The organism is Paenibacillus sp. Soil522, from assembly GCF_001428245.1.
Classification (GTDB): domain Bacteria; phylum Bacillota; class Bacilli; order Paenibacillales; family Paenibacillaceae; genus Pristimantibacillus.
This window is the reverse complement of record NZ_LMRV01000049.1, coordinates 1-56,581: the sequence shown is the minus strand read 5'-3', so window position 1 is coordinate 56,581 and position 56,581 is coordinate 1. Positions and strand designations below refer to the sequence as shown.

The following is a 56,581-nucleotide window of genomic DNA, read 5'->3' as shown; positions in this document are numbered from 1 at the left end:
TCCACCTCGCGATGGACACCCTTGCCTTAAGCTATGGCTACTACTGCCTTCACCATTCGGGACTCGAACCCTAGAGATAGCGCCCATGCTGGGCGCACGCAAAAAACCAGTCCACTTAAAGCGGACTGGTTCATTTGTATGCATAGGATTTGGTGAGCGTGCTTTGCACGCTTGATTTAAGTCAATGACCAATCATAATCTTCCTATTACAATAAAAATCAACAATGTAATATAGGGGGATATCTTATGGCTAACTCAGTAAAAGAACCGTCGTATCAAAGAAAATCTGCTCTGACTGCTGGCATATCACTTATCATCATGGCACTTGCTGCATTTTTTTCCTATGGTTTTGTCCATGAAAGCCTCGTGGTGCAAGGCGATGCGAGTGCCACATTTAACAACATCACGTCATCAAATATGCTTTTCAAAGCTGAAATCTTTGGGTGGGTCATCATCCTGATAACTGACATTGTGGTCGCCTGGGCTTTCTATATCTTCCTGGAGCCGATTAATAAAAGCCTTTCATTGCTCGGTGCATGGCTCCGTCTTACCTATGCGGCTATATTGGGAATGGCCATACTGAATTTGATATTTGTATTGCTTCTCTCGAAAGGTACGGACTATTTATCATTATTTAAAATCGATCAACTTCAAGCACTTATGATGCTGTTTTTTGATGCCTTTGAATCGATTTGGTCTATTGGTTTGATCATTTTTGGCGGGCATCTAATGATTGTGGGCTATTTGGCTTTCAAATCAGACAGCATACCCAAAGTCATTGGTCTCTTATTGTTGCTTGCTTCAATAGGCTATATTGTTATTCACCTATGTAAAACGTTTCTTCCACAATATGATGGGGTAATTTCAATACTTAACATTGTATTTACTGTGCCAATGATTGTAGGAGAATTGGGCTTTGGTATATGGCTGCTGTTAAGAGGAGGAAAAGTCTCTAAAGGTGTATGAACAGCTATCTAAAATGTATCTTTATTGATCCGTTTCTTGATTCTGCTTAATGACTCTGGGGTAATACCAAGATAACTCGCCAATTGATGTTGGGGTACACGGTCGACTAAATGAGGTCGTTTCCGTAATAATGCTTTGTAGCGCTCTTCTGGTGCAGATGCGATAAATGAAGCCAGTTCATCTTGTACCTCACCAAAATTTTGCTCGATCATCTTGCGTGTCATTGCTTCTAATTGTGAGTATTTGTTATACATGTCCTCTTCGGAGTCAAGGTCACCAACGACTAATATACAATCTTCTATACAAGTTAAAGAGTACGCGGATGACTTATCTTGTTTATGATGATTAAAATTCGAAATGGCTTGTTCTTCTGTGTAGAAATTGGATGTGACTTCTTTTCCTGTTTCATCTATAGAATACTGCCTAACACATCCCTTCAATACGAAATAACATTTAGTCGGAATATCGCCTTGTCTAAGGAGCATTGTTCCTTTTTTATATTCTTCAATAAGTATCGCTTCAGCGATGGCCTGTTGTTCTTCATCGTTAAGTGTTGTAAATCTGGTCATATACTTCAATAATATTTTTTTCATTTTGATTCCCCTTCAACTGGTTGATTAAGTCATAACCGTCTGTTTTCATTATAAACCCACATTAATTAAATCTGTTGGCAAAAAAATGTTCTTCCGTTCCAAGAAAGTCGGGACCCGCTAAAAGGAAACAAAAAAACAGCCCGCCCTCTTTGACGAGGAACGGGCTGTTTTTGCTCTATTTAGACGAAATCTATTAGGCTGTTTCTTCAATTTCCGCATGCACCGTTTTGATCTGGATCATGACCGTATTCGGATCAGTCAACACTTCAATTCCATCCTTGAAGATCAGGTCGGAAACGAGAAGCTGGGCGCCAGCAGCAAGGCCGCTTATATCTACTTCCATTGAAGACGGCAAATCTCCCGGCATGCAGCGGACATCTATTTCATACATTTCCACCTGCAGTACCCCGCCGGATTTCACACCGATAGCCTCTCCTGAAAAATGGATGGTTACTTTGCTATCCATGCTTTCCGTCATGTTCACATGGTGAAAGTCGACATGCAGTAATTTGCCCGACATGGTTTCCCTTTGGACGTTCTGAACAATGACCGGCATCACGATTTCATCGGATGTCTTGCCCTGCAGAATAGACCGCGGATTTTTTTTCAAAATGTCCAGCATTTCCTTTTCATTAACTTCTAATGACATCGTATCTTTACCAATTCCATACAATACAGCCGGGATTCGTCCCTGTTTTCTTGCTTGATTCAAGTGAGACTTCGTTTCGCCAGTGCGCTTGTTAAATTGAATAAATTTACTCATTTGTTTGTTCCCGCTCTCTTTTGACCATAAATTCTTGTCAAAAGGATTGTAACATGACCATAGAATCTAGTCAAATGAACCATTTCTCATGATTCATAATCCATAAATGGATCAGGGATTTCAATCTGATAAGCCTCGGCATCGCTAACACCAACGGAAAGCACGGCTCGGCCATTGCCTGACCGTATAAGCCCGCCGCTAAAAATAACATCCTCCAGTTCCGGCCGTTTGCCGGGGCCGCTTGGAAAATCGCTTCTTGAGGCAATGATTTTTATTGGCGTTTTCTCGCAGGTTTCGGGGTTTATCGAGAAGACCATCGAATAATAATGCTTGTTCCCTAATTCATCAAAGCAGGCGATATGCCCCAAAACGCCTACATGGCCATTCTTCAATAAATGCGCTTCGTTCGCGCCTCCCCATTCTTCGGGAACGAATTGATCTTGAAACATTTCTGCATCAAGGAAGGTTTGCTCATTGAGCTCCTCCAGCGAATCGATTATCGTAAATCCGATTTGCCCTCTTCCGCCTCTTGTTCCTTGCGGCCTTGTAAATATGCCTATCCTGCCATCCGCAAGCTCAATGAGACGGATATCCTTCATCGTTCCTGGTCCGGAGGAGAAGTGACATAACGAATCAATTTGGAACCCGCGGTAAAATTGAGTGACCCATGACACGATCTTGCCCGGATCATCTTCCGCGGTAATGACTTCAACTCCGCCAATGATTAATTCACCCTTGATGACGGTTTTGCATGGGTCCTGCAAATTATAGGTATGTGTATGTATACGGGGACTCCAAACCTGATTGTAGCATGTAAAAAAGAAGACTTGAGAGAACTCGCTGTCCCGTTCCTCAACTCTTCCTAAGATCACTTCCTCCCCGTCATACTGAAACGGGGCCGTTATATTATATACATCCCGATTTCCAACCCCGGAGAATGTCAGCTTCTCCACTTTCGTCAGGCGGGGCTGCGCATAAAAGGTATCCAGGAGCTGTTTACAGGTTTGCGCCTTTATCGTTTTCCTTCTCATTGTCGTCCTCCTGATGATCAATCAATTCATCTAACGCACAATTGCGATCTTCATCCTCTTCGATTCCAATGAGCTGCCCCGGCTGGACATTAAAATATAGACAAAGCTTTAGCAGCAAATCCCTTGGATACTGTACCATTTCATCCTTATACATACGTCGAACGGAATCAAAGTGGTAATTAACATCTTTTGCAAGCTTACGTATCGATAATTTTGGATCATGATTTTCCATAACTTCTTTTAATTTACTGCGTATGACTGACACACATACACCTCCTAGATCAATATATCTGGAAAAAGGTAGTGAGTCAATAAAATTGACAAGAAAAAATGGTCATGTTATAGTGTGGAAGAGGAAATATTTTTCAATTTTCACAAAATAAAATACCGCTTCACCTAAAGAAATAAAGATCAAAGATCGCTTTATTTCTTTTTTTTGTCCAAAAAATTAATATGGGGGCTGTTTATTTGAAAAAGACTATCAGAAACCGGAATATCGTTTTTCTAGGAACCAGCCTGCCGAGAGAATGCGGCATTGCTACATTTACGCAAGATTTATTAGATGAATTCGATCATATTCAAGGCTTTAATAAGCCTTGTATCATTGCGGTCAACAACAACGAAACTTACCTCTATCAAGAGCAAGTGATGAGGGAAATAGAACAGCACAAGCTGTCGGATTATATAGAAACGGCCGAATATCTTAACGTGTCAGACGTTAATCTTCTCGTTATCCAGCATGAATTTGGTATTTATGGCGGAGAAAGCGGAGAATTTTTGATTCCATTCGTCGAAAGGCTAAGTATTCCATATATCGTTATTTTTCATACGGTGTTAACGAATCCTTCCGCTAAGCAGCGGCACATCATGAATCGGGTTGCGGAATTAAGCGTGAAGGTCATCACGATGGCCCAGTCTACCGTAAAGGATTTGAGCTCTATTTATGGTATCGATGCCGCAAAAGTAGCTTTCATTCACCATGGGGTGCCTAATGTCAAAACCGAATCAAGATCAAAGCTTAAAGAACAATATGGCTTTGCGGACCGGAAAATTTTATCGACCTTTGGCTTCCTTAGCCCTGGCAAAGGAATTGAATACAGCATAGAGGCCATGTGCGGAGTGGTCAAACAGCATCCGGATTCTCTCTATATCATTTTCGGGAAAACGCATCCGGTAGTCAAACAAGAAACAGGCGAGGTATACAGGCAAAAGCTGATGGATCTTGTGGAAGAGTTTGATTTAAAGCATAACGTTCTCTTCGTCGACAAGCTGTTGACACAGGAGGAAGTCATTCAATCGCTTGTCATGTCAGACATTTATATGACTCCATATTTAGGCAAGGATCAGGCCGTTAGCGGCACTTTGGCATACGGAGTCGGTATTGGAAGGGTCATCGTTTCCACTCCTTACCGGTATGCTGAGGAAATGCTGGCAGAGGGCAGGGGCTTACTGGCAAACTTCCGCGATTCCGCCTCTTTGGAAGCATGTATCCTCCAATTACTGGATAACCCTGCTCTAGTAAAAGAAATGGAAAATCGCACGCTTGAACTCGGAAGAACCATGCTGTGGAACGAAGTCGCCAAAACCTATGCCGCCATCTTTCAAGAGAACATAGCGGTTTCAGAGTTAGCTAATAGGAGTGTGATTTAATGGAAGTACAAACGATACTGCAGTTTAAGTCCGATTATATGCGCAGTATAACGGATGATACAGGCATTTTTCAGCATACCAAGTTTGGTGTTCCCGACCGCTCTAAGGGCTATACGACAGATGATAACGCACGGGCATTAATCGCAGCCGTTTTATTGTACAGCAGCAAAAAAGACCCCGTTACGTTGGCCCTTATTCATACTTATATTTCCTTCATTCATCACGCACAGAATACAGCTGGAAACTTTAGAAACTTTATGGATTATAACCGTACTTTCGTTGAGGATAGCGGATCTGAAGATTGTCAAGGACGCACGGTATGGGCGCTTGGATTCGCGCTCGCCCACTCCTCCTCCCTGCCGGATAATTTACTGAATACCTGCCGTTATTTAATTAATCAGGCATTGCCGCTTATCGGTACGCTCAGTTCTCCCCGTGCTGGGGCTTATGCCATAATCGGCCTAAGTTACCTGATAGAAACCCCAAAAGCTTTAACTTACTCCTTTCCATATCCCCACACGCCAAGCACCACGGAAGAGAAGGCATTCCTGCCCAGAGCATTCATCATCGATCTCATCGATAATATGTCGTTCAGACTGCACAATCAGTATATCCGTAATAAGGGGAACGGTTGGAATTGGTTTGAAGACAGCCTTACCTACGGAAACTCGATGCTTCCATGGGCACTCTTAAAAGCATGCCGTATTTCAGGTAACGCTAATTTGAAGGAAGCGGCCAAGGAAAGCTTGGATTTTCTGGCATCTAAAACCTTCTCCATAGAAGGATATTATAAGCCGATTGGCAGCCATGGCTGGCTGCTGCGGGACGGAACGGCCGCTCCCTACGACGAACAGCCGATTGAAGCATGCGAAATGCTTCTTGCTTGCAAGGAAGCCGCGACCGTGCTCCAAGACCCTGCTTATCTGAAATATGCAGCCTTATGCTATGAATGGTATTTAGGACATAATTCATTAAAAATCCCTCTAATTGATCCTCAAACCGGGGCTTGCTTTGACGGTATCCATGGGGCGGGGCTGAACCTTAATCAAGGCTCGGAAAGCATCATTTCCTTCTCTATTGCCCAATCGGTGATGCATCATGAATAAATTCGCGACTATCCTTGCAGGCGGGGGCGGGACCCGCTTTTGGCCGCTTTCCAGACAAGAGATTCCGAAGCAGCTGCTAAATATTAGCGGAAACGATATTATGTTAAACGATACCATTGAACGGTTCAAAGGCATTATTCCTCAGGAAAATACAGTAATCGTTACGAATCGTTCTCAAGCCGTATTACTAGAGAGCATCATGCATAGCAGCGTATTAAGTCGTAATATATTGATAGAGCCTGTTGCGCGAAACACGGCTGCCAGCATCCTTTTTGCGGCGTTATCCATAGAAAAATCCCATGGTAATTCTTTAATGGTCGTATTGCCTTCCGATCATTATATAACGGATGAAGCACAATTCCGGCTTACGCTGGACGAAGCCTGTACGTTCGCGATGGAGACGGACAAAATCGTAACCATCGGAATTAAGCCGACATTCCCTTCTACCGGCTACGGCTACATCGCCTTTGATAGAGAGCCTATTGCTTCGAAACCTGTTGCCGTATACGAAGTAGCTGAATTTGTAGAAAAGCCGAGCTTCCAGAAAGCGCAAGGCTATCTGTCGTCAGGTAATTATTTATGGAATAGCGGGATGTTCATTTGGAAAACATCCGTTATTATTGATCATTTCAAGCGTTACCTGCCCCGGCTGTATAAGACGATGCTTCCAATCAGCGATTATCTGGGTACGGAGCAGGAAGAGGAAATCATTAATAGGATTTATCCGGCGCTTCAAAACATTTCGATTGATTACGGCATCCTTGAGCGCTCCGATGAAGTCGTTGTTCTGTCCGGCCAATTTGGCTGGAATGATATCGGCAGCTGGGATGCGCTTGGCGCGATCTTCCCTCCGGATGAATCGGGCAACATTATAAAAGCGAATCACATGGGCATAGAAACACGCAATTCGATCATATACGGAAACGGCAGACTAATCACGACCATAGGCGTAGACGGCTTCATCATTGCGGACACCGGGGATGCACTATTAATCTGTCCCAAGGACAAAGCGCAGTCTGTCAAAGAAATCGTCGAACTGCTGAAGGAAAATGGAATGACCGAGTATATTTAGTGTTGTCCTTCCAAGCCCGTTTCCTGCCTGCGGTTTGAATAAGCTAAGCGCCCCTGTCTATTTAGGACAAGAGCGTTTTTTTTCGTTCTGTTCGCCTTTAGCCCGAAATATTCTATATATGTCAAAAAACCGGCCACTCATGGCCGGCTGACTGCGTCACTCCTTATTGGCATCTCTTGCGGTTCTGCGGGCAACCCCAGTACGGTAAGCCGCTTCGACAACCGCCTCTCTTACCTTTTCGACGACCTTCTGATTGAATACGCTTGGGATGATATACGTTTCGTTCAATTCTTCATCGGTTACAACGGATGCGATCGCCTGCGCGGCGGCAAGCTTCATCCCTTCATTGATTTCGCTCGCCCTGCAGTCCAAAGCGCCGCGGAAAATGCCCGGGAAGCACAGCACATTATTGATCTGATTCGGTTTGTCTGATCGCCCGGTTGCCATCACCCTGACGTAAGGCTTGGCCAGCTCCGGATCGATCTCCGGAATCGGATTGGCCATCGCGAAGACGATCGGGTCCTTCGCCATGGACCGGATGTCTTCCACCTTCAAAATGTTCGGAGCCGATACGCCGATAAACACGTCCGCGTTCCGGATAACGTCGGACAAACCGCCCGCCTCCAGATGCGGATTCGTCATCTCGGCAAACGCCGCCCAATGGGGATTGTCGTAGTGGGCATTCCGACGGATCGCCCCGTCGCGGTCGACTCCGATCAGATTGCGGACGCCGGCGGCCAGCAGCATCTTGGAGCAAGCAATGCCCGCCGCGCCGATGCCGTTCACAACGACCTTGATATCCGACATTTGCTTGCCGGTTATTTTCAAAGCATTCAACAACCCGGCCAGCAGCACCACAGCCGTTCCATGCTGGTCGTCATGAAAAACCGGAATGTCGAGCTCACGCTTCAACCGTTCCTCGATTTCGAAGCAGCGCGGTGACGAAATGTCCTCCAGGTTGATGCCTCCGAAAGCCGGGGCGATCGCCTTTACGATGCGGACGATTTCGTCCGGGTCTTTCGTGTCCAGGCAAATCGGAAACGCGTCCACGCCGGCGAACTCTTTGAAAAGCATCGCCTTTCCTTCCATCACGGGCATGGCCGCCATCGGTCCGATGTCGCCGAGCCCGAGAACGGCCGTTCCGTCGGACACGACGGCGATCATATTTCTCTTAATCGTGAGCGAGTACGCTTTATTCGGCTGTTCGGCGATCGCCATACACACATTGGCGACACCGGGGGTATACACGCGCGACAGGTCGTCGCGGTTTTTCACCGGAATTTTCGAGGCGATCTCGATTTTCCCGCCCAGATGGACGAGGAACGTCCGGTCCGATACGTTGATTACTTTGACCCCTCTCAGCCGCTCAAGCGAATCGACGATCGACCGGCTGTGCGTTTGATCAAGTACATTTACAGTAATATCGACGGTGCTCGTGCGCCCGGACGAAATCACATCGATTCCCACGATGTCTCCGCCCGTCTTCTCAATCGCGGCGGCGATATCGCCGAGCGAGGTGAATTCTTTATCTATCTGAAGCCGAAAAATCATATACGTTCCGGCAGCACTTGTTACTGACATGTTCTTCTCTCCTTTTGTGAAGCGATTGGCTTCAGACTCCTAATCTCTTTCCAGCAGTTCCGCTCCCGCTATACCCGGATTCGTCATTTCATAGGGATCGAGAATGATCCGAAGCTCCTCTTCCGTTAACACGTTATAAAGCAAGCACAGCTCCCGCACCGAACGCCCCGTCGTAATCGCTTCGCGCGCGATTCGGGACACGACTTCATAGCCCAGATGCGGGTTCAGCGCAGTGATGACGCCGACGCTTTTCTCCACATACTCCCTGCAGCGCTCTTCGTTCGCTTCGATCCCTTCCAGGCAGTGCACGCGGAATACTTTGAACACCTGATTCATCATGCTGAGCGACTGCAGCAAATTAAACACGAGCACAGGCTCCATGACGTTCAGCTCAAGCTGCCCCGCTTCGGAAGCCAGACAAATCGTATGGTCGTTGCCGATGACCTGGAATGCGACCTGATTGACGACCTCCGCCATAACCGGATTCACCTTGCCCGGCATGATGGAGGAACCGGGCTGGCGTGCAGGCAAATGCAGCTCCCCGAACCCGGCGCGCGGTCCGGAAGCGAGCAGGCGCAAATCGTTCGCAACCTTGGACATGTTGATCATGCAAACCTTCAAATTTGCGGATACCTCGGTGTAGGCATCCGTATTTTGCGTGGCGTCAACCAGATGGCCGGCATTGACCAGCGGAACCCCGGTGATTTCGGCGAGCCGCTCAACCACCCGCTTTATGTAGCGGGGATCTGCGTTGAGGCCGGTGCCGACGGCCGTTGCACCCATGTTCACCTCGTATAAATGTTCGCGGGTTTGCCTGATCCGCTTGATATCACGTTCCAGCACCCGGCTGTAGGCCTCAAACTCCTGCCCCAGACGGATCGGCACGCCATCCTGCAGATGAGTCCGTCCCATTTTGATAATACCGTCGAACTGCTCGGCTTTTTTGCGAAATGCGGCCAGCAGCTCCTCCATCGTCACGGTCAGCTTCTCGATCAAAGAGAGCGTCGCAATATGAATCGCCGTCGGAAAAGCGTCGTTGGTCGACTGGGCCATATTGACGTGGTTATTGGGACTGACGATGGAATAGTCGCCCTTGACCCCACCCAGAATCTCGATCGCCCGGTTCGCGATCACCTCGTTGGCGTTCATGTTCATCGACGTGCCCGCTCCACCCTGGATCGGATCGACGATCATTTGGTCATGCCACCTGCCGTCCATCATTTCACGGGCCGCTTGAACGATCGCATGCCCGATTTTCGGATTCAGGCGTTTGATCTCCATATTCGCCTCGGCAGCCGCAAGTTTAACGGCCGCGATCGAGCGGATCAGTTCTTCATGAATGCGGTAACCGGTGATCGGAAAATTTTCGACTGCGCGCATGGTTTGAATGCCGTAATAGACATCGGCGGGCACTTCCTTGGAGCCGAGAAAATCTTTTTCCAACCGCAGCTGTATAGTTGTCATACTAAAGTCCCCCTTATATGGTTTTAAGCCGCCTTTTCGATCGACTCTAAATATTGATGCCCCTTACTCCGATCGTACTGCCCTTCCCACTTCGCCATAACCACCGCCGCGATGGAATTGCCGATGACGTTTACTGCCGTCCGGGCCATATCGAGAATCCGGTCAATACCGGCAATAATCGCAAGCCCTTCCAGCGGAAGTCCGACAGTTCCGAGCGTGGCCAGCAGCACGACGAACGAAGCCCCCGGCACACCGGCAATGCCTTTCGACGTGAGCATCAGGACAAGCATCAGCATCACTTGATCGCCGATCGATATATGAATCCCGTACATCTGTGCGATAAACAATGCGGCAATGGCCTGATACAGCGTGGAACCGTCCAAATTAAACGAATATCCCGTCGGTATGACGAACGAAGCGATCCCCTTGGGCACGCCGAACTTTTCCATTTTTTCGATCAGCTTGGGCAGTGCCGTCTCGGAGCTTGCCGTCGAGTACGCCAGCACGAGCTCGTCCTTTAAAATGCGGACGATCACCATCAGGCGGGTGCCGCACAACCTCGCGATCGCTCCGAGCACGACAACGACAAACAGGAACATGCCGACGTACACGGAGATGACCAATTTCCCGAGCGGAAGCAACGAGGCGATGCCGAATTTGGATACGGTCAAACCGATAAGCCCGAATACGCCAACCGGAGCGAATTTCATGATTTGGTTCGTCACCCAGAACATCGCTTCGGACAGGCCTTGGAAAAACGACAGCACCGGCTTCCCTTTCTCGCCGACGGCGGCAATACCGAGTCCTATGAATACCGAGAAGAAAATGATGGCCAGCATATCGCCCGCAACGAGCGATTCGAAAATATTCCTTGGAACGATATTGACGAACGTATCGACGAAGCTGTGGCTCGCGACCTGTTCGGACGTTTCAACGTACTTCCCGATATCCGACTTGGCCAGCCCATCCATATTGACCCCGGCGCCAGGTTGAAAAATATTCGCGATCAGAAGGCCGAAAATAATGGCGATCGTCGTCACGATTTCAAAATAAAGAATCGTTTTTCCGCCCAGCTTGCCGAGCTTCTTGATATCCCCAACACCCGCCACTCCGACAATAAGCGAAGAAATGACGATCGGAACGACGATCATTTTAATCAAACGGATGAAAATGTCTCCTAAAGGTTTCAAATAGCTTTCTATCGCGGGATTGCCGTAAAACACAGCCCCCACGATAATCCCCATCACGAGGCCGATCAAGACTTGAAAAGCCAATCCGAATTTTTTCATGATACCACCGCCTTTCTAATTTTTAAAGCGCTTTCATTTATCATGGTCTTATCATACGGGGAATCTACAGAAATCTAATTAAATCTACATTTGTAAAAAAAAAAATTTTTTTCTGTCCGTTAAAGTGATTGGATAGGAACGGCTGCTGCTGGAGGAATGAGGAATTCATTTATTCATGTCGATTGACTGTTGGAAGAAATCGGCGGTTCAAAGACATAACGGCCATCGTTCGAATGGGGCTTCTCGTTTTTCGAGCAACATCGATTCAATAAACATAAAAACGCCTCTATAGGTTATAGCGCGCAGGCTATAACTTATAGAGGCGGTATATCTTTGAAACGGAGGATGAATTGATAGCGAGAGGAAGGCAAAATACCTTCCTCTCATAAAAAATTCAGTTAGATTACGATTTTAGCCCATCGGATTAGAATATCCGCTTGTTCCTTCGTGAAATATTTGCCGGTTCCGGTTTGATCCGTTACCTGCTTGATATAGTCGGCCATCAAGCTTTTCGCCGCATCTATTTTGCCGTTCGCAGCTGCAGCTTTGGCCTGATCGAGCTTCTGATTGTACGAGACGGCTACCGTTTCCCACGATTTAGCGCCCGTTGCCTTCAGGAAGGCGTTCGTTACGGTCTTCAAGCTGTCAAATGTGACCGACACCGTAAACGTATGGGTTACCGTCGATTGATGGCCCGCTATATCCTCTGCCGTAACAGATACCGTATTCTGACCCGAAGGCAGCGTGTACGCCTTCACTTGAACCAGCGGTGCGGCACATGGCGCGCCGTATACGCTCGAGACGACATCGGTCGCGCTGCATGTAATGCTCACCGTTTGGTCGATCGTGTACGACGCCGCTCCCGTTATCTGAACCACGGGTGCGGTACGGTCGATTTTAATCTCCAGCGTTTTCGCCTCTCCCGGTTCGACGGAACGGCGGTACAGAACCTTATTCGTTCCCTCTTGATCCAGGGTGATAGACGCGCCGTAGACTGACCAGGTGACTCCGCCGTCCAGGCTGTATTCCGCGATTTTCGCAGGTGACAGCGTTACCGTGACCGGAGACGTATACCATCCGTTCTTGCCGCTTGGCACCTCAGGATCCAGAGATGCGGTGATATCTTTCCACTGCAGCCCTTCGAGCGCCGCAAGCAGACTTGCAGCCGCCGCATCGATCTCATCTTGCGCTGCACCTGCATTGTTGTACACCAATTGAGCGTTCGATACTTCCGCCTGAAGCGCTTGTACGCTCTCCTCTTTGTAGAGTTCGGCGTCTACCGCTGCAGCTTTATCCAGCAAAACCGTAATCAAGGTCTTGTCGATCGGCTTCTTGTAGAACTCGAGCTCTGCCACGTTGCCGTTACCGCTTGCGGAATACAAGCGAATATAACGGTAAGCCGCCGGGTCGCTTATCGTGAACGTATACCATTGGTTCCCGGTAATGCCGCTGATGGTATACAGATCGACGAAGTTTGTTCCGTCTTTCGAGCCCTGAACGATCGCTCCGTTCATCCGGGCTGGAAAATTCGTTCTCGGATATAGCTTGAAGCTTCCGACCGCTTGTTCGTTGCCCTCTCCCAAATCGACAAGAATCCAACTGGGATTGAATTCGTTATCGGTATAGGTGCCCGTATTGCCGTCGAACGCAAACCACCCGTTCTGTGCGGCGTTGTAATTTTTATCCCAGGACCTGTGGGAGGCGACAACCATCGATTGCGTTAGAGCGATTTTTTCGGCAGGGAGCGTGCTTGTTGCCACCAGCGCCGCTTCAGCTTGAGTGAGCTGCGTGACAAGCGCAGCTTTATCGGCACCCGGCAAAGCGAGCGCAGCTTGGATTCGCTCGAATTCCTTCTGATACAGGTAGTAGCTGCCCTTGGTATAGCCGTCCGGCATCAAAACGCCGAGATTGACCTTAAAATTAACCGTTTGACTGACCTTGTACAAGCCGTTGCTCACGATAAAGGTGATAAAGTTGTCGCCGTAATTTGCATGAGCCGGAGACCATGTGAAGACGCCCGTGACCGGGTCGAGCGCAGCGCCCGAAGGCAGCTTGGCAGCACTGTAACTCAGCGTCGCACCCGCCCTATCCGTTGCTTTCACCTGATACGTAAAAGCTTGTCTTGACGCAAGCTCCACAGTTTCATTAGGGGCGATGACCGGTTGACCTTTTACGGTGAGCTTGACGGTACGGGAAGTGGCCCCTCCGTCCGCTGCAGCTTTTAAGGTTACGGTATAGACTCCTCCTTGCGTTTTATCCGGTGTCCATACGACGGTCCGCTTATCCGCATCGAAAACCGCTCCTTGCGGCAGTCCGCTGACACTGAATACGGTGCCGGCAACGGAATTCAACTGATGAAGCTTGAAGGCGATCTGATTGCCCGCTATCACGGTTTTGTCCATAACAGGAGCGATCGCCGGCACGCCCGGCAGATAGACCAGACCTTCGTAGGCCGCCTGCAAGCTGTCGACTGCGCCGTCTACTTGATCCTGGTTTGCGCCAGTGTCGGAGGCTACAGCTTGCGCCGCAGGGATAGCCTCCTGCAAGGTTTGCAAGCTGTCAGCTGTATAGATGCCGGCGTTGCCTGCAGCAGCAACTTGATCCAGCAAGTACGTGAGCAAGCTCTTGTCAGACCCATACCCTGTCTGGTTATACACGGCCCCAATCTCGGCATCGCTTAAGACGCGATTGTAGACGCGGAATTCATCGATCATGCCTTTAAACAGCGGATCGGGAAACTGGCTCTTTCCGATGAAGTTCATGCCGGGCTGGATATCGCTCGGTTTGATCGTTACACCGCTCGTCGTTGCCTTAAGTATGCCGTCCACATATAGCTTCGCCGTGCCGTTGCCCAGCGTTACCGCCACATGCACCCATTGATTGGCCGGCAATTGTGCAGTTTCTACAGCTTTTTCGCTGCTGCCGTTCCTGATCACGAATTGCAGCTTATTACTGCCCGATCTCGGCGTAAGGAACATGTACTGACTGGTGTTGTTGCCAAAGTCGAAGATCCGCTGCCACTGGCTGCTACCATTCCAATTCACCCAAGCCCCGAGGGTGATCTCGTTGTAAGCGGACATAGGCTGCGTCGCCGGCAGCATAACGTAGCTATCCGTGCCGTTTAAAGAGAGCGCTTGCCCTACCTTTCCTGCTGAGTAGGCTGCGGTTCCAAAGACGGTTCCGTCGGTGGACGAAGAAAATCCGAACGTATTCTTTGGGTTTCCTTCGAACGAGTATAGCGACGTCGTGTATGGTACCAACAATTTACGGGCATCAAAAGTTTCGTTAATCAGCTCTTGCTCGCTATAATCGGGATTGCCGACAGCGTTCTTCACATATTCCAATTCTTTCTGGAACAGGTAATAGCTTTGTTTCGTATAATCTTCGGCAGGCAGCTTCGCTGCTTCCGCCAGCGCCTCGGCAATCGTGCCCGGAATTTGGGCTACCGTCTCATGACGCTCTCCAAAGATTCTGAACTCAGCCATTTCAAGCATGGTGCTCGACGGCTCAATCATTTGAATTTTCAGGTAGCGGAATTGCTCATTTTGGAGACTGTCTTGCACCCCAAGTCTTTGCATGTCTTCCGAAACCGTTGTCAGGCCGGGAGTTAACCGGGTCCAATTTATTCGATCATTGGATCCGAAAAGGGCAGTACCGCCGATACGTTCAGGAAAGCTCGCTCTTACCTGAAGCTCGAAGGCGTTGGCCGAAACTTTAAAGCTAGATCCAAAATCCATAATATAACTCAAATTCTGAGCCAAATAATATCCTGCAAAGCTGCCTGCATAATTATCCATAAGGCTGATGTATTGTGTTCCAAAGGTTGAACTGGCAAACATACCCCGATAATCTATGCTTCCGTCTTTTAATAACGGTGTCAGTTCTTTTAGACTCTTAACCGCACTGTTCAAGTCAGCTAATAGCTGAAAGAAAACTTCATCGGACGCGCTTGAGATTTGATTCATTACGTCTGCATACACGATTTTATAATAATCAAGACTTGACGAAATATAACTTGTATTTGGATTATATAGAGCAATTGTAGCGTCTACTGCGGATTGCCGGTCATTCGTAACTACAACCGTAACTTCCTTCGCTGTAACCGTTGTTCCATCCGACGCCCCCACTACAAAGGAGTAGGTTCCGGCTTGTGCCGGCGTCCAGGAAAATGCGCCGGTGCTCTCATTGAACACGGCACCCTCGGGTTTATTGTCAATCTGATACGTAACGACATCGGTTGCACTCGCGTCTACTGCCGAAAAATCGAGGTTAGCCGCTGCCTCAGAACCGACATAGGCAAACAACTTTAATGCCGCATTCCCTGCATGGAACGCCGGCGGCGTCAGCTGCGATCCTGCGCTTACATTAATGTGATCAATGTCGACCGTAGTGCCGGCTCCTTTTACTGTTAAATAAGCGAGATCACCCAACCCCTGAAGATCATTCATCTTATAGGTCACATATCGCCACTGCCCCTTCGTATCCGGCAGCGTCAACGTATCGTTAATACTATAGCTCATTTCCAGTTTGGCTACCCCATTGGTCCGAATCTTGAACCCAATGGTTTTCTCGCCGGTGCCGGAAGCAACAAGCGCAATTTTACTTCCCTCTTCTGTTGCCGTGATCCTGACGAAAGAAGTATCTCCTTCTTGCATTGTCGTCGAATTACTGTCAAACCTGGTGTATCGATTTTCAATTTCTCTCAGATTCGTATTTGTTACGGGTTTCGGAAGATTTTGAGCACCCTCGGCCTCGGCTTCTTTAGGGATATAAAGCCAATAATCCGCTCCTCCGTCCGGCGACTCCCAATAAAAAGGCAGTCTATCCGCAAACATCTCGGTAAAGTATGGAGCTTCTTCCTCCATGTTTACTCCTGCCTTATACTTATAGTAATAGTACAGGTCATAAACGTTACCGCCAATTCTTCCTCTGTATTGTTCTGATAGTTCCTTGTAAATGATGGTCGGATTTCCACTCGCATCCGTATGTGCCGCGACAGGAATCCATGGCGTATCATAACCAATCATGAACCGGGCAAAAAAGTCGGCAGCTTTCAAAATGCGGTTATCCAAAAATTCGTAAGGGCCTACAGCATTCGGCGCTGTGGAAACCATGCCCTCTACCGGGTCAACTTTTGTTCCCTGGGCAAGCAATAAACGCGATAAAATTTCCGCGTTGGTTACGTCTCCGGCGCCATGCGCTTGGTCCCGGCCCATTTCGACATGCTGAACTACCGGGGGATCTACCTGCTCCCCTGTCATTACATTGGTATCTACCAATCTGAACAGTGCCTTGATAGCGCCATTTTGGCCCTGATCTACAGCCGTCTTGTTAACGGTAAACCACTCGACTCCTTCATTATACCTGTCTCTGTTGCCGGTAAAAATATAACCCGACACGGCTCCCAGCAGCGGATAAAGATGCTGGTTCATAAAGCGGTAATTCGTATGTTGGAAGGTTTCGATGACCGGATTGATCAAGTTGTTCGTGAAATCGGCTGTATCTTTATCCGTCCACTGCAGTTCTGGCGTTTGAGTGCTCGTGTACCTTAAGATTTCAGCAGCGGTAACCATTCGGTTGAGAGGGATTCCCGTGTGAATGTGCGCATCGGGAAAATACGCGTATTTTGCGGGGTCCATCTGAGACCAAATGCGAATAATATGCATGGCATTAGCCCGATAAACTTCATCACCGGTTATGTAGTACAAAATTGCCTGGGTATATGCCTTCAAACCATCGGCTATAAATCTTGAATCAAAGCTTTGGCTGTTAAACGCATTACTGGCTGGTTTCGTCGGATCCGCACTGCTCTGATTGCTGGACGTGACGTTCTTCGCAGCGGCCGAAGATAATAGCATTTGATTAAAATAAGTTTTCCAAGGTTCTTTTTGCTCCCTAACCTGTGTCCTTATATTTTCAAGAATATTCTTCGTCAGCCCGATGCCGGGATGTTTGAATCCGCTTTCGTCAATGACTTCATAAATCGTCGGTTGATAATCTGTAAACATCGATTGATCTGTCGTTTCCGCTGCGGATACTTCCGTCGGTATAGGAAGGAACGTTGCCAGAAGGCAGATGGAAACAACGATAGACAAAATGCGCATAAAGGTTTTTCCAAAATATCGCTCTTTTCGGAAATTCAACTGTACTCCCCCAATTATTAGTTTGCTCACTACTCCTGCGGCCTCCCATCATTCGCGTATTTTCAGAATAAACTTTATCAAAATAAAAACGCTCTATCTATTGCAACATTATTCGATTCTATCAGATTTCTTTAAATTTGCTCTGCGTTACGGTATGCTCTCTGGACTAAATCTGAACACAAATAAAGGCCCCGAGGATCTTTCACGGAACCTTTTTTTCAGATGCTTTGCCGGGCCATCCCTTAGCGTACGAAATCCGATTTGTTGGCGGGAGCCCTGAAAACGGTTATTGACCGAAATACCCCCCCCCATTCACATGAATCACCTGCCCCAACACATAAGTGGAATCGTCGGATGCCAGGTAGACGTATGCGGGTGCAATCTCCCACGGTTGGCTGTCCCGTTTCATCGGTTGATCAAAACCGGCCGACATATAAAGCTTCGGAGGCATCGATGCCGGTTGAAGAGGCGTCCACGTTCTTCCAGGAGCAACTGCATTTACACGGATTCCGCGGTCGATCAGCGACATGCTCAAGGAACGCGTAAAGGTGTTAATCGCGCCTTTGGACGCTGAATAGTCGATCAACCCTTTAAATCCGACATTTGCGGTTTCGGAAGAGGTATTGATGATCGTACTTCCCGGTTTTAAGTAAGGGAGGGCCGCTTTGGTAAGAAAGAACATCGCAAAAATATTCGTTCGAAAGGTCCGTTCCAGCTGTTCGCGCGTAATGCTTTCGATGCTCTCCTGATAAAACTGCACCCCCGCGTTGTTGACCAAGCAGTCGATTCGGCCGAAAGTACGGATCGTCATTTCCACCACATGCCCGCAAAACGATTCATCTCCGATATCTCCGGCGAGCGTGAGGCAACTTCGGCCCAACTGATTGATCCTTGTCAACGTCTCCTGGGCATCCCCGTGTTCATTGAAATAGACGACGACGATGTCCGCCCCTTCTTTGGCGAACGCGTACGCTGCAGCTCTTCCGATTCCACTGTCTCCGCCCGTTATAATCGCAACTTTATCGCGCAGCTTTCCGTTTCCGACATATGCGGGGTTTTCGGAAACGGGTCTTGGAATCATAATGGATTCGATACCGGGCTGCTGGGGCTGATACTGAGGCGGATAGTAAATCGGAATCGTTTCACACTCGGTATAACTTCCGTAAATGGACTTCATGATATCCTATCCTTTCTAAAAATTGAGATACCACAACATATGCCCATCGCGGAGCAGTGTGCCGCCGGCGCTTATCCTTCGATAGGCAAACCGCTGCGAGACATCTTGAATATGCGCACGGGCATATCCCAATCTCCTCACGTCATATGATGTTGTGCTAAGTATGATTAACTCCCCTGGAAAATAAAGTGTCAAAACGATTTTAGGCTCATATCTTGTCATATGGGCTGTTATACCTTTACAGGGGGGAGAAGGAAGATGATCATCGGTGTTATTGGAGCGGGTGCAGTCGGCGGATACTGTGGGGCGATGTTGAAAAGAGCCGGGCATGACGTCATTTTTGTGGCTAGAGGAAAACATTTGGATGCGATGAAGGAACAAGGACTTCTTATTCATTGCGATTCCGGCTCTTTTCGTGTGGATGGGCATTTCACGAATGATGTTCAGGATTTAAATCAGGCTGATCTCATTCTGTTTACGGTTAGTTCTACCGATACCAGAGCAACAGCTGAGAAGCTCCTTCCCTTGTTGAAGGCCGATTCCATGATACTCACTCTGCAGAACGGCGTGGATAACGAAGAAATGCTTACCGAATGGTTCGGGAAAGCGAGGGTGTTCTCAGGCGCAGCCTATCTTAACGTCTCCTTAGAAGCACCCGGCGTCATTCGTCAACAACAATTGCAATCCTTTATGATTGGTTCCTTAGCTGAAGAAGCCGGAAAGGAACAAGCTGAAATGATCGTTCATTTATTTCAACAAGCCGGACTTGAGTGTCAAATATCCATGTGCATCCTTGAAGAAAAGTGGAACAAACTGATTATTAATGCCGTTTTCAACCCCATATCCGCTTTAAATAGCGTAACGGTCGGCGAAATTTTAGACAATGAGAAACTGAGAAAAACCGCTGAACGGTCGTTGGCGGAAGCCGTGAAGATCGGGACGGCTTTGGGCATCCCTATCAGACAAGAGCTCATCGATCGTTTTTTTATTATAGCTGAATCGGCAAGACATCATAAAACATCGATGCTGCAGCACAGAGAACAGGGGAAAAAGATGGAGATCGAATCGCTTTGCGGCTATTTGGTGCATAAAGGACGCGCTTTAGGAATCGATACCTCCGTTCTAAGCTCAACCTATCAAGCTTTGTTATTGTACGAAGGCAACGACGAAAACGAAATAAGCTGACGCCGCTTGTCTAGCAGCGTCAGCTCCCAATGCTCCTCCATTCCCCACTCACACCATTCCGCCACCTTACTATTCCCCTCTAAAATGAGGAGCCCGCTTCTCCCGAAAAGCTTCCAGCGCCTCCAGCCGGTCTTTGGTTGTTAGGGTCGCTTCATAGGCTTCGAATTCCAAATCCAGCCCCGATTGCAAATCGGTATCCAGGCCCCGGTCAATCGCAGCCTTTGCTTGAAAGACGGCAAGCGGAGCTTGGGCGAGTATTTCAGCGGCTAGCTCCTCGCATTTCCCCTTAAGCTGCTCATGATCGTCTGCGACGCCGTTTAACAGTCCTAGCTCATACGCCTGTTCCGCAGATAATTTCCGGGCAGTTAGTATAAGCTCCTTCGCCTTGGACGCTCCAATGAGACGCGGTAATCGCTGCGTGCCTCCCGCGCCAGGGATGATACCAAGACTGACCTCCGTAAGCCCCATCTGAGCCTCACGGAGCGAATAACGGAAGTCGCAACATAACGCAAGCTCCATTCCTCCTCCGAATGCATAACCGTTTATCGCTGCTATCGTAGGCTGCGGCAGCCACTCAAGCGCGGAGAACACCTCTCTGGTCTTGTTAAGGTTTTGCCGGACCTGCTGTTCGTTCAGCATTCTGCGCTCCTTTAAATCCGCACCCGCGCAGAAGGCCCGGCCTTCGCCTCCAATGATCACTACGCGGATATCGCGCGGACTTTGCCCGATCGCTTCCAGGATTTCGCCGAGAGCAACCAGCATGTCGTAATTTAAGGCGTTCAAATGCTCCGGACGATTGAGCCGGATATATCCGATATGTCCCTGCTGCTCCCAGAGCACCGGTCTGATCAAGCTTCCCACCTCCGCGAGAACAAATAGCATTTAGTCTCTCATAGGCCCCCCGGAGCCTTCCGGTTTAAACCGGATAAACGGGATGCTTCCGCTCTGCAGCTGCAGCAGCGCTATTCAGGGAATAGGCTTCAAACCGTTTGATCAACTCGCTGCGCAAGGAGTCCGCGGGGATGATCCCGTCGACGACCATCTCGGAAGCTAGGCTGTAAATGTCTATATCTCTATTGTATTCTTCACGCCTGCTTGCTATGAACCCGGCTCTTTCCGCTTCCGGCAGCTCGGCTATTTTATTCGCATAAACAGCGTTTACCGCCGCTTCCGCTCCCATCACGGCAATTTGGGCGGTAGGGAGAGCGAGGCAGCAGTCGGGTTCGAACGCCGGCCCCGCCATGGCATATAAGCCGGCTCCGTAGGCTTTGCGGACGATAACGGATATTTTGGGAACCGTCGCTTCCGATACGGCGGTAATCATTTTCGCGCCATGCCGGATAATGCCCGCCTGTTCTACTCTTGTGCCGACCATAAAGCCGGGGACATCTGCCAGAAATAGCAGCGGAATGTGGAAGGCGTCGCATAAGCAGATGAACTTAGCCGCTTTGTCGGCAGAGTCGTGGAATAAGATCCCGCCCTTTACCCGCGGCTGATTGGCAATGATGCCGACCGGCCTCCCGGCAAATCGTCCTAATCCGGTAATCAGCTCTTTGGCGAACAGCTTCTTTATTTCAAAAAACGAATCCTCGTCGATGATCCGTTCTATGAGGTCATACATATCAAACGCCGTATATTGATTCTCCGGAATGATGTCTTTCAGCGATTTTTCGAAACGGACTGCCGGCTTAGCGTCCCGTACAGCAGGCTTTACCGCGCAATTGGCGGGAAAAAAGCTAAGATAATCTCTCGCAAGCGCAAGCGCTTCTTCTTCACTGGAAGCGAGGACATCACCGCAGCCGGATACCGAACAGTGCATTTTGGCGCCGCCCAGCTGTTCCAAGGTCGCTTTCTCCCCTGTCACGATTTCCACGATCCGCGGGGAGCCGAGATACATGGATGCATTTCCCTCGACCATAATGACAATGTCGCAGAACGCTGGAATATAGGCTCCGCCCGCTGCGGACGGACCGAATAGAATACAAACCTGAGGGACTTTTCCCGACAGCTTCACCTGATTGTAAAAGATTTTCCCCGCGCCGCGCCGCCCCGGATACATCTCCACCTGGTCTGTAATCCGCGCGCCCGCCGAATCGACGAGATAGAGCAGCGGCACCCGCATTTTATCGGCGGTTTCCTGCATACGAATGATTTTCTCAACCGTTCGGGCTCCCCACGAACCGGCCTTGACGGTCGAATCGTTCGCAATCACGCAAACGGTCTGGCCATGTATTTTTCCGATCACCGTTACGACCCCGTCAGCCGGCAGGTCCTTCTGGCTGCAGTTGGCGAAGAGCGCATCCTCGAACTCGAATTCCGAATCGAGCAGCAGCTTCAACCGGTCACGGACGAACAGCTTTCCTTGCTCCGCATTTTTCTCATGATAGCGGGAGGCGCCTCCCTGCTTGATCCCATCGATCCGCTCCTGCAAATTATCCTTCCCCGATTCGAATGCATGGGACATGCTTCATTCCCCCCTTTCCAATACCGGGCGGCATTTGATCAGCTTCCTTAACATCCGATTTGACCCGCAATCACCATCCGCTGGATCTCCGAGGTTCCCTCCCCTATTTCCAAAAGCTTGGCATCGCGCATGAAGCGCTCCACCTCATACTCTCTCATATAGCCGTAGCCGCCGTGGATCTGAACCGCCTGATCGCAAACCCGCATGCACATCTCGGAAGCGAACAACTTGGCCATTGCGGCCTCCTTCTTAAACGCTTTTCCCTGATCTTTAAGCCAAGCTGCTTTATAGACCATGTTGCGGGCTACCTCGATATTCATAGCCATATCCGCCAGTTTAAACCGGATCGCCTGAAAGGCAGATAATGAACTGCCGAATTGTTTTCTCTGCTTCGCATATTGGAGAGATTTCTCGTATGCGCCCTGCGCAAGTCCGACAGCCATCGCGCCGATTCCTATTCTTCCGCCGTCCAGCACAGCCAGAAACTGTTTATAGCCGTTGCCTTCAATGCCCAGCAGGTATTCTTTCGGTATAGCCACTCGATCAAGTACAAGCTCGGTCGTATTCGAAGCGTGCAGCCCCATTTTCTCATACGGACTCAGCACGGTAAAACCAGGCGCATCCGTCGGCACGATAAAAGCGCTTATGCCATTCGTTCCTTTGGACCGGTCCGTTACGGCGGTCAGGACGAGATTATCAGCATAGCTGGCATTGGTAATAAAACATTTGGTTCCGCTTATCACCCATTGGTCCCTGTCAAAGACGGCAGCTGTCCTTGTTCCGCCCGCATCGGATCCGGCATCCGGCTCTGTCAGCCCGAAAGCGCCCAAATACTCTCCCAGGCACAAGGGAGTCAAAAAGTTGACCTTTTGCTCCTCCGTTCCAAAACGCTCAAGCGGCGCTCCCCCTAAAGAAATATGCGCGGAATAGGTAATTCCCGTGGAAGCGCACACCCGGCTTAACTCTTCCACGACGATGGCAAAGCTTATCGCATCCGCTCCTCCGCCCCCGTATTGCTCAGGAAATGGAAGACCCATGAGTCCGAGCTTTGCTAATTTCCCGAATATTTCGGCTGGAAAAGCACCTGTGCGGTCTCTTTCAATCGCCCCCGGAGCAATCTCCGATAACGCGAAATCACGGATCAAATCTCTGATCATCGACTGCTCTGCCGTTAATTCAAAATGCATAAGCTCACAACCTCTCTAATGATGACTGGGAGAGATTTACGCTGTCCTCGACTTCGATTTCCATCCGCATGAAGTTGGCGGCATAACATTTTCCGAGATTGTCCATTCGCATGGTCGCCGAGCCGCCCCCGCTTAAGGCTCCCCTGCATATCAAATTCATCGCCAGCATCTTCGGCACCAAATAACGCTTCACTTCTCCTGCCACCAGTCCGTCAAAATGCGCCTTTACCCGTTCAGGGGTTACTTCTCTGACCAGCACTTCATAGAGGGCTGCGTTTGGCGCAAAAACAGCGATATTCACGGTGTTCCCTTTATCGCCGGATCGCGCCTGCACAATATGCCGAAGCTGTACCCGTGCCATTGCTTACACCTCCAATACGCTCACTTGAACTCCGCTTTCAACGATTGACCGGGGAACGAGACAAGACCACATCCCAAGCAGCTCACGCGGCTTCAGCATACCTAGAAATCCGCCCATTGCCGGAGGGCCGCTGAGCATAAGCGGGGGAACCAGTCTGCTCAGCTTGGCTGCTTCTTCCCTGCTGCCGGCGCGCACGGCCATACGCAAATATACTTCATTCAGCTCCTCCGCCGGCGCCTTCGCGAGCGGTCCGTGCAAGGAATTATAGCCGAGGTAATCCGTATGGATTTCTTCATATTGCAAATTCATCCGCTGCATCTGGCTGCGAATAATCCGGTCTGCGGCTCTGGCCTTATCTAATGCATCCGGCCAGGAATATCCCCATATCGCTTGCCCAAGCCATCCGTCCGTATAGCCCATGACAACCTTAAGCGTATCGGGGCGTTCCCTTCCGAGGGCGCCAGTCACCCGAACACGATTCTCGCCTGTTTCCTGCAGTTGAACTTCCGTCAGGTCAAGCACAACATCAGGCGTTATATAAGCCGCCGGGTCGTGAATCTCATACAGCAGCTGCTCCTTTACGGTTTCTACGGAAACGAGCCCGCCGGTTCCTTCCGTCTTTGTTAAGATAAATTGTCCGTCCTCCCAAACCTCCGCTACCGGAAAGCCGATACGGTCTAAATGTTCAACAGCTTGCCAGTCTCCGCTGAAATTGCCGCCCGCTGCCTGCCCGGAGCACTCCATGAGATGGCCCATCAATAGGCCTTGCGCCAATCGGTTCCAATCCTCCTCTCCCCAGCCAAATTCATAGATGAGCGGAGCTAGAAATAGAGCGGAATCGGTTGTTCGTCCGGTCACGATCACGTCTGCCCCTTGCCGAAGCGCTTCCACAACAGGACCCGCTCCCAGGTAGGCGTTGGCAAATACGATGCGACTGCTAATGGACGCTATGTCTCTTCCATCCTCCATGTGGGCAAGCGATAGCCCCAGCTGTTTCCATTCCTCTAATTGACCGAAGACGTCATCGCCAGTGACCACCGCCACTTTAAGCCCTGCCATGCCAAGCTCGCCCGCAATACGCAGTACCTCCTGCTGGGCTCCCAGCGGATTCATCCCCCCCGCATTTGTCAACATTTTAATTCCCTTCTCTTTGACTAGAGGGAGCAGCTCCTTCATCGTAACGGAAATATCTTTTGCGTAGCCCTTGGCAGGGTCTCTCTGCCGGTCCTTCTGCAGAATAGCCAGCGTTAATTCAGCCAGACTGTCGAAGCATAAATATTGGACATTCCCGTTCTTCGCCGTCTCGATTGCAGGCAAAAGGGAATCCCCGTAAAATCCTTGTCCTGCCCCGATCCGGATTTGTTTCATGTCATCCCCCCTTCGAAATCCAATCATCCGGCGCCTTGTTCCTTATAACCATTGTATGGCGCAGCAGAAGACCCTATTCGACTTTCTCTTTCTGCAAGAAACACAAAAAAACTCAAGCCGTTTCGGCTTGAGCCCGTACCTATTTGTTCTTCCTTATATGATGTCTAAATCAAATACCCGCATGATTAATAATCCGCATATTAGCCCTGATAAAGCACTTATTAATGTACCTAATAAAAATTTCTCGGCGTAACTTTTTTCGTCGAATTGTTTATAGCGCGCCATCGCTTTCAACGCACCCAGAAAAGCAATTCCTGTGAAAGCCCCCTTCACAACTAACGCAGATATAAGAAGTCTTTCAAATATCCCGATATAACTAGCGATTAAAGGAGAGGAATCGTTAAATCTGCTTGTGTTGTACGATATTTTATTTTTAACTTCTATCACATCATCGGCCTTTTCTGTAATCTCTAATGTCCTTTCGATATGAAAATCTTTAAACTCATCTTTCGTGAGTTTATGAAGCGCATCCACTTCACTTTTAATATATTGCTCGACATTTGCCTGCTTTTTAATAGACAGTCGTTCCGAAGGGAAGCTTGGAAAAGGCGGGATAAATAAATTTCTCGAATACCCCTCAGCACTCTCTTGCGCAGCTGCGGCGGCAGTTAGCTGTTGGCCCTCTGCCAGCTCGGCCATTGCTGCTTGATCATCCTTCTCTTTATGTTTAGACACATTTAAATTTGATTCAATTAAATCTTCGGTAATAAGAGCGATAAACTCAGAAGTGACTTTTGACGAGAGCAAAATAATGATCAGGAAACAAAAAATCTTGGTCTTAATCGATAAAATAACGCTTGTCCCAAACAAAAAATTGTATATTTTATTCAGGTTATCGAGGTGACTGTCCGTATTAAATCCGTCGACGAACAAATAAAGGCCAAAATAAATAATGAGTATATTTAAAATTAGCTCAAACACAAACAGTACCGTTCTTTTTTTGCTGAAATAATCTTGTATAGTCTTCTTGGAAACAAGCAGCTTTTTTAACCACTTTAATAGGTAATGAGCCGTAAAAACTATCGTTATCGCAACTATCATTTGCTTGAACATGCCGTAAGCAGCTATTAATATGACCATCACAGCAAGGTGAATAACAGCTCGTACAAACTCGGGCCATTTAAAATACTCCACCAGTAAAAATGCAAAAATGATAACGACAAACAAATTAAGCATCTTGTTCTCCTCTATAATGTTGTTGGATAAAATCCAGAAGCTTTCGAAGGCTGAACTGGGCGTCCTTTACTAATTGGTAGTTCGATCTCTGTAAAATCTTGTAGACACCATTTTCCGTAATGCCAATGATAGCAGCAATCTCAACACTCGTTATTTCCGGATTGATTTCAATGAGATTAACGACTTCCTTTTGTTTTTCTGTTCTTTTTTCACAATTTTCATTTATGTAGCTTATTAAATGATTAATAACTTCGTAAGGCACATTCTCATCCAGCGAGTAAGCAAATGTGTTTATCCATTTATTATATTGATTGTATTGTCTGGAATACGATTTATTTTTTTTCAAATAGTAGTCTCTTGCACGAAAGGCGCTATTTATGGATGTACCATTTATTCTATCAAGATTGGTTTCAGCAGAATCATCCATAAAACCTAAACCGAGTCCAATGTATGCTGATAATTTCAGTCCGTTTTCCGAAGCTGTATTAATCAACGTGTACAATTCAAAATAAGCATCATAACCTTTTGAAAAAGATGAGAATATAGCAATCAGCTCATCTCCTCTTCGAATGGTGAATGGAACTAAGCAATCTTTATCAAATCGTTGAACTTTTAGCTTCTTATTTAATTTCTTCGCAATATCCTGCAGTTCTTTGGTGACGGACTCCTGTTTCGTTGAATTTTTGACATCCAGCGCAATAGTAATAAAAGATTGTCTACCCATTAAAAAACCTCCTCGCAATTTGATGTTTTTAAGGTAGATGTCATCTATTTCAGCTTATCACAAAACATCCATTTACACATACGCATGGCGTTACTTGTTTCTTACACTTTTACGTACAAAGGTTTTTCTGGACATTTTTATGTACAAAAGTTTTTTTGTACGCTTTTATGTACAAAAGTTTTTTTGGATACTTTTGCGTACAATCTTCGGTCGATTTACACATAATCGTATAAGCCAGTAATCTTTACATATTTAAATGAAGTAAGGGGCACAATGGAATTTGAATTGAAAAAGAGGAGGATAAGATGATGTCCCGAAATATTAACCCCCCCCAAAAAACAAGCCCTGGGAATAACAAAGACTCCGAAGTCGCTGGTTCGAAAAAAAAAATTAAAAAATAAAATTTCAAGAAGAAGTGAGCCGACAAAATCGAGTAGGCCCATGCGCAATTGCATGGGCCTCTCACATAAACAGACTGCATAGATCGATTTCGTTGAACCATTGGGAAGATTCATCACTTCCTTGTCTTCATTCACCTCCTCTCGCGGTTTTAGAGCTTTTTTCCATGTACTTTCCGATCCGCTTCCACGGCAGCATTCACATCCAAATAGTCTCGTGCGACCTCATGATTTTGAAATGGTAAGAGAGAGTTTTCTTCAACAGGATGACGAAACGAGATGTATCGTAGAATATGATTCTCAAGCAATAGGTTATATTCAATTCTACGCACTGGATGATGAAGGTAAAAAGGAATATGGTTATACAGATATGAAAGAAAAAATCTATGGTACAGATCAATTTATTGGCGAAGCAAGTCATTGGAATCAAGGAATTGGTAAATTATTAGTTAGTTCAATGGTCGATTATTTAATACATGTACTGGAAGCAGATAAAATTGTAATGGACCCGCAGACTTGGAATACACGGGCGGTAGCATGTTATGAAAAATGTGGCTTCAAAAAGATAAAGTTATTACCTAAAAATGAATGGCATGAAGGCGAACTGAGGGATTCTTGGCTAATGGAATATTCAATTTAGAATTGCGAAATATTACTCATTTTTTCCGAAATATAGTAAAATTGAGTGGGTACAGGGAGACTAAAAACTTAGGAAGTTGCAAAATATGGTACAGGAAACAAAGTCAACTATTGAAAAAAGTTTTTTAAGTTATTTTTGTTCCAGTAAGGGTAATGGAAAGGGTAGAATTTTAATGGAAAAGTTATTTCTTAAGTCAATAATTTATAGTTTTGTTGTAGGAATTTTTATCGCTATATTGTATTACCCTGATATACAAGTAATACAATCAAATGGGGTATTCACTTCATACACAGTACCTCTACGAGAATATATATTTAAAGTTATACGTTTTGCTACATATTGTTCTATCATTGCAGCAGGCGTTGTTGTACTTTCAAAGTGGAAAGAAGGGTTCGAATTTTTAAAAAACTATCTTAAGGGCTTTATTATTACTTTGGTGATAATGATAGTTGTTATCTTTTTATTTAGGTTCATGTTTTGAATGGTTTTTTAATGAAGCCAGTAAGCAAATCGCTTGAAGGTTGGGTGAACTTTTTATGACACCGGTAAAGATTAAACTTTTAGCAGGGATTGCTGTACTCATTCTGCTGATCGGGAGTAACTGGGGGTACCGGACTTACCAAGAAGTTGGCAGGCTCAAACAGCAGCTTCATCATAATATGAATATTTGGGTCAGTATGCAGTGGTTCGCGTTCGGCCAGTTTGATTACGCGCTCGCAGGAGCCCTCTCCGCTTCTTCCGTTGCCAAACGGCAAGCCTATCTTGAGGATGCCAATCAACAGGCCTCCTATTTGGCCCAATATACTTCGTATGGAGCTGCAGCAGTCCCTTCTTTACATTCGTTATCAGGGAATACATCTTCTTTTTGGGGAGAGAGCAGCAGGTATTTAGAATACGCAGGCAGTGAAAAGATGACGGCGCTAAAACCGTCTCAATTGGACAATTTACAGCTCATGCGTCAATACGCGAGCAAGATGCGTCCATACATGAAGGAATTGTTTGATATTGCTAATAAAACGCAGTATAAATCGGACAGCAGTGAACAAGTAGAACAAATCGTAAGCAATCTCGGTCAAGAGATCAGCATTCTACCGGCAATCGGGAGAAATGACAAAGGATTCAATGATTTCTGGTATAGTAAATACCCGTACAGAATAAGAAAAGCCGGCATTGTATTCGAAGACGAAAAAAAGTTTACTGGAGCGGAACTGGCGCGGCGAGCCAAGACGTTTATGGGGGATCTCTGGTCTAAGACAAGCGGGCAAACCATCCGTTCCATCGGAGGCGGAGGCGACAACTTATTCGGTGAGGTGCCCTCATTCGCAGCTCATGATGACAAACAGGCTTTGAGCAGCCCTTATATCGTTGATGTTACGAAAATAGGAGGCCATATTCTTCGGGTGCGCTTTGACAAGCTGAACGGGGAGAAACACGACGAACCATTGGGCGAGTTGGATAAGGACAAAGCGATCTTATTGGCAAAAGAATGGATAGACAGATGGGGCGAGGAACCCCTCGAGCTTTATGAAACCAAAGACGAATACACGAATCTCCGCCTGACGTTCATTCCCATCAGGGAAAACATACAGATGGTGCAGCAGAAAGTATACATCGTGATCGACCGCAAGAAAGGCAGGCTGTTAGAGCTCGATGCCACGAATTATTTTATTTATTATAAACAAGACGATCCGTTAAAACCGAAGCTGTCTCCCGAAGAGGCAGCTGCAAAAGTAAACGATTTATTGGAGATATCCGGCCCCCCGGCTCTTCAGGTAAGAGACGGGGACCTCGTTTACGCCATTCCTGTTAAAGGAATCGAACACGTGACGCATCTCTACATTAACGCAATCTACGGCAATGAAGAAGGATTTGCGTTCGCATGGTAAATATGCCCCTCTGCATTTAGCAGCGGGATCGCTCATTACCTTAAATGCCCGGATAATCCGTTATGATCCCATCGACTCCCAGCTTCTTCACCCGCTCCATATCCTGCTTCTTCCGGATCGTCCAAGCCATTACTTTCCGGTTCCGGTCATGGATTTCCCGGACGATTTCCTTATCAAGCAGATCATGGCTGTAGTTCATATATGACGCGAAAGAAGCGAGCTTATCAAGCGTCCCGCCAGACAAAGGGTGCTGTTTCGCATGGATAAGAACGGCGACGGGAATGTCCGGCAGCAGGTTATGAATTTTACGCGCCGATTCGAAGTCGAAGGATTGAATGATGATGCCTGCGCTGCCTTCTGTACCTGCACTGTCCTTGGTTCCTTCCATACCCTGAAGAAGATCGTACCGGCGCACAATCTCAGCCACCTTCTCTTCAATCCCAGGATAAGCGCGCGGATCCTTGATCTCGATAAGCATGCCGATTTTTCCGGCAAAACGGCTCATCACTTCCGGAAGCGTTACGATAGGCTGCTCTGCATATAAGGGGTGGAAATGACTGGCCGCATCCATGCCTTGCAGCTCCCGCAGCGTAAACTGACGTACATTACCCTTAAAATTCGTCGTCCGGTCCACCGTTTCGTCGTGGATGATAACGAGCTCTCCGTCCTTGCTCATCCGCACATCGAATTCGATGAAGTCGGCGTCAAGCCGCTCGGCCAGCTCGAAGGCGGCCATCGTGTTCTCGGGAGCGTAGCCTGAAGCGCCGCGATGCGCGATGATCAGAGGCCCTTCCGCCGCATAGCGACTAAAGGCGGACACGGTTAACGCCGCACCGCATAGGATCAATAAGAGCATTCCGGCTCGAAGCCATACATAAGTTGCTTTTCGGTTTGCCATCATTCCACCCCTTCCTGACTGAACCGTTGACTTAAAAGGTTACACGAGCTTGCCTCACAATTCGGAGCACGCGGTCCGGATAGTTCGTCGTAATGCGCATATCGGGATATTGTTCGATGATGCCGGCAAGAATGTCCGGGTCATCGACTGTCCACAGGCCCATGTCGATCCCATTCTCGGCCATCTCATTCACCACATCACGCGTAACGAAAGCATAATGCATAGATACGCTCGTTGCGCCCGCATACCGGAGCTGTTCAGCGAGCAGCATCGGCTTGCCCATGAAGATCAGCCCCGTCCGGATGGACGGATCGATCTCGTTCGCCCGCTTCATAGAATCATGGTCGAAGGAGGAGAGTACGACCTCGTCCTTCATGCCGTGGCGATGAATGACCGCAATCACTTTCTCCTCCATTCCTTCATACTCATCGCCCATCGTCTTCAGCTCCACATGCAGCATGCAGCGTCCCTTCGCGAGCTCTAGCACTTCCTCCAGCGTCGGAATCCGCTCTTCCGCGAATTGCGGATCGAACCAACTGCCCGCATCCACCCGGCGCAATTCCTCTAGCGTATAGTCTTTGACCCGCCCTATGCCGCTCGTCGTGCGATTCAGCGTGTGATCATGGATGACAACAGGGACTCCGTCCTTCGATAGATGCACGTCGAGCTCGATGATGGCGATATCTGGTTCCGTCAAAGCCAGCTTGAATGCTGCCATTGTATTCTCGGGCGCTTCCCCCGACCATCCACGGTGAGCAACGATTGTAATCATAGTGTCTCAGTCCTTCCGTTCTTTTATTTAACGCCGTTATACACGAATGCTTTTATAATTTGACGCTGCGACAGGAAAAATACGGCAAGAATCGGTGCCACCAGAATCAGGTTGCCGGCCATTAAAATATTCCATGTCGCGACACCTTCCACTTCTCTAATCTTCGCGATGCCGAGAGGCAGCGTTCGCGCCGTTTCATTCGTCGTCATGACGAGCGGCCAGAAGTAGTCGTTCCAATGGGCAATGAAGCTGAACAAAGCAAAGGTGACGAGTACCGGCTTCACCATCGGCACCATGATCCGGACGATGATTTTCCACTCGGCCGCCTGATCGAGCCGCGCCGCTTCAAGCAATTCATCCGAGATTTGCATGAACGCCTGCCGCAGCAGGAAGATGCCGAAGGCGCTCGACGCAAAGGGAAGAATGAGACCGAGATGCGTATTAAGCAGCTTGAAGGCGCTCAGCTCCAGGTAGACGGGAAGAAAGATTAACTGCGCCGGGATCATCAGCGTCACCATAACGATGCCGAACAGAAAGCTTGAGCCTCTGAACTTGTACCTTGCAAAAGCATAGGAAGCCGGAATAATCGTCAGCATTTGCAGAATGAGTATGCCGACCGCGATAACGACGCTGTTCACGAAATAGCTCAGGAACGGCCCTGTATTCCATGCATCGGCGTAATTTTGCCAAACAGGATTGCTGGGAATCCACTCCGGCGGAAATATCATCGTCTCCGGCAGCGTCTTCAGCGACGTGGAGAGCATCCAGATGAATGGCATGGCAAAGATCAGCACCAGTGCCAGCAGGCCGGCCACATTAAACACGCGAAGCGCAGCCCGTAACGCTTTTCGCAAAATCGCCGGTTTACTGCGCAGAATCGTCCACTTGTCCTCGGCAGCCGGCCCGATTGGAGTACCGCCGATCGTATTGTTTGCAGCTTTCAACAGCTTCACCTCTTTCTAACGGTAATGAACGCGATTCGACAGCAACTTGAAGTAAATCATCGTTAATATCCCTACGATAACCAGCAGGATGACGCCGGCAGCCGAGGCATAGCCGATCTTGAAGAAACGGAATCCATATTCATAGATGTAATACACCAGCGTGTTGGTCGAATTGACCGGTCCTCCTTGCGTCATGATCGCGATGGTCTCGAACACTTGGAACGATCCGATCATGTTGATGATCACGAGGAAGAAAATCGTCGGCGACAGCATCGGCAGGATCAGCTTCATGAAGGTCGTCCAAGGCTTGGAACGGTCCAAGGAAGCCGCTTCGTAAATATCGCCCGGGATGCTTTGCAGACCTGCGATAAACACAAGGGCGTTGTAGCCGAGTCCTTTCCATACGGCCACCATGACCAGCGAGATCAGCGACGTGCTCGGATGGGACAGCCAATCCAGCTTGCCGAAGCCGGCGAGCCCAATCACCCAGTTCAGCAGCCCGTATTCGGGATCCATCAGCCAGCTCCAAAGCAGCGAGATGGATACGAGTGAAATAATATGCGGGCTGAAGATAGCGCCCTGCACGAAGCCGTGGAAGAAACTCTTCCTGTTCAGCCACAGTGCAAGCAGCAACGCGATTCCGGTCGTTAACGTCACCGTCAATACCGTATAGAGCGTCGTATTCGAGAGCACCTGCCGGAAATCCGGTTCCAGCAGAAGATCTTTAAAATTCTGAAAGCCGACGAACGTCTTGGTCGGGCTGACAAAGTTCCAATCGAACATGCTTAAGTAGATCATGTAAAAAATCGGATAAATAAAGAACAATGAAAAGATGATAATGGCCGGGGCTACCATCCCGTACGGACGCAGCTTCTCCCATAATGTCATGTCAGTTCCCTCCGGCTGCGACAAAACGTTTTGTGCTTGCCTCGATGCCGCGCAGCCTTTCCCCGCTCAGCCCGAAATAATAGAGCTGCTCGTATGGGATCGTAACTTTCACGCGATCAGCGGTCTCTAAGGGCGTAAGAAACGTTTTGATAAAAAAGACGCCGGTCCGCGCTTGGATCTGGTAAATATTTTCCGCTCCTAAGCCCTCGCGGGTTAGGATGTCGCCTTCTATGGCGTAACCTTCGATATCCGCACTTGCATGAATGATTGCTTGCTCAGGACGGAACCCTACATGACCGATGTTGGCGGCCGTCTGAATATCCAAACCATGCACATCCTTCATCTTCATCATGTTCATTGCCGGGGTCCCGATAAACTCAGCGGTAAATAAATTTGCGGGATCATGATAGAGCTTCATCGGGGAGTCCGCCTGTTGAATGACTCCCTTATTCATCACGATGATCTCATCCCCCATGGACATGGCTTCCACCTGATCATGCGTCACATAGACAAAGGTCGTTCCCAGCCGCTTATGAAGCTGAATCAGCTCCGTCCTCATCTGATTCCGCAGCTTGGCGTCCAGATTGGACAAAGGCTCATCGAGTATGAACACCTTCGGCTGCTTCACCATCGCGCGAGCGAGTGCCACCCGTTGACGCTGTCCGCCGGAGAGGCTCTGCGGCTTCTTATCCAGATGCGGCGTTAACCCGACGATCTCCGAAATATCCTTCACCAGCTTCTCACGCTCGTTCCTCGCAACGCCTCTATTCCTCAGGCCGAACTCGATATTGCCGCGAACGGTCATCGTCGGATACAGGGCGTAGTTCTGAAAAACCATCGCCACGTCCCGCAGCCCGGGCGGCGTATCGTTCACGCATTTGTCGTCAATCCATATTTCGCCGCCGGATTGCTTCTCAAGTCCGGCTACCATACGCAAGGTCGTTGATTTGCCGCAGCCCGAAGGTCCAACAAGAACGGTGAACGACCCGTCCTTGATCGTTAAATTCAAGTCTTCAATGATGGTTTCATCTTTGAATTTCTTACTTATATGCTTCAGCTCGATCTTCGCCATCCGTTAATGTCCTCCTTGTAGTGGATTCCTGAATCGCACGCATGAGCTGCTCCAGCTCATCCAGAGTCGTTAGGCGCAAATTCCAGCTTTCAGGATCACTGCTTGAATAAGGGGAAATAAAGCAGGTTTTGCCGCCAAGCCGCTTGACCGGGTGCAGATCATTCCACGGGTTATCGCCGATCGACAAAATTTCATGCGGCTGATACCCCTGTCCCAGCAGCTTCGTGAAATAATAACGTAAGCCAAGCGGCTTCTCCGCGCCGCAATACACTTCTGTGAACAAATGGCGGATCTGCATGTAATTCAGAAACTCGATTCCCGACTCCAAATACGTATTCGTCATAAGGATCTTCCGGTCAACGGCAGCAAGCTCTTCAATGGCCTGAAACAACTCGCTGCGGAACTCGAAATGATAGGGTGCAGCAACCATCTCCTTGCGGACCCTCTCGAACGCCGATTGCCTTTTCCCTTCGGGAAGCTTGTATTTGTGACTGACGACCGCCGCAACTCCCCACGGATCGCCGATATGAATCAGATGAGCTGCCTCGGACGATAAAGCTCCATATGAGCGGGCAATTTCACCGATCGCGTTCCCTTCCCACGAGAAGCCTTGAACGAAGCTTTCTTCCTGCCGCACCAGCGCCACATCATCCCGCGTATGGTAGAAATGGCCGAATTGGAAGGGATGCTCCCCTGTTAAAATGGCTCTTCCCGCGCGGATAGCCGCCTCGGTCTCCCCCTCGTGCTCCGTTCCCTCCAGCAGATAACGAATATAGCGCTCCAGGTATGTGTCTTCCTGGTACAGCGTACCGTCCATGTCGAAAATAATAACTTTAATCTCGGACAACCAATTATCGTTGAACATATGGTGTAACCTCTCAGCTCTTATGATTTAGAGGGAGAGGACTCCCGGACCGGAATCCTTCTCCCGACTGAACAGCTTGCCGTGTGCAAAAGCTTAATTATTTACTAAGCAGCTTGTTGGCTTTCTCAGCCGCTTCATTGAGCGCGTCCTGCGGGGACGTTTTCGGATCAAGAATAGCCTTCTGAATCGATTCCTTAATAATCTTGGCTACTTCCGGATATGCGTTCTCCATCGGACGCGGTCTCGCGTATTCCAATTGATCCACGGCTACTTTAAACTGCGGAAACTGTGCAAAATGTGTCTTCAGCTCTTCGCTCTCCACAGCAGATAGCCTTGTCGGCAGGTAACCGACATGCTTATGCTGGTAGATCGTGTTTTCCTTGGATGTCATCCACTTAATGAACTCCCAAGCCGCTTCTTTCTCTTCCTCGCTGCTCTTCGACGTCATAACAAGCTGACAGCCGCCGGTTGGAACGCCGTAGCTGACGTTAGCAGGCATAAACGCCGTAACCAATTCAAAGCCATTGCCCTTTGCGATTTCCAAACTTGCGGTTACCCCTGCTGTCGAGCCGAACTTGAAGGCCGACATTTGATTCGCCCAATCTTTCTCCGCCGTGGCTCCCGCTTCGTCGCCTACAGGAATTTTGATGAGGCCTTCGCCCGCTAATCTCTTCCAAAACTCTACCGGCGCCACGCCTTCCGGCGAATTGAATGCAGCCGTTTTGCCGTCCTCGCTCAGCATTCGGCCTCCGCTTTGAGCAACCAGACCTTCGTAGAACCAGATATCGGCAGCCACCGTCATTCCGACTTTCCCTTTCTCCTTCAAAACGCGGGAATACTGCTCCAGCTCATCCCAAGTCTTCGGACCTTCCGGATCGAGGCCGGCGTCTTTCAGCATCGTGACATTTTTATATAAAATCGGTGTGCTTCGCATGAAAGGAAGGCCAAACAGTTTATCGTCCACATAAGCGTTCCCCATCAAGCCCGGATTGAAATCGTCTAGCTGAAGCTGATCCTTATCTCTCTCCGCGTAAGCCGTCAGCTCTTGCAGCATGCCCGAGCGGGCAAATACGCCGGTAGAGGCAATTTCAAGATCGGATACCGCAGGAGCGTCTCCCGCTGCGAACGCCGCTTGCACTTTGGCATGAAGATCGTCGTAGTCGCCTTGATGCTCGGCTACCACTTCGATTTTGTCCTGCGATTCATTGAATTCCTTGACCATGTGCAGCTTTGCTTCCTCGATCTTGTCGCCGAACGCGTACCAGTACTTAATGACAATTTTTTCGGACGCCGCGGAATCCGTGCTCTCCGCATTCGCCCCGCGGTTTGCATTGCCCGTGCTGCCATTCGTGTCGTTCGCTCCGCAAGCCGCCAATACCACCACCATGAAAATCGCCAGCGAGAGTGCAGTAAGCTTTTTAACCATTGTCCAATCCTCCACCTTTTCTTTGTTTGAATAGGCCGGCGGCATAAAAAAAGAAACCTTAATCCTGCCGTAGACATAAACGTCCACAGCGGATAAGGTTTCTCCAATGCTCCAACCGATTGCTATTTACTTTTCATAATGAATGATACTCGGCAACTATTAACGCTGTGTTATCGGGTTGCAAAGATTATATGAATTCGCCCGCGGTCGGTAGACTTATATGATTTGCCGGACTTTCTTCTTGTTTGGAAGAGGTGCCGCACCACTCCACAGCTCGGGCTTAGACGATGAGATAGCCGTTGCTCCATATTTCAAGCATTCCTCCGCATGGCTTTGCTCATATAATAAACCCCCGGTAATAATAGGGATCGAAGTGAATGCTTTCACCTTGCCGATCATGTCGGGAATGCGGGCAGGCATCACTTCAATGATGTCAGGCTCGATCTGGCAAAGGCTCTTGGCGATATTGTCCAGCCCTTCGGTGTCGACGAGGAAGAAGCGTTGTATGGTGATTAGATCCATTTTCTTCGCGGTTTTCACCACATTGGTTTTCGTCGAAATAATGCCGGTCGGCTTGATGACCTTCGCCAAATATTCGAGTCCATAGTTGTCCGTGCTGAGGCCGCCAATCTTATCCAGATGCAGGAAGATCGGCAGCTGATGCTCCTTGAACACGTCGACATAGCCCTTTACGACTCCGATGTGGCCCGTTAACAGAAAGATGCCGCTTAATTGACTGCGAAGCGATAGAGCGACTTCGATATGTCTCGGATCCTTGATGGAAGCGATCCTTCTGTGCGTGACGAGCCCTTTGAAAAAGACGTCATGGTTCATTGGGTTCTTCATCTCTGCCGCCTCCTCCTATTATTTCGGCTGTGCAGCGGTCAGCAAGGGAATAACTAGCTCGCGGTCCGCGTCTGTCCCCCGGGCATCAGGGTTATGGCTGAAATGCACCATATGCTGATGCAGCAGAGGGGCGTTCTCCAGAACGTCTGCATCCGTAATATCTACTGCCGAAATGGTTATCGCCTCATCCGCTAATTCCACAATCCGGAAGCCATGCTGATCCAGACAGGCGGATAACTGTACGAAGGTCCAGTTGTTTTGAGCAACGATCGAATCCACATGCGTGTGACCGTTGAAATAGAAGCCTACCCCTTTTTTACGGTTCAAAATGCGCCACATGTCAATGTCCGGATGGATTGAGCCTTTCTCTCTCTCCGATCTTGCCGTTGTGTTATAAACGGGATGATGGCCGAAGACGAGCAGCGGCTTCGTTCCGGATGCTTCTACCTTGCTTTCCAGCCATTGCAGCTGTTCATCGTCAAGCCAGCCGCCCCAGTCATCAAAGTCCAATTCTTTGGCCGTGTCGAGAAACACCAGCATCGCGGTCTCGGTATCAATCGCGTGATAACGCTGCTGGCCCGTAATCTCCAGCACTTCCCTTCTTGTCTGCCAATAGAGATCATGGTTGCCCAGCACATGGATAAAATTTCTATCCTCACGCTGCAGCAGCCCGTAAACCTCCTCCAGCTCCAAGGATGATCCAAAATTCGTAAGGTCTCCAAGCGATATATGCAAGTCGGCATCCATATCCAAAAAACGTCCCAGCAAGGTGTGATAGAAAGCAGTCCGCGCCTCCAGCAATCCCGGAACCGACTTATCGATTTCGTGATAATGCAAATCTCCCATCAGAACTAATCTCATCATTTATTCTCCTCCCGGCCTATCCGAATTTTTTCTTCCCTCCTTAATGGTATAGGCCAAGTATTGTGTATCCGTTAAACGGGGACGTAGTTTTTGTAAAGGGGGACAATTGGGATAACATACGATACCAGGCAAATAAGGATGAAATTCGTTCCTGGGAGCTAAAAATAAAAAGAAGCCGCGTGCAAGCACGCGACTCCCTGAAAACCGGAATTTCCCTTACATTAAATAGCATCCAGCGCTTTCCTGACTTTTCTTGCGAAACAGAGCGGATTTTCAACTGCTTCGATATTAATATAAATCAATCGGGGCTGCTCGAACAGCCATTCATTTCGTACAGACGTCACTTTTATTCCTTGATTGCGAATGGCCGAAATAAATGTATTTACTTCTTTTTGTAAAAATACTGCTCTGCCTACACAAAGTGCTTTGCCCGTTTTATGATTTAAGGATTCGAATGAAAACGAAGACGTTGCTCTAAATCTTTTTCCCAAGATAGTTGCTCTGATCTGATCCCGGTTTATTGTTGATACGCACTTTCCGCCAGCGAAGCCGGCTTGGCCACCGATAATCGTTGAGAACCGATCACATAATGATCCGTTATTTGCCATACTTTCATTCCTCCCCTGTTCCATTAAGGTATGAGCATAAGAACAGGGTTGAAACGTATTATCGCCTACACCGGTTCGTGAGAGCTTCGGAACTCCTTAACGTATTTCTCATAATCCCATCCTGCCAGAAATTTACGGGCTGTTTGCTGCCCGGACTGAAACAGCATATCCCGGTCTTCTGCGCTTAGAGAAAACTGAGTGGTCGTCACCCGGCCCGTTGGGATAAAAACAGTCCGTTTTCTGGCGTGTTTGTCCACATGCCGTTGATCATGCGCTCTAAGCATAGTCTGGAACATAGCGCGAAACATCGAGAAGGGGCCATAAATATCATAAAACGGGGTTTCTGTATGTGCTCCTAATAACCGGAATCCAAAAGTGGGCCAATTCGGAATCCCCTCTACATCAAACAGCCAGATTGGATAATTGCTGAGAAGCCCCCCATCGAGAATATAAAACGGTTTTCTTCTTATTTTCGCTTGCAACCGGTACGGTTGGAAAAAGTAGGGAAGCGTTGTGCTCATCCTAACCGCGGCGGCAATCGGGAACTGAGAAGGTAAAATATCATAGCGTACCAGGTCGTCCGGCAGAACCAGCATCTTTCCGCTGCTGATATCGGATGCGATAATTTTCAGCTTTCCATCCGGCAAATCGCCGAAGGTAGATACACCTTTTTGGTTCAGCCAGTACGTTAACTTCTCTTCCAACGGTGTGTTTAAGTAAATTCCTGACCGGAAAAGAAGCGGAAGCGCTTTCCCGACAAAGGGTAAATAATGAACCCATGTTTTTCCGAGCAAACGGGAGTAATCGAGCGTATTCATAATTTCAATTAATTCGCGGGCACTATACCCGCAGGCCAGAAGCGCCGCCACAACTGCTCCTGCAGATGTTCCGGCTATGCGTTCCCATTCGTATCCATTTTCCTCCATCACTTGAATAGCGCCAATAAATGCAATACCCCTTACGCCTCCGCCTTCGAACACGGCATCCGCTTTCATAGACGTCCTCCTTCCGGCCCTTCAGGAGCTAAACGAACGTTCAACGGGTTTATATATACATATAACTATTCAATAAAATCATGTATGGAGATTGCCTTATTAAACAGCTTATGGGGAGATTCCCTTAGCCGTATACCATACAAAAAGAAGCGCTCCCCTACTATAGCCACTTCACTCCTTTCAGCCCTTGAGCTGCATTTCAAAAAAACGGGCCTCATCCGCAACGAATGAGGCCCTTTAATAATGATATCTTTTTTCCTTGCATCAGCCGGCCCCAACCTCTACCACCGGGCAGTTACCATCTTTTTTCGGGTATAAAATTCGACGCCGTCAGAGCCGTTCGCATGAAGATCACCATAAAATGAGTTTTTCCAGCCCGAGAACGGAAAGAACGCCATCGGGGCAGGGACACCCAGGTTGACTCCAAGCATGCCGGCCTCTATATTCTCCCGGAAGTAACGGACATGGCTGCCGCTTTGGGTGTAAATACAAGCTCCGTTAGCGAACGCCGACTTGTTGGTCATTTCAACCGCTTCCTTAAGGGTGCCGACACGGGCAATCGAGAGGACAGGAGCAAAAATCTCATCTTTCCAAATGGTCATATCTGTTGTTACCCGGTCAAACAGTGTAGGACCTATGAAATAGCCTTTCTCGCCGTAAGCGGCATCGCTGCGTCCATCCCGTACCAGCAACGCCCCTTCGGCTTCTCCGGTTTCGATATAGCGGACCGTTCTCTGTTTATGCGACTCGCGGATGACCGGACCAAGAAAAACACCTTGTGTCAGGCCATTGCCGATGCTTAGAGCGTCTGCCGCTTTCTTAAGCTCCTCAATCAAGGCATCGGCAACGTCTCCCACTGCAACAACTACGGCGGCGGCCATGCATCTTTCTCCTGCCGACCCGAATGCCGCAGTAACGATCTGTTGTACAGCCAGACTCAAATCCGCATCCGGCATGACGATGGAATGATTTTTGGCGCCGCCCAGCGCTTGTACGCGTTTGCCGTGAGACGCGGCCGTTTTATACACATATTCCGCTACCGGCTGCGAACCGACAAACGATATGGCTTTCACATCCGGATGCGCAAGTAAAGCGTTCACCACCTCATGAGCGCCATGGACGATGTTTAGCACACCTGCCGGCAAGCCCGCTTCAGTGAACAGCTCAGCCAATCTGACTGCCAAAAGCGGAGCGCGCTCCGAAGGCTTCAGAATGAAGGTATTGCCGCATGCGATAGCCAGCGGAAACATCCAGCACGATACCATCATCGGAAAATTGAACGGCGAGATGCCTCCCACAACGCCAATCGGATAACGGTACATACCGGACTCTATATTCGAAGCAATATCCGGGAGCTGCTTGCCCATCATAAGAGTGGGCGCGCCGGCGGCAAACTCGACGCATTCGATGCCGCGCTGTACTTCCCCGTAAGCCTCCTCATAGCTTTTTCCGTTCTCAGTCGTAATCAGCCGGGCCAGTTCCTCCCAATGCTCAACCAGCAGCTGCTGATATTTAAAGAGCGTGCGGGCTCTTCTCGGTACCGGCGTTTTTCCCCATATTTGAAAAGCTTCCTGCGCCGCCGCTGCCGCTTGATCCAAATCTTCCCGGCCCGAAAGCGGCACATAAGCCAACACTTCCTCCGTTGCCGGATTTATAACGGCCTCTTGTTTGCCGGATGACGAATCAATCCATTTACCGCCAATATAGTTTTGTAAAAGAATCGGTTCTTTCGAAATGGGTTCAACTTGCTCCTCCGTCATTTGCGATCCCCGCCTCCGGCAATAATTTTTAAACGCTGCATACAGATAATCCAATGTTATCTTGAATACCGTTTCATTTCATCATACATAATGATGAATATTGGCTCTATATGTAGTTACAATATGTAAAGTCCGGCTGGGATAGTGATCGGTGCCGTAAAGGAATGAGCTGATCAAGCTCCGTCTAGACATCGTTGAAAGCCTGTTTTTCAAGTATATGCTTGATTCTTTTCAAGTCCTTGCTATTTGCTCGTTTCATCATCAACGACATAAACGGGGCAAACAACATGGAAAACCCGGCCGGATTGCCTTTGTTCCGCAAAGTCATTCGGGTTGCGTTTCTATCAGTAGTCTCCCAAGTATAAGTGGTTTCCATTGGAAAAGGTCCGTCAGCCGTTTTCATTGTAAGCCTTTCTCCCGGGATATACTCCGTTATCTGATAGACGTACGAGAGTTCTTTTCCCAGGAAATGTGCTTTAAATGCGATTTTAGAGCCGATTTCCAACGGTTTTGGCGTTTGCCATTGTGCAGATTTGATATTTACATACCATTCTGGAGCATGGTCAGGGTTCGCTGCATAGGCTGAAACGATATCGCGGGGACAAATCCAACATCATCCAAGTAAGCAAAAAAAGACCCGAAAGACGGGCACTTTGTTTATCAAAGTGTCTATCTTTCGGGTTTATAAGAAAGGAAGCCAGCAAGCTGCCTATTGCGTCATTGAAGCAACATTTTCATAATAAAGCCCTCGTTCCTGCTGCCGTTCTCCGTAGCGCTCTATCACTTGCCCTATGTATTCCGCGTCGCGATGCACCCAGCCGATTAATGCCGACCCGCGGGCGGATTGCCATGGAAGCCCGACATAATATAAGCCCGGCACCGTGCTAACCCCTTGTTCATGAGCAATGGCCGAATCCGCGTTAAAAGCTTCGGGGATGTCTATCCAGCTGTAATCCGGCTTGAAGCCTGTTGCCCAAATGACTGCGCTGACCTGCATGTCGGAGCCGTCTTCGAATATGACTCTTTCTCCCTCTGCTCCTACCGCCCTTGGAACGACAGAAACCTCTCCGCGCGCAATCGCTTTTTTGAGCTCAAACCCGTACAACGGATCCTTTTTGGCCATCAACTTTTTACCGAGACGTGTCTCCGGTCCCTTCTGCAGCAGACCGATTTTGTCATACCACCAAAACAAGCTTCTCCCCAGTACCCGGTAAGGTAAATATTGAATAGCGCCTGACGCAGACAAGTATACCTTCTTAGTCTTGGACAGCTCATAGGCGATTTGCGAGCCCGAATTTCCCGCTCCAACAACCAGCACGCTGCTTCCCGGCAGCTGTCCGGGATTCTGGTATTCAACCGTGTGAAGCTGCATGATTTTCGAAGATAATTGGCTGCGGAAATGAGGATAATTAGCGCTTTGGAAAGGTCCTGTCGTGACGACAACCTGATTAGCCGTCATCTTCCCTTCAGGAGTCGTGATGCAAAACTGACCATTTCGAACAACGATCTTTCGTGCTTCCGTTCGCAATTGAACAGGAAGAAGGAACTTACGCTGATATTCCGCTAAGTATTCGGCAATCTCATCTTTATGTGGATATCCCCATGGACTTCCCTGCATCTGCATGCCCGGAAGCCCGCTATAACGGCGAGGCGTAAATAATTGCAGCGAATCATAGCGAATTCTCCAGCTCTCGCCGACGGATTCTCCTTTATCTAAAATCAGGAAATCCCGGTTCGCTTGCCGCAAATAGTAACCGGCAGCCAAACCCGCTTGCCCTCCGCCAATCACAATGACATCCTTAGTCAGCAAGTTCATCCCCCCTCGCTAACAGAAGCATTCAAATGAGCTTGATTGCGGCCGTTCGGCCGCTCTCCAGCAGGATTGGTGATGCCAGGGATACACGGGAAGCATATGTGTTCGGCCTTTACCCTCGTACAGCTTCGTACGGAAGCCCGCTGCGTGTAATTCACCCGCAAGCCCCAGTAACGCCAATCTGGACTGCCCATTACCAAGGATGATTTTACGGGACCCGGAAGCATGCGATTGCCGGTTCACATCTTCGGCGGAGAGCGAAGAAAGCGGACCTATATAAATGAGGCATTCGGAAGCGCTCTGTTCAAGCTCTTGGTTATCCTCGGCCGAATAAACCACTTGTTTTAGCCATTGAACGGCTTCCACCATTGTAATCGTTCCATTCAGGACTGCGGCCGTGATCGCCCCTACCCCGGCACCCGTAGAGAACTTTGGAACAATTCCCCAGTCGCGAAGCATCCGTCCGAAAGCAAACTGCCACGCGAACACATAAAATGCCGATCGCTGCCTTTCTTCTATATTAGAAGCGCCCTGCATCTGAACGAATTGATTCACGACAAAAAAAGTTTGTTGAAAGGACTGATCTTGAACGGGCTGCACATAAGCTTCTTCATCAGACCCTGTATCGGAAAAGCAGAAGACGATTTCTTGTTCCGATAGAACGGTATTTCCAACCTTCAAGCCCGTATGCTCTTCCTCAGCATGAAACGACTCCAAACCTTCGGCCAGCTCGTCGAAAGAGGAGGCGACCAGCGCCAGCCGGTGGCTATGATGCTGCCGTCCTTGCCACAGGCTGCTGCAGAGCTCGCTTAGCTGCCATTCTTGCTCTGCGTATCCGCTGCGGATCAAATGAATATATTGCTCCGCCAGCCGGGAAAGCCCTTCCTTGCGGCGTGCAGACAGCACGAACAACTCCGGCTGCTCCGCTAAGTCCTGCGCTGCGTATGACTGTTCAGCCATGAAAGGGCCCATAGCCACATGAACATTTGTGCCGCCGAAGCCGAATGAGCTAGCTCCTGCGCATAATCCGGGTGTCAGCGTCTCGCACTTGAGCGGTACGCGGACGGCATACTTCGCATGCGGTATCTCATCATTCCATTTCTCGAAATGCAGGTTTGGCGGAATGATCCCGTGTTTTAGGACCAAAGCGGCTTTCATCAAGCCCGCAATTCCGGCTGCCGCCTCAAGATGCCCGATATTCGTTTTGACTGATCCGAGATAATAAGCGTCAGCAGTCGTTCTGCCTGTAGACACTACGTTTCCGAGCGCTTTAACCTCAATAGGATCACCTAAATAAGTCCCTGTTCCATGACTCTCGATGTAACCAATGTCATCAAACCGAATCCCTGCTTGCGTATAAGCGGCCTGAAGCAGCTTCTCCTGCGCATGCTGATTCGGTGCGGTTATTCCGTTGCTCCGTCCATCCTGGTTGAGCGAGCTTCCCCGAATGACCGAATAAATGTCATTTCCGTCCTCTACCGCTTTGGACAAAGGCTTCAGAAGAATGGCCCCGCAGCCTTCTCCTCTCACATAACCGTCGGCTTTCGCATCGAAGGTTTTGCAGCGGTCATCTCCAGCAAGCATACCCGCATTGGATAAACTGGTTGTAATACCATCCGTCAAAATAATATTAACGCCTCCTGCGACCGCCTGCTTGGAATCGCCTGACCAAATACTTTGGCATGCCATATGAACGGCTGCAAGCGAGGAGGAGCATGCTGTGTCGATAGCTAAACTGGGGCCGTTTAAATTGTAAAGATACGATAGACGATTCGCAGCAATGCTCAAGGCATTCCCCGTTAAGGATAAAATATGCGGTTCTTCGGCCAGCAAATCCTTCCTGCCGTAATCATTGCCCGATATGCCGATAAATGTACCGCTCATCGTATTTGCCCAATCGGAAGGAGGGATTCCCGCATCCTCGAAAGCTTCCCATACTACCTCCAATAGAATACGTTGCTGCGGATCCATGCGAATGGCTTCCCGGTAGGAAAGGTTAAAGAACGAATAATCGAAGCCGTCAATCCCTTCGAGATAGCCGCCTTCACGGCCGACAACGGGCTCATTCAATTTAAGCCGGTCCGCCGGATAGGCTCCTATGGCATCCTTGCCCTGAACGAGCAGCTCCCAAAACGCGCGTACCCCATTCGCTCCAGGAAACCGGCAGCCCATGCCGACGATGGCGATCGGCTCCCGGTCATAAGCGTTAAGTTGACGTGTTGCCCGCTCCGCATCCGGCATATCGCGGCCATTCTCCCCCTCGAGAGCAGACGCAAGCGCATGAATAGACGTGAATTCCCAGAAGATAGTCGGAGATATTTTCCGCTGCAGCAGTCTGCCCAGTTCGCCGGAGAGCATCATGATGGCTGCAGAGTCGAGTCCGAAGCTGCTAAATGACTGATGAATGTCGATCTCGCTCTTGTCCATCTCAAGCATCTCCTTTATTTCCTCAACCAGCCATTCTTGTATCCGGTTTGGCTCATTTATTGAATTCATCATCGGCCCCCTTACAACATTTGAAGTTTTTGTTCTTCATACTGGCTTTTGGCCAAGCGCCGTTGAATTTTCCCGCTGGAGGTTTTGGAAATCGTCCCCGTCCTAATCAGAATTAACTCATCCAGCATCAGGTCATGCGCCTCCGCCACCGCCTCTCTGGCAGCCGCCAGAACTTCCCTATGTAACAAATCCGTATCTGGATCATGCTTGGTACGGTGACGGTATTCCCTGTTCAATTCGGCCACTGCCACGACAATATCCTTATTCCCTTTGACTGCTTGGAACATGGCGATGTACTCCTTGCGAATAGCCGGATGACTGTCCTGCACGGTCAGCTCAAGATCCTGCGGGTAATGATTCCGGCCGGCAATGATGATCACATCCTTGATTCGCCCTGTAATATACAACTCAGATTGCCGAATGAATCCCAAATCTCCCGTACGGAGAAACCGCTCCTCCGGATATGCCGCAAGAGCCGCTTGAAACACCTCTTCCGTCGCTTCCGGATTGTTCCAGTACCCCCCAGCGACACTCGGGCCACTGACCCAAATTTCACCTACCTCTTGTTCAGCGCATAGCTGTCCGGACTGCGGATTAACGATCAGCACGCGCTGCTCCGGCACAATGACGCCGCAAGCAACGAGCGGCCTCGATCCGGGAGCGCCCTCCTCAGTCACAAGCACTTCGTTTTGTTCCAAGCGATCCGAACGAACCCATAAGCTGGTGTACGGCTCCTCTCTCTTGCAGCCTGCTACATACAAAGTGCCTTCCGCCAAACCGTACGAAGGTGCTAAGCTATTCGCATTGAAGCCATATGGCGCGAATGTCTCGACAAACCGGCGCAGCGTATCCTCGCGAACCGGCTCGGCGCCATTGAAGGCAAGCGCCCAGCTGCTTAGATCAATATCGCTGTCTGTACCCGGATTAAATTTGTTCACGCAGAGCTCATAAGCAAAGTTCGGGGCTCCGCTGTACGTAGCGCCATACCGGGTTATCGCCTTGAGCCAGCGTATCGGCTTCTGCATGAAGTTTACGGGCGACATGTAGACAAGCTCGCAGCCAAGCAGCAGCGACATTAATAATTGTCCGATTAAGCCCATATCGTGGTAAGCGGGAAGCCAGTTAACAATTTTGGTTTGTGGCGATAACCGAAAATAGGCAGCGATTAGCGACATATTATGAATGAGATTTCCATGTGTCACCATCACGCCCTTCGGATTGCCCGTAGATCCGGATGTATACTGCAGAAAGGCCAACTGATTGCCCGAGCAAGGAGCGCATGCATATTGATTCGCAGCTTTAAGACGATCAGTAGCCAGCAAGTTAAGATGAGAGATACGGGAAGAAGGATCCAAATGCGCTTGGATATCCATCATCATGCTCTCGGTCGTCAGAGCAATGGTTGGACCCGAGTCTGTGATGATGCTATCCAGCCTCGGGGTAGGCCTGCGAAAATGAGGGGGATAAGCGGGTATAGCGATTACGCCGGCATACAAGCAGCCCATAAACCCGACAACGAAGTCAATGCCAGGCGGATAGAGCAGCAGGGCTGTCGTATGCCGCTTTCCCTCCCTAATCATGGCTGCTGCGACAGCCATTGCCCGCTTGCTCAGCTCAGACGCCGTAATGGAGACAGCTTGCTCTTCACCATCCGTCAAGTACGTGTACAGCTTCAAATCCGGTTGAATAACGGCGCGGTATTGCAACAAATCTACCAGGTTGCTAAAAAAAGTTTGCCGCTGCGTTTCAACACTCATTCGTTTCCACCTTGCTTGGCAAAACGTTCTCCGAGAAGCTCAGATACATAGGCTGCCAGCGTGTTTACAGACTGAAAATGATTTTTCAATTGATGCAGCTTTGTCCGGTCAATGACTACACCGAAGCTTTCTTGTATCCCGCCGGCAATGTAGAAGGCGTCGATAGATTCAAGCCCGAGCCCTTCCCCAAACAATGGCGCATCATCGGCGATATCCTCCGGCTTAATGTCTTGCAGCTGCAAATTTCCGATTAACACCTTCGCCTTCAAAAGCTCGATCATATTTTTCTTAGAAAACGTTTGAAACTTAATATTCATCGCTGAACTCCTTTCGATAGGTAAGTCAGGCCGGCATTAACCGATAGAAATGCTCCAGCGCCTGTTCGATTGAATCAATGAAGTAATCCAAATCCTCTCTTCTAGTGAATTTTCCCATACTGATTCTAATGGAAGTCTGAATTTCCGCTTCCGTAAGCCCCGTCGCCATCAGCACGCCGGAGAGCTTCTTCTCCTGGTTGGAGCTGCATGCCGAGCCGACTGAAACCGCGATTCCGAAGCGGTGATCGAGATAAGCCGCCAGCGCTTCTCCTCTAATATTCGGTATTTGTATATTCATCGTATTGGACAGCGTCCTTGCAGCGTCCATCGATCCGTTTATCCGGATTTGCGGCGACAGCTTCTTCAGCCTCTTCTCCAGCAATAGCTTATATCCAGCCAGTCGCTGTTCCGTTTCAGCCGTCTCCGCACGCGCAAGCCGGCACGCTTCGCTGAGTCCGATCAGCGATAGCACATTCTCCGTTCCGCTGCGCATGCCGGATTCTTGACCGCCGCCATGAACGAGGGGCTCCAGCTGATAGCCGCTGCTCAAATAAATCCCGTCTACCCCTTTAGGCCCGTAAAATTTATGCGAGGAAAAGGAAAGCGCATGTACGCCAAGCTCTTGTACATCAACGTTGATTTTTCCGACTGCCTGCACAGCATCGGTATGCATGAAAATATGATTGGAGCGTGCAATGCGGGCAATTTCCCGAATCGGCTGAATGGTGCCTAATTCGTTATTGGCGAGCATGATACTAATCATCCTCGTCTCTTCCCGCAAGGCTGTAGCCACAGCTTCAGCACATACATATCCTTCGGCATTCACCGGCAGATAGGTTACATCAACCCCGCACTCTCGGGCTGCATAGTGAAGCACCTCAAGCACCGATGAATGCTCAATCGATGAGGTAATCACATGCGGTCTCGTCCCCTTCCACTGCGATAACCAGCCTTTCACCGCCCAGTTATTGCTTTCGCTTCCCCCGGAGGTGAAATGAAGCTCGCTGGCTTTGCAGTTAAGCAGAGCAGCCGCTTGCTCTCTGGCATCTTGTACCGCAGCTCTGGCTGAACGTCCGGCTTGATGGTTGCTGGACGGGTTTCCGTACAAAGAAAGGTGTTCAATCATGGCATGGGATACAGAGGGATCGATTGGCGTTGTCGCGTTATAATCAAAATAGGTGCCGTCCATCAGCTACACCGCTTTAACAAGACACAAAGAATGAAATAATTCCAATAAGATCTCATAACAATGCATCTGATTCGGTTCAAGCTCGCCTAACATCGTTTCTTTGTCAGCCAGCGGTGTATCCCTGATCTGCTGCAGCGTCTTTCCTTTCACATATTCGCTAAAAATGCTGGCGGTCGCGATAGACGCCGCACAGCCATATGCTTTATATTTAATGTCGAAAATCAGATCATCCTTTAATTCGATCCCCACATGAATCGTATCTCCACAGATTGGGTTGCCAATCTTGATCCGCTCATCCGGCATCTCAAGCTCTCCGATATTCCGGGGACTCATAAAATGCTCGGAGATGATTGCGTTGTACATGCACACCCACCACTCTTCTCTCGATTTAACCAACCTAACCAATCGGGCACTGCGTAATTCTTGCTTCCTTGTCCGACATATATTTCTCCAAATTGATCGCGCAGCAGCCAATCTCGGCTCCTTTAATGCGATACATATAATGGACCGTTTGGCCATGCCGGCCGCAGCCGCATTTACTCACATACACCAGATCCTCCGTCATAATAAAACCGGGATAAGCAAGCGAGGACGGGTCATATACAGCCAACCGGCCCGGTTCTCCCGGCTCCGCCTCCCGCTCGGGATGATCCATATCCCTGACGGAGAAATGAACCCAAGGCGGCACATGCTTGGCGTGCTCCTCGCAGTCAATGGCCATGAAGTTGGTCTCTACTAAGCCGAACATGTCACGGACCTGATCTTCCTGAATTCCGAAAACCATAGCCGTTTCCTTGTTGAACGCAAGCTGGTCGATCTCGCGGCCCGTGTAGCTCTTCCATCCGCCAAGCGTAATAATTTTGGACTGCCGGTCCAGCTTTACCGGCGTTTGCTGCCCGGCCGCATATTGGACCAGCCGCTCTACTAGAAACGGCGGGCCTATAATATGACGCGTATGAACATGCTTCCACTTATCCAGCTGGTCAAGCACAGTCTGCGGATCAAAGGAAGAATCATGGACAAAGAACTTGCTCGAGTCGAGGAGACCGGAGAACATATTTACGAGCTTGACTAGTCCCATCTCCGGCATATCCTCAGCAGACGGTGCCAGAAAGACCGCACCGCCTCCAAAAAATCCGAACATCTCCCGGAACATGGCATAAATGCTGTGTACGCTCCGGGTCAACGTCTGTTCGTCGCGCCGGGAAATACTCGGAATTCCGCTTGTTCCCGTGCTCCGTAGCTCATGCTGCAGCTCGGTAATCGGCTTGGTCAGCAGCAAATGAGCATTTACGTCCTTAAACTTGGCGATCGCAATCGTAGGAATTTTCACAAGATCGCCGATACTTTGAATGTCTTTCGGGGAAACCTGTTTTTCCATACATACTTTCTTATATAAGGCATTGTTCTCATAATGGAAGGTGAAATTATCCTTGATCAGCTGCAGCTTAATTTCATTCTGCACATCCGCTTCAAGGCGAAATACCGACTTAGCGGATGCGATAATACTCCCTACCGGATCGATGCCAAGCTCGGATCCGAGCTTCAAAACATTTGAATAGGTTGACATGTAGACCTCCCAATTTGGAATTACCCTATTTCATCACAGGCTCCGGCATAGGCTTCTTGCGCAGCAGCAGAAGGGATAGCATAAATAATAAGGACATAACGGCTCCCCCGAGATACGCATTGCGAATACCGTAAGCTTCATACCGTCTTAATTCAGACTGATAGAGCTCCAGCATTACCTCTGATTCATTCCCGCCAACTCCCTGCATAAACACAGCTTCCACGCCAGCTATCTTGTTTGCAGCTGTGAGGCTGTCCGCTTCGCTGATCCGCTCGAGGAATGCTGCTTTCGATGCTTCAGAAATATCAGCCTGCCGGATCTTATGCGCAACATCCTTCTGCAGCCCGGCCGCGTTCATATTCATGGAGGTCATCGTAATGGAAATAAAGATGACTACCCCTAGCGCGCCTCCCAAATTTCTGAACATCGCAAATATCCCGGATGCGGTTGACAGCTTATTTGGCGGGATAGTCGAAGTGCTCATCGTCAGGCTGGCTACCGCAATGATTCCGATCCCGATTCCCGCGCACGTTAATAGGAGAATAAGCAGGGCGGTAGGAGTGTCGCTGTCGAGCATGCCGAAAGATGTAAAGCTGGCCAAAGTAAGCAAATAACCAATGAGAATCGGCAGCCGGCTGTCATATCTATCGATGATTTTGCCTATTAGGGGTGCTGCGAGTAGTAAGGTTGCTGACATAGGTGTCATGATAAGAGAAGCTTTCAGCGTGGTAAAGTGTTTGACCTGAGTTAAATAGAGCGGAGAAATAATCATCGTTCCCATTAGCAGAATGCCGCCTAGCATGTTGGACAGAACGCCCGTGAGGTAATTTCTGTCCTGAAAAATACTAAGCTCAATCAGAGGAGCCTTAGCGGCTTTCTGCCACCATGTAAATAAGCATAAAAGGAGCAAGGAGGAAGCGATCATAACGATCGTTGCCGCATTCAACCAACCGCTTTCCTGTGCCCGCAAAAAAGAATAAATCAGAATAAATAATCCGATACTCAGCATTAGGGTTCCGGCAATATCCAGCCGCCCCTTTACCCGTTGATCCGTATGCGCACGCAGGGATACCCGGGTCAGGAAGATCGCGAGCAAAATGATTGGAACATTGATATAGAAAACGTATCGCCAACCGAAGGCCTCAGTTAGTATCCCGCCTGCGCTCGGACCAATCGCAATCGCCAATGCGCCAACCGCGCTCCAAATCCCCATTGCCATGCCGACCTTCTCTTTCGGCACCATTGTGCGCACGAGCGTCATGCTTGCGGGAATCGCCATCGCTCCGCTAATGCCTTGAAGCACCCTCGCCGCTATCAACAGCTCCACATTTGACGAAACCGCGCACAGTAACGAGCTTAACATAAAGAGCAGAAGCCCTAATTCGTACATCCTTTTCTTCCCGTATAAATCCGCTGCCTTCCCCATAAACACAAGAAGGATCGCTACCGTCATCGTATAAGCATTTATGATCCACGATGCCGTGCTCAAGGGGATCATGAATTGATCGACCATACTGGGCAGCGCAATATTTACGACTGTACTGTCCAGGAAGATGACGAACAATCCTAAACCGATAATGAAGACCTGTCTCATCCCTGTTGAATATGATGGATGCTGTTCAGCCTGAGCTTGCATGCGGCACCCGCTTTCGTATAATAGGCTCTCAACTCATGATTGAACAGTTACCGTCAAAGTGTCTATCTGTTCCTCTTGCGCATGAATCTCGAAAAGACAAATATGCAGCAGCATACAAGAACGCATCCGGCAACAATAAGCAGTGTCGTGTTCATAATGATCATCTCCTCCTCTTCCTAAACTTTGGTTACAGATGGATTCGGACCCGCCTGATAATCAAATGCATTCAATGCATTAATCCCGTGCGTAAGCACATACCCTGCGTTTGCCACACCTCCAACCAAAAGTCCTTCTATCAGCTCCTCCTCTGTTCCGCCCAGCTTCTTAAAGCTCTTCGTATGAACGTCAATGCTGTAGGCACAGCCATTGACATGGGATACGACTACCGCGATCAGCTCTTTCGTCTTTGCATCGATTGCGCCGGGAGCCAGCGCAGCCTTGCGAAACTGTTCGAAAGCAGCGAACGCTTCCGGTTTCGTATCCTGCACCTCGGCGAACCGCTCTAAATTTGTTGTACTATAAAGCTCATTTACTACTTTGTTATCGATCGTGTTCCATGCATTTACACTGTGAAACAAGACAGTCTCGGCGTTTACGGTCCCGGCGACTAATATAGCCTCAACGACTTCTTCCTTCGAGCCTTCAAGCTTCTTGAATTTTCCGGTATGAACGTCGATACAATACGGACAGCCTGTGACATGGGTTACGGCTACAGCGATCAATTCCTTTGTGCGGGATGAAATCGCTTTTTCACTAAACGCTTCCCCCATGAATTGAAAAAACGCCTTAGAGCCTTCAGGTACGATTTGCTCGAGTTCCGGAACTCTCAAAAGATTTTTCCGCTCATACAATGAACTTGAATTATTTTGACTCATTCCCACATTCCTCCATATTTTCGATTTACAGTTGTTATGATATCAAAGCATAATTACGCTGTCAATATGTTTATATCTAACTATTTTGAAAAGAAAAAAACCCGAATTAGTCGCTTTTAATGGATAAGTTCGACTAATTCAGGTTTAATCATAAACTACTTTAACCAGTTAATTAATTAGCTATCTAACTATAAAACAAGAAAAAATCAACTTCATTATTTGTTGAAGTTTTCCTCAACCCGTTTCATCCATGACAGATAGAGGGCTATCTCTTCCTTCGAGAATCCTTGCCGGACAATCTTCTCTCCCTCTTCTACAATCGCAAGACATGGTTCCTTCAAGGCCAAGCCTGCTGCGGTCAAATAGATGCGATTGATTCTAGTATCCAGCTTATCGTGTTCGCGCCGGATCATCATCTTATCCTCAAGACCTTTCAACAGGAAGGTCATGGAGGCAGGCTGTATACCCAGCACTTGCACCATATCCTTTTGCGTGAGTCCTTCTTTCTCCCACAAAATCATCAGGACGCCCAGCTGCGAGTTCGTCACGTTAAATTCCACTAACCTTTGGTCCAAAAAATTGCACACGTTGCGGTAATTCTTTTTGAACCAAAATCCTATTGATCCGTACAGTGTCGTGTTCATTCATTCACCCTCATCGTCCAAAGTAAGTCCGCTCCTATATTATACACGATCACCAGCTCGATGTGTAAGGCTCAGCAGGCTAACCCCGGTTTCCAAAACATTAGCTTCTCAGTGACTTAAGCTTCTGAATGCCATACCAAATCCACCCCCCCGTATAACAGATCATACAGCCGAAAAACCGGGGTTTTTTGATTGAACCGCTTTTGTTAATCGAACAGGAATTCACATGTATCACCTCCCTTCCAAATAAATGATTCGATCTCTAACTAAATTTTATGCACATATTTAACGATATGTCAACACTTTTATCCACTACGTATCGGAAATCACTTTGATGAGATTCTGACGGAGTCCATGCAGCGTCTCAATAGAAAACGATGCCCTTTTGGGGTATGTGATGGAGCATACGTAATCCTCGATGATGTACGAAAGGGTACAGTACTGAGGAAATCCTTCAAAGCAGCTATAAATGAATCCGTCCTTTACCTCAAAATGATCGATCTCAAGAAACTTGAAATGGATCATCAAGCCTGTTTTCAATATTTTGGACAATGCTTCTTTCGCCGTCCACAGCAGCATAAGCTTCACCGGAGCCGGATACGGAAGCCAGCGTATCACTTCCTGCTCGAGAGCTGTCATCTGCGCTTCCAGCGTTTCTATTTTCCGGTTGTCTATCCGCTCTATATCGATGCCCATCGGCATAGCTTCCGGAAAGCCTATCGAAATGCCGACGTTATCGCAATGGCTTATACTAACTTGAATGTTGGAATGGTTAGCATGTACAACGACCGGTTGAGTAAAGATCCCCCGGTCAATCATGATTTTGTCAAGCTGATCCTCGCCTATCAACACTGCTGCTGCGCGTTTTGCAGAATATCTGCCCAGCAGGTAGCTCCGCTGTCTCCTCACATACTGCAGGGAGCGGAAATACTCCACTTCATTGGGGTGTAAAAGCTGAACCGCTTCGGTACAATTCTCAATGAGCGGTATATGGCATGCGCTTATGCAAACACGGTAGCCTCTTCCCGCACGGTCCTTAGCGACCATTTCGGCAGTTGACAACCGCTGCTGATTACGACTGGTCATTAACTGTCTCCTTCCACATTCGATGCAGATGATATCCTAACGAATTACTTACTATAAAATTCCACTTCCAACAGAAAAACCCTTCCGAATTAGGAAGGGTCCGAACAGCGATGTTTCTTTCATTTAAGGAGCTTTAATTATAGGACATCCATATCGTATTTCCCACAACCTCAAAGCCCTGCTTAAACCAAAAATTCCGTGATTTATCTAGTGTATACACATACATTTTTTTATTCGGATACTTCTCTTTAAGCCAGTTCATAAAGAATGCGGCATACCCCTTACCTTCATACTCCTTTAAAACATCCAATGCTTCAATAAATACAAAATCTGTTTTGTTTTTAATATCAATATAGAAGTCCTTTTCCAGGTACTTCTCGTCGCTGCTAAAATAATCCTTTTCCGCCTTATGGATTAACTGTTTCCCATTATCGTATTCCCAAACCACGCCGTATCCGACCATATTATTTTCAGCTTCAATCACATAGATTTCTTCCGGTATTTCCGACTTTTCCTTCTTGCTCAATTCCCCTGCATGATAACCTGATTTTAATTCGCTTAAAAGGGTCTGCATGTCTTGATCGAACGGTTTTGTAATAATAGTTGGCATTTCCTATCTCCTTTTGCTACTTGATAATATTCTCAGCAACTTGCATAAGTCCTAAAGAGTCATAGCATGCCCATGCCTTGCCAAATACTCTTCCTTTTCTTTATAATCCGGCATAATGCTTCCTACGCGTCTCCAAAAGGACCGGTCATGGTTCATATGAGTGAGATGGCATAATTCATGGATGATTACATAATCAATAACTTCAACCGGTGCCATGGCTAAACGGTAATTAAAGGTTATTTTTGGGTCTGTCAAGAATTTTGTGTAAACGTATTATTGATGTTGTCAAGGCAAGGGAGCTCCGCCCCCTACCGAAGGTGCTGCCCAACACGATCAGGGAAGAAAACGGATAGCTGTAGCAGCATT

At 48.6% G+C, this 56,581-nt stretch carries 49 protein-coding genes and 1 pseudogene; 8 read left to right on the top strand and 42 right to left on the bottom strand.

Annotated elements, in window-relative coordinates:
- Nucleotides 1-246: 246 nt before the first annotated feature.
- Nucleotides 247-966 carry a DUF4386 domain-containing protein gene (locus tag ASG81_RS16540; protein WP_056636415.1) on the top strand — a complete coding sequence of 240 codons (720 nt, stop codon included), beginning with the start codon at nt 247-249 and terminating at the stop codon, nt 964-966.
- An 8-nt stretch (nt 967-974) separates the two neighbouring features.
- Here the strand turns inward: ASG81_RS16540 and ASG81_RS16535 are convergent, their stop codons facing one another.
- The 4 genes from ASG81_RS16535 to ASG81_RS16520 all read right to left on the bottom strand — a co-directional run bounded on the left by ASG81_RS16535 (nt 975) and on the right by ASG81_RS16520 (nt 3,618).
- Nucleotides 975-1,559, bottom strand: coding sequence for a Crp/Fnr family transcriptional regulator (locus ASG81_RS16535; RefSeq protein WP_056636412.1), 585 nt, complete (start codon nt 1,557-1,559; stop codon nt 975-977).
- Between the two features lie 193 nt (nt 1,560-1,752).
- A complete protein-coding gene (locus tag ASG81_RS16530) occupies nt 1,753-2,322 on the bottom strand; it encodes a 50S ribosomal protein L25 (protein WP_056636410.1) in 570 nt (189 codons plus the stop codon).
- An 86-nt stretch (nt 2,323-2,408) separates the two neighbouring features.
- On the bottom strand, nt 2,409-3,353 hold the full coding sequence (locus ASG81_RS16525; RefSeq protein ID WP_056636409.1) for a DUF1861 family protein: 945 nt from the start codon (nt 3,351-3,353) through the stop codon (nt 2,409-2,411).
- Nucleotides 3,319-3,618 (bottom strand): helix-turn-helix domain-containing protein, encoded by a 300-nt coding sequence (locus tag ASG81_RS16520; protein WP_235548903.1) that lies wholly within the window; start codon nt 3,616-3,618, stop codon nt 3,319-3,321. Before ASG81_RS16520 ends, ASG81_RS16525 begins: the two co-directional genes overlap by 35 nt.
- A 203-nt stretch (nt 3,619-3,821) precedes the next feature.
- Between ASG81_RS16520 and ASG81_RS16515 the strand changes: the two genes are divergently transcribed.
- Genes ASG81_RS16515 through ASG81_RS16505 form a run of 3 tightly spaced genes read left to right on the top strand, consistent with a single transcriptional unit; the run spans nt 3,822 to nt 7,181 of the window.
- Nucleotides 3,822-5,003 (top strand): glycosyltransferase family 4 protein, encoded by a 1,182-nt coding sequence (locus ASG81_RS16515; protein WP_235548902.1) that lies wholly within the window; start codon nt 3,822-3,824, stop codon nt 5,001-5,003.
- Nucleotides 5,003-6,109, top strand: a complete 1,107-nt coding sequence (locus tag ASG81_RS16510) for a hypothetical protein (RefSeq protein ID WP_056636405.1) — start codon at nt 5,003-5,005, stop codon at nt 6,107-6,109. The genes ASG81_RS16515 and ASG81_RS16510 overlap by 1 nt, the downstream gene beginning before the upstream one ends.
- A complete protein-coding gene (locus ASG81_RS16505; protein ID WP_056636403.1) occupies nt 6,102-7,181 on the top strand; it encodes a mannose-1-phosphate guanylyltransferase in 1,080 nt (359 codons plus the stop codon). The genes ASG81_RS16510 and ASG81_RS16505 overlap by 8 nt, the downstream gene beginning before the upstream one ends.
- Nucleotides 7,182-7,337: 156 nt before the next feature.
- Here ASG81_RS16505 and ASG81_RS16500 read toward each other — a convergent pair whose 3' ends face one another.
- From ASG81_RS16500 to ASG81_RS16480, 5 genes are all read right to left on the bottom strand, one after another.
- The gene (locus ASG81_RS16500; RefSeq protein WP_442952894.1) at nt 7,338-8,732 is read right to left on the bottom strand and encodes an NAD-dependent malic enzyme; all 1,395 of its coding nucleotides are present in this window, start codon (nt 8,730-8,732) and stop codon (nt 7,338-7,340) included.
- 69 nt (nt 8,733-8,801) lie between these two features.
- A complete protein-coding gene (gene aspA / locus ASG81_RS16495) occupies nt 8,802-10,226 on the bottom strand; it encodes an aspartate ammonia-lyase (RefSeq protein ID WP_056636398.1) in 1,425 nt (474 codons plus the stop codon).
- A gap of 23 nt (nt 10,227-10,249) precedes the next feature.
- Nucleotides 10,250-11,515 carry a cation:dicarboxylate symporter family transporter gene (locus ASG81_RS16490; RefSeq protein ID WP_056636397.1) on the bottom strand — a complete coding sequence of 422 codons (1,266 nt, stop codon included), beginning with the start codon at nt 11,513-11,515 and terminating at the stop codon, nt 10,250-10,252.
- 398 nt (nt 11,516-11,913) lie between these two features.
- Nucleotides 11,914-17,688, bottom strand: a complete 5,775-nt coding sequence (locus tag ASG81_RS16485; protein ID WP_155971602.1) for a LamG-like jellyroll fold domain-containing protein — start codon at nt 17,686-17,688, stop codon at nt 11,914-11,916.
- A gap of 256 nt (nt 17,689-17,944) precedes the next feature.
- Nucleotides 17,945-18,835, bottom strand: coding sequence for an SDR family oxidoreductase (locus ASG81_RS16480; RefSeq protein WP_056636393.1), 891 nt, complete (start codon nt 18,833-18,835; stop codon nt 17,945-17,947).
- A 258-nt stretch (nt 18,836-19,093) separates the two neighbouring features.
- On the opposite strand from ASG81_RS16480, the gene ASG81_RS16475 reads away from it, so the two are divergent.
- Complete coding sequence (locus tag ASG81_RS16475; protein WP_056636391.1) at nt 19,094-20,020, top strand: ketopantoate reductase family protein; 927 nt, start codon at nt 19,094-19,096, stop codon at nt 20,018-20,020.
- Nucleotides 20,021-20,089: 69 nt separating this feature from the next.
- Here the strand turns inward: ASG81_RS16475 and ASG81_RS16470 are convergent, their stop codons facing one another.
- From ASG81_RS16470 to ASG81_RS16440, 7 genes are all read right to left on the bottom strand, one after another.
- Nucleotides 20,090-20,902, bottom strand: coding sequence for an enoyl-CoA hydratase-related protein (locus ASG81_RS16470; protein WP_056636389.1), 813 nt, complete (start codon nt 20,900-20,902; stop codon nt 20,090-20,092).
- Nucleotides 20,903-20,936: 34 nt separating this feature from the next.
- Entirely contained in the window at nt 20,937-22,484 is a 1,548-nt protein-coding gene (locus tag ASG81_RS16465) for an acyl-CoA carboxylase subunit beta (protein WP_056636387.1), read from the bottom strand.
- Nucleotides 22,485-22,531: 47 nt separating this feature from the next.
- Nucleotides 22,532-23,671, bottom strand: coding sequence for an acyl-CoA dehydrogenase family protein (locus ASG81_RS16460; protein ID WP_056636386.1), 1,140 nt, complete (start codon nt 23,669-23,671; stop codon nt 22,532-22,534).
- Between the two features lie 4 nt (nt 23,672-23,675).
- On the bottom strand, nt 23,676-24,032 hold the full coding sequence (locus ASG81_RS16455) for an AtuA-related protein (protein WP_056636384.1): 357 nt from the start codon (nt 24,030-24,032) through the stop codon (nt 23,676-23,678).
- Between the two features lie 3 nt (nt 24,033-24,035).
- Nucleotides 24,036-25,400 (bottom strand): acyclic terpene utilization AtuA family protein, encoded by a 1,365-nt coding sequence (locus ASG81_RS16450; protein WP_056636382.1) that lies wholly within the window; start codon nt 25,398-25,400, stop codon nt 24,036-24,038.
- Between the two features lie 153 nt (nt 25,401-25,553).
- On the bottom strand, nt 25,554-26,636 hold the full coding sequence (locus tag ASG81_RS16445) for a hypothetical protein (protein ID WP_056636380.1): 1,083 nt from the start codon (nt 26,634-26,636) through the stop codon (nt 25,554-25,556).
- Nucleotides 26,629-27,360, bottom strand: a complete 732-nt coding sequence (locus tag ASG81_RS16440; protein WP_056636378.1) for a sigma-70 family RNA polymerase sigma factor — start codon at nt 27,358-27,360, stop codon at nt 26,629-26,631. The genes ASG81_RS16445 and ASG81_RS16440 overlap by 8 nt, the downstream gene beginning before the upstream one ends.
- Nucleotides 27,361-27,882: 522 nt before the next feature.
- On the opposite strand from ASG81_RS16440, the gene ASG81_RS16435 reads away from it, so the two are divergent.
- The 3 genes from ASG81_RS16435 to ASG81_RS16425 all read left to right on the top strand — a co-directional run bounded on the left by ASG81_RS16435 (nt 27,883) and on the right by ASG81_RS16425 (nt 30,284).
- Entirely contained in the window at nt 27,883-28,398 is a 516-nt protein-coding gene (locus ASG81_RS16435) for a GNAT family N-acetyltransferase (protein ID WP_235548901.1), read from the top strand.
- Between the two features lie 85 nt (nt 28,399-28,483).
- Nucleotides 28,484-28,879, top strand: coding sequence for a hypothetical protein (locus ASG81_RS16430; RefSeq protein ID WP_056636374.1), 396 nt, complete (start codon nt 28,484-28,486; stop codon nt 28,877-28,879).
- 55 nt (nt 28,880-28,934) lie between these two features.
- Complete coding sequence (locus ASG81_RS16425; protein ID WP_056636372.1) at nt 28,935-30,284, top strand: PepSY1/2 domain-containing protein; 1,350 nt, start codon at nt 28,935-28,937, stop codon at nt 30,282-30,284.
- 40 nt (nt 30,285-30,324) lie between these two features.
- Here the strand turns inward: ASG81_RS16425 and ASG81_RS16420 are convergent, their stop codons facing one another.
- The 26 genes and pseudogenes from ASG81_RS16420 to ASG81_RS29955 all read right to left on the bottom strand — a co-directional run.
- Complete coding sequence (locus ASG81_RS16420; RefSeq protein ID WP_056636370.1) at nt 30,325-31,185, bottom strand: glycerophosphodiester phosphodiesterase; 861 nt, start codon at nt 31,183-31,185, stop codon at nt 30,325-30,327.
- A 28-nt stretch (nt 31,186-31,213) separates the two neighbouring features.
- Nucleotides 31,214-31,954 (bottom strand): glycerophosphodiester phosphodiesterase, encoded by a 741-nt coding sequence (locus tag ASG81_RS16415; RefSeq protein ID WP_056636368.1) that lies wholly within the window; start codon nt 31,952-31,954, stop codon nt 31,214-31,216.
- A gap of 23 nt (nt 31,955-31,977) precedes the next feature.
- Nucleotides 31,978-32,808 carry a carbohydrate ABC transporter permease gene (locus ASG81_RS16410; RefSeq protein WP_056636422.1) on the bottom strand — a complete coding sequence of 277 codons (831 nt, stop codon included), beginning with the start codon at nt 32,806-32,808 and terminating at the stop codon, nt 31,978-31,980.
- 105 nt (nt 32,809-32,913) lie between these two features.
- Nucleotides 32,914-33,786, bottom strand: coding sequence for a carbohydrate ABC transporter permease (locus ASG81_RS16405; RefSeq protein ID WP_056636366.1), 873 nt, complete (start codon nt 33,784-33,786; stop codon nt 32,914-32,916).
- A gap of 1 nt (nt 33,787) precedes the next feature.
- Nucleotides 33,788-34,858: an ABC transporter ATP-binding protein gene (locus ASG81_RS16400; protein WP_056636364.1), complete on the bottom strand. Its 1,071-nt coding sequence runs from the start codon at nt 34,856-34,858 to the stop codon at nt 33,788-33,790.
- On the bottom strand, nt 34,827-35,723 hold the full coding sequence (locus tag ASG81_RS16395; RefSeq protein WP_056636363.1) for an HAD family hydrolase: 897 nt from the start codon (nt 35,721-35,723) through the stop codon (nt 34,827-34,829). The genes ASG81_RS16400 and ASG81_RS16395 overlap by 32 nt, the downstream gene beginning before the upstream one ends.
- A gap of 97 nt (nt 35,724-35,820) precedes the next feature.
- Nucleotides 35,821-37,149, bottom strand: coding sequence for an ABC transporter substrate-binding protein (locus tag ASG81_RS16390; protein WP_056636420.1), 1,329 nt, complete (start codon nt 37,147-37,149; stop codon nt 35,821-35,823).
- A gap of 216 nt (nt 37,150-37,365) precedes the next feature.
- Nucleotides 37,366-37,995, bottom strand: a complete 630-nt coding sequence (locus ASG81_RS16385; RefSeq protein ID WP_056636361.1) for a glycerol-3-phosphate responsive antiterminator — start codon at nt 37,993-37,995, stop codon at nt 37,366-37,368.
- Nucleotides 37,996-38,013: 18 nt separating this feature from the next.
- Complete coding sequence (locus ASG81_RS16380; protein ID WP_235548900.1) at nt 38,014-38,859, bottom strand: metallophosphoesterase family protein; 846 nt, start codon at nt 38,857-38,859, stop codon at nt 38,014-38,016.
- A gap of 221 nt (nt 38,860-39,080) precedes the next feature.
- Complete coding sequence (locus tag ASG81_RS16375) at nt 39,081-39,467, bottom strand: DUF1259 domain-containing protein (RefSeq protein ID WP_056636358.1); 387 nt, start codon at nt 39,465-39,467, stop codon at nt 39,081-39,083.
- Between the two features lie 65 nt (nt 39,468-39,532).
- Entirely contained in the window at nt 39,533-40,462 is a 930-nt protein-coding gene (locus ASG81_RS16370; RefSeq protein ID WP_056636356.1) for a patatin-like phospholipase family protein, read from the bottom strand.
- A gap of 281 nt (nt 40,463-40,743) precedes the next feature.
- Complete coding sequence (locus ASG81_RS16365; RefSeq protein ID WP_056636354.1) at nt 40,744-42,222, bottom strand: CoA-acylating methylmalonate-semialdehyde dehydrogenase; 1,479 nt, start codon at nt 42,220-42,222, stop codon at nt 40,744-40,746.
- Between the two features lie 184 nt (nt 42,223-42,406).
- Entirely contained in the window at nt 42,407-42,814 is a 408-nt protein-coding gene (locus ASG81_RS16360; RefSeq protein WP_268795785.1) for an SRPBCC family protein, read from the bottom strand.
- A gap of 117 nt (nt 42,815-42,931) precedes the next feature.
- On the bottom strand, nt 42,932-44,032 hold the full coding sequence (locus ASG81_RS16355; protein WP_442952893.1) for a flavin-containing monooxygenase: 1,101 nt from the start codon (nt 44,030-44,032) through the stop codon (nt 42,932-42,934).
- A gap of 15 nt (nt 44,033-44,047) precedes the next feature.
- The gene (locus ASG81_RS16350) at nt 44,048-46,534 is read right to left on the bottom strand and encodes a type I polyketide synthase (RefSeq protein ID WP_081417383.1); all 2,487 of its coding nucleotides are present in this window, start codon (nt 46,532-46,534) and stop codon (nt 44,048-44,050) included.
- A gap of 8 nt (nt 46,535-46,542) precedes the next feature.
- Nucleotides 46,543-48,288, bottom strand: a complete 1,746-nt coding sequence (locus tag ASG81_RS16345; protein ID WP_056636348.1) for a fatty acyl-AMP ligase — start codon at nt 48,286-48,288, stop codon at nt 46,543-46,545.
- Nucleotides 48,285-48,605, bottom strand: coding sequence for a phosphopantetheine-binding protein (locus ASG81_RS16340; protein WP_200961529.1), 321 nt, complete (start codon nt 48,603-48,605; stop codon nt 48,285-48,287). Before ASG81_RS16340 ends, ASG81_RS16345 begins: the two co-directional genes overlap by 4 nt.
- A 25-nt stretch (nt 48,606-48,630) precedes the next feature.
- On the bottom strand, nt 48,631-49,794 hold the full coding sequence (locus ASG81_RS16335; RefSeq protein ID WP_056636346.1) for a cysteine desulfurase family protein: 1,164 nt from the start codon (nt 49,792-49,794) through the stop codon (nt 48,631-48,633).
- A 3-nt stretch (nt 49,795-49,797) separates the two neighbouring features.
- Nucleotides 49,798-50,157: an iron-sulfur cluster assembly scaffold protein gene (locus ASG81_RS16330; RefSeq protein WP_056636343.1), complete on the bottom strand. Its 360-nt coding sequence runs from the start codon at nt 50,155-50,157 to the stop codon at nt 49,798-49,800.
- Between the two features lie 34 nt (nt 50,158-50,191).
- Entirely contained in the window at nt 50,192-51,364 is a 1,173-nt protein-coding gene (locus tag ASG81_RS16325) for a LuxE/PaaK family acyltransferase (protein WP_056636342.1), read from the bottom strand.
- Nucleotides 51,365-51,389: 25 nt separating this feature from the next.
- Nucleotides 51,390-53,000: an MFS transporter gene (locus ASG81_RS16320; protein WP_056636341.1), complete on the bottom strand. Its 1,611-nt coding sequence runs from the start codon at nt 52,998-53,000 to the stop codon at nt 51,390-51,392.
- 176 nt (nt 53,001-53,176) lie between these two features.
- The gene (locus ASG81_RS16315; RefSeq protein ID WP_056636340.1) at nt 53,177-53,875 is read right to left on the bottom strand and encodes a carboxymuconolactone decarboxylase family protein; all 699 of its coding nucleotides are present in this window, start codon (nt 53,873-53,875) and stop codon (nt 53,177-53,179) included.
- 215 nt (nt 53,876-54,090) lie between these two features.
- Nucleotides 54,091-54,519 (bottom strand): MarR family winged helix-turn-helix transcriptional regulator, encoded by a 429-nt coding sequence (locus ASG81_RS16310; protein WP_056636337.1) that lies wholly within the window; start codon nt 54,517-54,519, stop codon nt 54,091-54,093.
- 312 nt (nt 54,520-54,831) lie between these two features.
- Nucleotides 54,832-55,605, bottom strand: coding sequence for a 4'-phosphopantetheinyl transferase family protein (locus ASG81_RS16305; protein ID WP_056636335.1), 774 nt, complete (start codon nt 55,603-55,605; stop codon nt 54,832-54,834).
- A 133-nt stretch (nt 55,606-55,738) separates the two neighbouring features.
- On the bottom strand, nt 55,739-56,215 hold the full coding sequence (locus ASG81_RS16300; protein ID WP_056636334.1) for a GNAT family N-acetyltransferase: 477 nt from the start codon (nt 56,213-56,215) through the stop codon (nt 55,739-55,741).
- 51 nt (nt 56,216-56,266) lie between these two features.
- Nucleotides 56,267-56,455 (bottom strand): annotated as a pseudogene (locus tag ASG81_RS29955) (M48 family metallopeptidase); the annotation flags it as partial.
- Between the last annotated feature and the right edge of the window lie 126 nt (nt 56,456-56,581).

Coding starts and splice junctions, on each gene's coding strand:
- ASG81_RS16535 (WP_056636412.1), bottom strand. CDS start 1,559: ATGAAAAAAATATTATTGAAGTATATGACCAGATTTACAACACTTAAC.
- ASG81_RS16455 (WP_056636384.1), bottom strand. CDS start 24,032: ATGGCACGGGTACAGCTTCGGCATATTGTGCAGGCGCGATCCGGCGAT.
- ASG81_RS16300 (WP_056636334.1), bottom strand. CDS start 56,215: ATGCCAACTATTATTACAAAACCGTTCGATCAAGACATGCAGACCCTT.
- ASG81_RS16370 (WP_056636356.1), bottom strand. CDS start 40,462: ATGAAAGCGGATGCCGTGTTCGAAGGCGGAGGCGTAAGGGGTATTGCA.
- ASG81_RS16395 (WP_056636363.1), bottom strand. CDS start 35,723: ATGTTCAACGATAATTGGTTGTCCGAGATTAAAGTTATTATTTTCGAC.
- ASG81_RS16420 (WP_056636370.1), bottom strand. CDS start 31,185: ATGATGGCAAACCGAAAAGCAACTTATGTATGGCTTCGAGCCGGAATG.
- ASG81_RS16375 (WP_056636358.1), bottom strand. CDS start 39,467: ATGGCAAATAACGGATCATTATGTGATCGGTTCTCAACGATTATCGGT.
- ASG81_RS16310 (WP_056636337.1), bottom strand. CDS start 54,519: ATGAACACGACACTGTACGGATCAATAGGATTTTGGTTCAAAAAGAAT.
- ASG81_RS16405 (WP_056636366.1), bottom strand. CDS start 33,786: ATGACATTATGGGAGAAGCTGCGTCCGTACGGGATGGTAGCCCCGGCC.
- ASG81_RS16385 (WP_056636361.1), bottom strand. CDS start 37,995: ATGAAGAACCCAATGAACCATGACGTCTTTTTCAAAGGGCTCGTCACG.
- ASG81_RS16445 (WP_056636380.1), bottom strand. CDS start 26,636: ATGCTTAATTTGTTTGTCGTTATCATTTTTGCATTTTTACTGGTGGAG.
- ASG81_RS16460 (WP_056636386.1), bottom strand. CDS start 23,671: ATGCATTTTGAATTAACGGCAGAGCAGTCGATGATCAGAGATTTGATC.
- ASG81_RS16430 (WP_056636374.1), top strand. CDS start 28,484: ATGGTACAGGAAACAAAGTCAACTATTGAAAAAAGTTTTTTAAGTTAT.
- ASG81_RS16525 (WP_056636409.1), bottom strand. CDS start 3,353: ATGAGAAGGAAAACGATAAAGGCGCAAACCTGTAAACAGCTCCTGGAT.
- ASG81_RS16450 (WP_056636382.1), bottom strand. CDS start 25,400: ATGAAACAAATCCGGATCGGGGCAGGACAAGGATTTTACGGGGATTCC.
- ASG81_RS16325 (WP_056636342.1), bottom strand. CDS start 51,364: ATGTCAACCTATTCAAATGTTTTGAAGCTCGGATCCGAGCTTGGCATC.
- ASG81_RS16500 (WP_442952894.1), bottom strand. CDS start 8,732: ATGATTTTTCGGCTTCAGATAGATAAAGAATTCACCTCGCTCGGCGAT.
- aspA (WP_056636398.1), bottom strand. CDS start 10,226: ATGACAACTATACAGCTGCGGTTGGAAAAAGATTTTCTCGGCTCCAAG.
- ASG81_RS16415 (WP_056636368.1), bottom strand. CDS start 31,954: ATGATTACAATCGTTGCTCACCGTGGATGGTCGGGGGAAGCGCCCGAG.
- ASG81_RS16490 (WP_056636397.1), bottom strand. CDS start 11,515: ATGAAAAAATTCGGATTGGCTTTTCAAGTCTTGATCGGCCTCGTGATG.
- ASG81_RS16425 (WP_056636372.1), top strand. CDS start 28,935: ATGACACCGGTAAAGATTAAACTTTTAGCAGGGATTGCTGTACTCATT.
- ASG81_RS16470 (WP_056636389.1), bottom strand. CDS start 20,902: ATGCTATTTGTTCTCGCGGAGGTGGGAAGCTTGATCAGACCGGTGCTC.
- ASG81_RS16390 (WP_056636420.1), bottom strand. CDS start 37,149: ATGGTTAAAAAGCTTACTGCACTCTCGCTGGCGATTTTCATGGTGGTG.
- ASG81_RS16505 (WP_056636403.1), top strand. CDS start 6,102: ATGAATAAATTCGCGACTATCCTTGCAGGCGGGGGCGGGACCCGCTTT.
- ASG81_RS16400 (WP_056636364.1), bottom strand. CDS start 34,858: ATGGCGAAGATCGAGCTGAAGCATATAAGTAAGAAATTCAAAGATGAA.
- ASG81_RS16340 (WP_200961529.1), bottom strand. CDS start 48,605: ATGAATATTAAGTTTCAAACGTTTTCTAAGAAAAATATGATCGAGCTT.
- ASG81_RS16465 (WP_056636387.1), bottom strand. CDS start 22,484: ATGTCCCATGCATTCGAATCGGGGAAGGATAATTTGCAGGAGCGGATC.
- ASG81_RS16345 (WP_056636348.1), bottom strand. CDS start 48,288: ATGAGTGTTGAAACGCAGCGGCAAACTTTTTTTAGCAACCTGGTAGAT.
- ASG81_RS16480 (WP_056636393.1), bottom strand. CDS start 18,835: ATGAAGTCCATTTACGGAAGTTATACCGAGTGTGAAACGATTCCGATT.
- ASG81_RS16335 (WP_056636346.1), bottom strand. CDS start 49,794: ATGGACGGCACCTATTTTGATTATAACGCGACAACGCCAATCGATCCC.
- ASG81_RS16320 (WP_056636341.1), bottom strand. CDS start 53,000: ATGCAAGCTCAGGCTGAACAGCATCCATCATATTCAACAGGGATGAGA.
- ASG81_RS16315 (WP_056636340.1), bottom strand. CDS start 53,875: ATGAGTCAAAATAATTCAAGTTCATTGTATGAGCGGAAAAATCTTTTG.
- ASG81_RS16540 (WP_056636415.1), top strand. CDS start 247: ATGGCTAACTCAGTAAAAGAACCGTCGTATCAAAGAAAATCTGCTCTG.
- ASG81_RS16440 (WP_056636378.1), bottom strand. CDS start 27,360: ATGGGTAGACAATCTTTTATTACTATTGCGCTGGATGTCAAAAATTCA.
- ASG81_RS16510 (WP_056636405.1), top strand. CDS start 5,003: ATGGAAGTACAAACGATACTGCAGTTTAAGTCCGATTATATGCGCAGT.
- ASG81_RS16350 (WP_081417383.1), bottom strand. CDS start 46,534: ATGATGAATTCAATAAATGAGCCAAACCGGATACAAGAATGGCTGGTT.
- ASG81_RS16475 (WP_056636391.1), top strand. CDS start 19,094: ATGATCATCGGTGTTATTGGAGCGGGTGCAGTCGGCGGATACTGTGGG.
- ASG81_RS16365 (WP_056636354.1), bottom strand. CDS start 42,222: ATGACGGAGGAGCAAGTTGAACCCATTTCGAAAGAACCGATTCTTTTA.
- ASG81_RS16330 (WP_056636343.1), bottom strand. CDS start 50,157: ATGTACAACGCAATCATCTCCGAGCATTTTATGAGTCCCCGGAATATC.
- ASG81_RS16530 (WP_056636410.1), bottom strand. CDS start 2,322: ATGAGTAAATTTATTCAATTTAACAAGCGCACTGGCGAAACGAAGTCT.
- ASG81_RS16380 (WP_235548900.1), bottom strand. CDS start 38,859: ATGATGAGATTAGTTCTGATGGGAGATTTGCATTATCACGAAATCGAT.
- ASG81_RS16305 (WP_056636335.1), bottom strand. CDS start 55,605: ATGACCAGTCGTAATCAGCAGCGGTTGTCAACTGCCGAAATGGTCGCT.